The sequence below is a fragment of the Bifidobacterium myosotis genome (genome assembly GCF_002259745.1).
GTDB classification, from domain to species: Bacteria; Actinomycetota; Actinomycetes; order Actinomycetales; family Bifidobacteriaceae; genus Bifidobacterium; species Bifidobacterium myosotis.
In genome coordinates, this window is record NZ_MWWW01000030.1 from 1 (window position 1) to 40803 (window position 40803).

The following is a 40803-nucleotide window of genomic DNA, read 5'->3' on the forward strand; positions in this document are numbered from 1 at the left end:
TCGACGGGTTCCACATCGTGTCCTGGGCGACCGACGCTCTCGACAAGGTCCGCACCGCCGCATGGCGCGAGGCCAGAAAGGCCGGCACGGCCCGGAAGGGCGCCAAGGACCCGATCAAGGGCGCGCGTTGGGCGCTGCTGAAGAACGAGAACGACCTGACCGCCGGCCAGAAGGCCCAATTGGAGTGCGTGGCGAACACCAACGAGACCCTCTGGGAGGCGTACAAGCTCAAGGAACGCCTCAGGATGATCCTCAAGCAGACGGCGGACGAGGCCGCGCCCCTGCTGCGCCAATGGGCCGCGGACGCGTTCCTGTCCGGCATCCCGGGCTTCGTCCCGCTCGGAGAGAAGATCGCCAGGCGCCACTTCGACATCCTCGCAACCATCCGTTCCGGACTGTCCAACGCCAGGCTCGAGGCCATCAACAACAAGATCAAGACCACCATCAAGATCGGCTACGGCTACAGGAACCTCGACAACCTCATCAGCCTCGTCATGCTCAAATGCGGAGGACTCAACCTCACACTCCCCGGACGCCAATAGCCAGCAGGCCAGACCAGCAATCTACACCCACACAAACACCCGAAGAGCCAAACATTCTGCGTGCTCATGGTCTTCCGCCTTCCATATTTGCCTGTCCGCCGGCCTTCCTTGGCCGTGCACAACTATCATCAACCCCGATGAACCGCATAATACCGGCGTTACCACCATTATCCCACGGATGCGTAGGATATAGGGATTCTCCGACGCATTGCGGTATCATATCGGGGCACGTCGCTGATTGGCACGTTCGGCTTCCTCGCCGCCTACGGCTCCTACGATGGGCCCGAACTGCCCGAGTCAGGCTGGTGAACCATATGGATGGGTGTCGGCTCGCTCATGACCCTCGTCTACATAATCGCAATCGCCGTGCTCATGTGCCGGCCAAGCGACCCTAGGGGAGTGCGCTTCGACCGCTGACTGGTAGCGTGGTCCGGACGGTTTCGCTGTCTGACGGTTTCGTCAATGCATCCTTTTCGATAGGATCGCATGCGCGTTTGCGGGAAGGGTTGTGGAGGCTATTTCCTTGGCTCTGTTAAACCAGAATTGACATGGACTAATCAGGTCGGGGTTTGGCTGGGTTGATCTCCTTGGGAAATCAACCCAGCTGGCTCGCTTCGTATGTCAAAGTTGGTTTAACGGAGCTATTTCCTTTGCAAGGGGTACATTAGCTCTTCTGCGGATAGGTATCTGCTTTGCAAGGGGTGCCTCAACGTCGAAAGCCCGTGTATTTCCGTTGGAATTCCGACCATAGTACTTGCTGTTTCGCCGTTCGGGTACCCCTTGCAAAGCAGATACCTGTCCGAGACGGCGTCAATGTACCCCTTACAACCGAGATAGCTGCATGGCCTTGTGTGATACCTGTAGTCGAAGACTGATAAGTGAGCGCGCCGATGCCGAAAGATGAAACCGCCCGCATTGAGACATCGATGCCGCCACATCCGCCATTCGTCCGATAATGGAGACAACGACCAGAAGGTCAGATGGAGGCGGATCTCATGCCGGATCAAACGGACAAGGCCGGGGAACGCGACTGGATTCTCGGTACGCGCGAGGCGGCCGGCGACAGCATCATCGGCACTCTGTTCACCATCGTCGTCGTCGCCATCATGGTGGCCGCTCTCGATGCGATCATCCTGTTCATCGTCTACCTGCTGCTCGGCATCAAACGCTCCATCGCCGACACCTATTTCCACGGAGACCCGCCGTTCCCCATCGACGCGACCATCGCCGTCCTGGCCTTCGTCGTCATTCCGCTCTTTCTCGCCGCCTGGGGCCCGATAAGCGATTGGGTCCACGCCGACCGCACGCTGCTCGCCATCCGCGCGAACCGGTTCGGCCATCTCAAGCCATGCCCCGACCAGACGGATTTCGACGGGGACACGATATACATGGACATCAAGCGCATTCTCTTCCATGCCTCCGATACTGGAACCATCCGCGTCTACGCCGAAAACAGCGATGGACCCGTCTTCCTCACCTTGCGCCTGAACAACGGACGGATGCGCGTCGAAGGCGAAGAGCCGGTAAGCGCGGCGTTCTTGTATGAGGCGAAGCATGGGGGAGACAAGACGGATCCGTTCATCGATCCGCGTTGCTCGTATTCCGACAACGACCTTACGGTCGGACGACCGAGCGCCTGAGCAAGACCGGTTGTCCGATTGTCCGATGGCCTTCCCCTGGCCTTCCTCTCCGTCATGGTTCAGTACCCCCTTCGTGTGACTATCCGTTGCCGACGGGGCGGGTATATGCGCCCGCAACGAGGCCATTCCGGCCCCGCGGGGTTGTGACTATCGTGTGACTATTGCGGGTTGTGACTATCGTGTGACTATCCGAGCCGGTAACGGCCGGGAATGGCTGCAATCCGTCAAACGACGTCCCGCCGGCCAGACTGCTTGAGACGGCGGAATGGCACCGTTCCCTCATGATTCCAACGGTTCCGGGGAATCCTCCCAAAATCAATCTGACATAACGTACATTATCGGATAATGTGCCAGAAGTTGTTTTGGAAGCCCTTGGAACCAAATGATTCCAAGGGCTGTGTCGTTTTCACGGATTATCGGACATCAACGAGATCCTGCCATTTTCGGCCATTTTCGGCTGGATTTGGCACACGTTTGGCACGCGATGTGCATACGGTTGCCGGCATGATATGACTCGTGTTAGGCGTCTCGTCTGACATACGCTTGGCACATGTTTCCCCTCGCAGACTCGCGGCGCGCATAGCCGGGATTCGAAATCACTATCGGACACGAAGAATCCGTATCAGCCAGCCGATTGCAACAATCAACCCCGTGGCCAATACGGCGCCCGCGACGTACCGGCAGACGGATGGAGCAACATCATTCTGCGGGAAAGGCAGGAACATGGCGGTAAGCCATAGGAATGCCGCCAAGACGCAAGTGATTGCCGGTACGACCGGGAACAAGCACCGGTGTTGTGCATCCGGCACATGCCAGCGGATAAGGTGCACGACGAGAATGACGCAGCCGGCCGTCAACAGCACGATTCCCAGAAGCGATACCACTGCCATGATCACGCCCACAAACGGGCCGAACAGCAGTACGCTGAGCGTTTCTGCCGGAACACCGTCGTAGGTTCCATCCACGGCAGCCGACATATCGGATGACGCTTGGCCGTAATACCACGTACCGAGAGCGGCGATGACTCCCCCAACAGCAATGCAAACGATGGCAACGATTCCGGCCGCCCCGCATACACGGCGTGAGGACGGATATCGATCGGGTGGCAGGTTAGCTTGTAAAGGCATCATCGACCGATTTCCTGAGGCTGCGCTACTCCTCGTGGCGGTGTCTCCTGAGCCTATGCTCCCTAAACCCGTGTTCCTGGAGCCTGTGTTTCCTAACGTGTTCCCTGGGACGGCGTTCCCGACCCCATTCCCCTGCTGCAATCCCATGCGTCATTCCCCCTTAAGCCGCTTGTTCCAACTCCATTATCGGGCAAGAACGCACTCGATGGGCGCGTCGAATCCATCGTCCATCAATCATTCTGACATCTGAATGCGTACGTTCGGAAAGGTTGTGTTAGACCAAAGTGTGCTTAACTGACTTGGACTTCACTAATAAGCGGTGAATCGCCCAGTGAATACCAATGATTTCTGGTATGACAGGAACTGATGCGCATCGATTCTCCTTGGAATACCGCGATTACTTGGAGCAAATACGCACTTTGGCTTAACAGTCCCTTAGAAAAAGCGACCGTTCGCGTGGACGATGTGCCGGTGATACACGATTCCATTCGTCGAGCAGGTGGGGGTGTGTGAAGGGTGTGCCCCGGGAGCCGTAAATCATATGGATTTGAGCTGCGGGGGCACGGGGCAAAATGCATGATTCACTGATGGTTCACCGAAAATGGCGGAATCATGCGGTTTTCGAGCTTATCAGGGTGTGCCACCATAGCTGAAAATAGGTGCATTAAGGCTCTCGGGGGCACGACCTGTGCCACCGTAGACCGATTCGACGCAAAAATCGTCTGCGGGGGCACGGTTGTGTGCCACGCAAGCTCGAAAAGCACTCGATTAGAGCTGCGGGCGCACGGCCTTGCCCAGTCGTCGATCCATCTCCGTTTCCATCGCATGACGCGCTTGCACGTACATCGCCGCGATCTCCGACATCACCAGCACGATGACGACTATCGCGCCGAACAGCGCATATCGTTCATAGAACGCCCGCACGTTGGCAGCCATTGAATACGCCATCAGCGCGTATACGGGGAACGGCACAATCGCCATCACGAATGACGTCACATGAGCCATCACCATCGTCCAACTCACCGGATTGACCGGCCCACGACGCGAGCGTGGAATGAACAATCGCCCGTGCAGTATGGTGATGCCGATGATGTTTGCCGCCATGACCACGGCGACGATCCATAACGCCACGGGCAGCAGTTCGACGATGACCGTCATAAGTAGTGAACCTCCGAAAAACGTGGAATCATGCAGAAGTCATTCCTATACGGGAAGCCCGAGAGCAAAACTAAGAACCGTTCCTCAGTGCTCTTATCGCGAGAATTCCCAGTGCATCCAGCAAGAGACATCGGCGATTGAGACAGACCGCAACACGTCAAAATACCGGCAGGGCACCGGAATACGGAACACGATGACCGGCATTCAGCTATGGCATTCATGCCAACGCACGCCACACGGACCTAGCTCAGCGCTCAGTGCAGCGCGCTCTCGCGTTCCCGCTGCCGCCGCTGCGCCTCAAGCTTCTTGCGCATGCGCATGGCCGTGAGCTCGTCGATGGGACGATTGGTGGTGATGGTAACCGGGTTGGACTCGAGATCCACGTAATCCTCGTGCTCGAGCGCCATCTCAATCTGATGCCAGAGCGAACCGACCGACACGGCGAACACCGCCTTGCCGCTGTTGAGCAGATCCAGCATCTGCTCGCTGGTGGTGCATTCGTGTACTTCCTGACCGTCGCACATGATGGTCACGTTAGCCAGTTGGCCGGTGCTTCGCTGGGTCAGGAAGCCGATGGCCGCAGTGACGTTCTGCAGGTTCACACCTGCGTCAAGCAGCTTCTTGGAGACGGCGAGAATCACCACGTCCTTGAAGGAGTACAGCCGGCGCGAACCGGAGCCGTGCGAGGGGGTGATCGACGGCTCCACAATCTGCTTGCGCGCCCAGTAATCCAGCTGCCGATAGGTGATGCCGGCGACCTTCGAGGCGACGGTGCCGCGGTATCCGCGTTTGGGCTCCTCGGAATCGGTGCTGGAGAACAGCTCCCCCTGCACCGCATGATCGTTGAGGTTCGTCCGCTCGGCGAGCGGCGTATGCAGATGCAACCCGGTCTGTTCCATCATGCCCCCTTACCGGGCGCCGGCGCTCTCCCGCGGTTTCCGCTGGGCGGTGCCCTCCCCCAGTGTACCCGTCAGCTGGTTGGTATCGGTTATTGGGAGATGACTGCGGACTTGGTGAAGAACATGAGCCGGAACTTGCCGATCATGATCTCGTCGCCGTTCTTCAGCACCGCCTGATCGACGCGCTGCCGGTTCACGTAGGTGCCGTTGAGGCTGCCCGCATCGATGACGGTGAATGTGCCATTGGTACGGCGGAACACGGCGTGCTGGCGGGATACCGTGGAATCGTCCAGCAGGATGTCCGCGCGGGGATCGCGTCCCACGGTGATCTCGTCCTCGTCCAGAAGATATCGGGAGCCGGATACCGCGCCCCTGGTGGAAATCAGCAGCGCGGTGCCGTCGGACAGGCGCGTGATCGTATCCAGATCGTCCTGGGTCAGTGGACGGTCTCCGGTGGAGGTGATGGGCAAAACATTGATGGCAGGCAAACCGATGATGGTGGTTTCGCCTGCGGTAGGAATCGGATCAGTCATAACTTCCTATAGTACAAGGACGATTGCGGTTTCGTTCATCGACGTGCGGAAAAGCCGCGAAATAGCCATCTTTGTCGATTGCCATTGCTCACGCAGTCGGATTACGTGCCGGATGACGCTGCCCACGCGGGGCACGCGCTCGTACGGCGATTCCTCACGCGGAACACGGCACACGCGCCGCCCGGCGCCCGGTGCCATCACCGTCATTCCGCGGTTTTCGCATAGGTGTTCGGCGTGGCGACGTGGACCTCGTCGATGACGATGTTGTCCGAGGACTGCACGTCCACGCTGGCCCCATACTTCACCTGAAGCTGTGCTCCCACACCGCCGGCGATGTCCACGGCGTTGGACAGTTCCTGCGGGTTGCCGATTGCCTTGACCACGTAGGTGGGCTTGATGGTGGTGCCGTCCGCGATGAGTCCCTCATCCGCGTCCTGGATGTAGGTGGACGCCACGACGCGTACGTCGTTGATGGCGATGACCTCGGCTCCGGCGTTGCGCAGCTCCTCGATGAGGTTGAACATGATGGAGGCGTCGACCTTGGTCGATCCGCGGCTTACTCGCACGGTGATGCCGGACCCCTTGGCGGGCAGGCGGCCTGAAATCAAGCCGGATGTATCCTCGTTCTGCTTGGCGATCTTGCGCGCCTGCTCCTGTTCGTCGGCGGCCGACTTGAGCGAGTTGAGCTGCTCGGTGAGCTGGCTCTTGCGCTGCTCGAGGTTGGTGATCTGCGTGTTCGATTCGTTGAGCAGACGGACCAGTTCGGTTTCGTCCAGCGTCTCGTACGTGGACTTCGAATTGTTGATCTGGGTCATGTAGGCGAATCCGAGCAGCGCGCACATGAGGGTGACGAGCACCGACGAGAGCAGGCGCGACCGCAATCCGCCGCGATTGTCGTTGCGCCGCGGCTTCTTGCGCACGGTGGGGAACGAGCCGGTCTCCATGCGGTCGTTGACGGTGTCCTGGGCATGCTGATCCCGCAGTTTCTCCAGCATGTTGTTCGATTTCGCGCGTCGGGCCATGGCTCAGCCTCGGAAGATGAATCGTCTGATGGCGGACACGTTCGAGAAGATGCGGATGCCGAGCACCACGATGACGGCGGTCTGCAGCTGCGAGCCGACGCCGAGCTGGTTGCCGAGGAACACCAGCAGGGTGGCCGTGATCACATTGGCGAAGAAGGAGATGACGAACACGCGGTCGGAGAAGCTGCGTTCGAAATAGGCGCGGGCGGCGCCGAGCAGCGCGTCGAGCGCGGCCACCACCATGATGGGCAGGTACGGCTGCACGATGACCGGAATGTCTGGCTTGACGAACACACCGACGACCACGCCGATGATAAGCCCGAGTACCGCTGCCATTATTCGTTCCTCTCCGCGTACTGGACGTCCCCAGCCACCGCTGCCTCAAGTCTAATCGAATTGCTCTTGCTCACTTGGGGGTAAATGCCGGCTTGTTTGAAGGAATCGTAAAGGCTTGCGAGTTTCTTCTCCCCCATGGCGTCCGCCAGATCGTTTTTGTTGCCAATCGCTTCGATGGTGTACGGACTTTGGATCGCGGTCATGCCGATGAGGATGTGTCCGCCGGCCTTGCGGATGGAAGTCTGCGCGCCGATCCGGTTGCCATTGATCGCGATGGCCTCGGCGCCGTTCTGGAACATCAGCGAAACGAGCTGCTGCAGATCGAGATCGGTGACCACGCGGATGTTGCTGGACGTGCCGACGCGGGAGGACGAGGTCTGATCCGACTGACTTGCGGCGATCGGGTCGGCCAAGGTCATGGTGATCCCCTGCCCCTCGACGGCGACCGTGCCGTTGAGCATCTCATCCTGCAGCAGGGCCTCGCTTTTGACGGTGCCGGAGATCTTCTTGGATTGCGCGTCCACCTGAGTGCGCAGCGAGTTCACGTCCTTGGTGAGACCGTCGATCTGGCTGTTGCGGTCCTCGAGCTGGCCGGCGAGGGTCTGCCGCACCTGCTTGCGCGGGTCGGATTGAAGCTGCTGGACGAACAGGCTCCCCGCAAAGCCGACTCCCACGCAGATGAGGAAGACGATGATGCGGGTCGCCCAGACGGATAGTGCGGAACGGTGCTCGTGGACCAGTCGGGAGTCGGAGAACATCGGGTCCATCGGCCGGTTGACCAAATCGTCGATGAGCCGCAGCGAATCGTCGTTGGTTTTGCGACGGCGGCGGGTGCGGATGGCGCCCGCGTCGTCGGGCGACAATGCGTGATGGGAATCGATGCCGCGTACGGATGCCGAGAAGATCGCACGGCGTCGGACCGGCTCGTTCTCCTTGGGCACGGGGAACGAGACCGGTGCCGTGAGGTCAGGAGCCATACCGCTCCCCCAGCTCCTTGCGCAGCAACGTCACGCCCTGCCTGGTGTAGATGTATCCGGCGAGCCAGTACATGGCCAGTCCCCAAATGCCCGCGGCAAGGGCTGCAAGATAGAGCAGATGGAAGAACGTGGAGGTGCCCAGATCGGCGAAGATCAGTCCGACGATGGACATCATGAGCAGTGCGGTGCCCGCCTTGCCCACGAAATGCACCGGCAAAGGACCGTAGTCGTACTGCGCGAGCCAGATGACCTGGATGGCCATCCACAGGTCGCGCAGACCGACGATGATCAGCATCCACCAAGGGATGATGCCGGCTATGCCCAACGCCAGAATGGAGCAGAAGATGAGCAGTCGATCGGCGATGGGATCGAGAATCTGCCCGATCTTGCTCACCTGATTGAAACGGCGAGCAATGATGCCGTCAAGACCATCGGAAGCTGAGGATACGGCAATCAGCGCCAGTGCGGCGATCATCTCGTGCCGTGACACCAGAACGGTGATGAACGGAATCGAGATGATGCGCAACGCACTGATGATGTTGGGCACGGTGAAGTAGATGTCCCGCGCCTCCGGGCTGTATCTGCTGGTGTTGGCTTTCTGGCTGGTCATGTCCACCTAAAACAATTGAATGATCAGATGCGCGACGCCTGCAATGCGGTCACGATGATGCCACGTGCGCCGACCTCGTACAGGTCGTCCATCAGCTGGTTCACCTTGGCCTTGGGCACCATGACGCGTACGGCGTTCCACTGCTTGTCGTGCAGCGGGGAGATGGTCGGGCTCTCGAAACCGGGGGTCACGGCCACGGCGGCGGCCACCTTGCTGATCGGGATGTCGTAGTCCATGAGCACGTACTGGTGTGCGGTGAGCACGCCCTGAAGGCGGCGGGACAGCACCGCCAGACGCGGGTCGTTGGTATCAAGGCGCGGGGAGCGGATGAGGCAGGCTTCGGAGTGCATGAGCGGCTCGGCGAAGATGCGCAGGCCGGCGTTGCGCAACGTGGTACCGGTGGAGACCACGTCGGCGATGAGGTCGGCCACGCCGAGCTGCACGGAGGATTCCACGGCGCCGTCCAGGTGGATGGTCTCGGCCGTGATGCCGTGATCGGTCAGATAGTCCTGCACGAGCTTGTCGAAGGTGGTGGCCACGCGCTTGCCCTGGATGTCCTCAAGCTTGGAGATCGGCGACTCGTTCGGCGCGGCGAAGCGGAAGGTGGAGGCTCCGAAGCCGAGCGGAAGATGCTCGATGGCTTCGGTGCCGGAGTTCTTGAGCAGGTCCTCGCCGGTGATGCCGACGTCGATGGCGCCACGTCCCACGTACACGGCGATGTCCAGCGGGCGCAGATAGAACAGTTCGATGTCGTTGTCCGGGTCCTGGACGACGAGCTGGCGCGGATTGGTGCGCAGACGGTATCCCGCCTCGGCCAGCATGTTCCAAGCAGGCTCGGACAGCATGCCCTTGTTCGGAACGGCGATTCTCAGCATAAATGCTCCTCTCCCTGATGGGAGTTACTGTGTGTACAGCTTCCTACGACTCAGATTTCCACGACGCAATCAATCGGTTGCGGCATTGAAGACGTTGCTCTCGGCTGTGGCCCGGCCAATGCCTTGTGCGTGGCACGAAGCGCGGTGCACAGGACCACGCACAAGGCATCGGCAGGAATGGCCAATCGGATTGTGGCCGGTCAGATTCCGGCCCGCCGTCACAGATGTTTGTAGACGTCCTCGAGGGTCAGACCGTGCTTGATCATCATCACCTGAACGTGGTAGATGAGTTGGCTCATCTCCTCGGCGGTGCGGTCGGCGCCTTCGTACTCGGCGGCCATCCAGGTCTCGCCGGCCTCCTCGATGATCTTCTTGCCGATGAAGTGGGTGCCCTTGTCCAGCTCCTCGACGGTCAGGGAGCCCTCGGGGCGGGTCTCGGCCTTCTCGCTCAGCTCGGCGAACAGGGATTCAAACGTCTTCATAATGTTGTGTTTCCTTTATTGATACGGTTGCGTCGATTGCGTCGGGCGCGGATGCATGGATGCCGCCGCGCCGGTCGACAATCAGTCCTTGTAGGCGGCCTCGGCCTTGGTGCGGATATCATCGATGGCCTGGGCGGGGCTTTCGGCACCGTACACGGCGGAACCGGCCACCAGCACGTCGGCACCGGCCTCGGCCACGATGTGCGCGGTCTTGGGGCTCACGCCGCCATCCACCTGGATGCGGGTCTTGAGGCCGCGGCGGGTGATCTCGTCGCGCAGGCGACGCACCTTGGCCATCTGGTTGTCGAGGAACTTCTGGCCACCGAAACCGGGCTCAACGGTCATGATGAGAATCATGTCGAACTCGTCGAGGATGTCGAAGATCGGTTCGACCGGTTCGGCCGGGCGGACGGCGAAGCAGGCCTTGCAGCCCATGTCGCGCAGCTGGCGGGCCAGACGCACGGGGGCGTGCGTGGCGCCCATGTGGAAGGACACGGAGGCGGCGCCGAGCTTGGCGTACTCCGGGGCCCAACGGTCCGGGTCCTCGATCATGAGGTGCACGTCCACCGGCAGGTCGGTGACCTCGCAGATGCGCTTGACGATCGGCTCGCCCAGCGTGAGGTTCGGAACGAAATGATGGTCCATCACGTCCACATGGACGAGGTCCGCGTTGGCGATGGCCTTGAGGTCTCGCTCGAGGTTGCAGAAATCGGCGGACAGAATGCTGGGTGCGATTGCGATCTTGCTCATGGTTTCCTACCTTATCTTTCAAATGGGACTTGCCCCGGTATTTCGCGGGGCGTCGGGTCGCCGTTAACGCTTCTTTTGCTTGTTCTTCTCCTCTTCGACGCTTTGGCGCTCGAGCTCGTCGGCGGTGACCGCCTGGAGTTTGCGAGCCTGCTCCTGCGCGTCGGTGCCGTGCTGGTAGAGCACGACGAAGAGGATGCAGCCGAGGACGAACACGATGATGGCGGTCCATACGTTGGTCCGCAGGCCCAGAATCACCGTGGAGTAGTTGATGCGCACGTTCTCGATCCATGTGCGGCCGAGGCCATACCACATCATGTACATGGCGAACTGCTGACCGGCCTTGAGCCGATCGGCGAGTTTCCTGCCGAGATAGACGATGATCGCGGCACCGATGAGGTTCCAGATCATCTCATAGAGGAAGGTGGGATGGAACAGCGTGGTGGTGTAGTCCGGGCACTGCGAACCGCTGTAGCAGATCTCGGACTTGCCGATGGCGTCGGCGTCGTTGAGTTTCAGGCCCCACGGCAGGGTCGTGGGCCAGCCGTACAGCTCCTGGTTGAACCAGTTGCCGAGGCGGCCGATGGCCTGCGCGACCAGCAGGGCGGGCGCGATGGAGTCCGCGAAGATGGCGAACGGGTAGCGGCGGTGACGGCACCAGAGGAACGCGGTCAGCGCGCCCACGGAGATGCCGCCGAAGATGGCCATGCCGCCCTCCCAGACCTTGAGGATGTTCACCGGATCGCCGGTGGGCGGGAAGTACATGCTTGGCGTGGTGATGCAGTGGTACAGGCGGGCGCCGACCAAAGCGCAGGGTACCGTGACCAGCGTGGTGTCGAGAATCTGGTCGAAGGTGCCGCCGTACCGCTTCCAGCGGGTGGTCAGGATCCACACGGCCACACAGATGCCGATGAGGATGCAGATCGCGTACATGTGGATGGTGAACGGACCGATCTGGAATTTGGAGAAGGTCGGCGAAGGGATATAAGCCAGATTCATGCTGCCTCTACTTGCTGGACTTGCCGGGGTCACGCCTGCGCATGACCACATGGTGTTGCGTGCACTACCCTACCGTGCGGCACGCACCGCATCGTGCTCATGGCATGCATGGGACGGTGCGGTGCGGCCACGACACACGTATGCCGCAGCGTTGTGATACACGCGATGCATCAACGGGCGTTGTGGATGCCCTCGGCCAGTTCCTCGCTCTTGGCGGCCAGCAACTTCAGGCCTTCGGCGGTGTCGCGCGCGGTCCTGTTGTCGTCCGCGAGCAGCGTGTGAACCAGCGCGGAGCCGACGATTACGCCGTCCGCGTAGGAGCCCACCTTGGCGCCCTGCTCGGCGGTGGACACGCCGATGCCGACGCACACGTTTTCAGCGCCGGCCTTGCGGGTGCGCTCCACGAGCACCTCGGGAGAGGCGTCGAGATGCGCGCGTTCACCGGTGACGCCCATGCGGGCGGCCGCGTACACGAAGCCGCGGGCGTTCTTCGCCACGGTCTCGAGACGTTCGTCGGCCGAATCCGGGGAGACCAGGAAGATGCGGTCGAGGCCATGGCGGTCGGAGGCCTCAATCCACTCGCCCGCCTCGTCCGGGATGAGGTCCGGGGTGATGAGGCCCGCGCCGCCGGCGTTCTCGAAGTCGGTGGCGAAACGCTCCACGCCGTAGTGGTAGATGAGGTTCCAGTAGCTCATGACGAGCGGCACGCCGCCGGCGTTGGCCACCGTCTCGACGGCCTCGAACACGCGCTTGATGGTCTCGCCGTTCTTCAGGGCGATGGAGGACGCGGCCTGGATGACCGGGCCGTCCATGACCGGGTCGGAGTAGGGCAGGCCGATCTCGACGGCGTCGACACCGTGCTCGACCATCGTCTTGAGCGCTTCGAGCGAGACGTCCGGGTTCGGGAAGCCGTAGGGCAGGTAGCCGATGAAGGCGGGCTTGTTGGCGGCCTTGAACTTGGCGAACATCGCCTCGGTCTGGCTGGGCTCGTGGCTGATGCCCAGCGGCTGGCCGGAGGGCGTGGTTGCAGTGTTGGTCATAGTAAAGCTTTTCCTTTTTCGTTGTTGCTTCTCTCAGTCGTCATCTCACTGGCTCCCCGCTGGAGGGGAGCTGTCACGAAGTGACTGAGGGGAGGTTCTACAAGAGATTGTGCTTATTCCGCGCCTCAGGCCACGGTGTTGCCGTGCGCGCCGGTCACTTCAAGGGCCTTGGCCTGGTCATCGGTCAGGTAGCCGAACCACTTGCCGGCGGTGGCCATATCCTTGTCGCCGCGGCCGGAGATGTTGATGATCATCACGGCCTTGTCGTAGCCCTTGGCCTTGAGATCGGCGGCGGCCTTGTATGCGCCGGCCACGGCGTGCGAGCTCTCGATGGCGGGGATGATGCCTTCGGTCTGGCTCAGGTCGCGGAAGGCGTTCATGGCCTCCTCGTCGGTGGCCCAGCTGTAGTTCACGCGGCCGATGTCCTTGAGCCAGGCGTGCTCGGGACCCACGGAGGCGTAATCGAGGCCGGCGGAGATGGAATACGTGTCGAGCGTCTGGCCCTCGTCGGTCTCCAGCAGGTAGCTCTTGGCACCCTGGAACATGCCGAGCTGGCCGGTGCCGGGCGCGAAGCGGATGGCGTGCTTGCCGGACTCGGGGCCGTTGCCGCCGGCCTCATAACCGTAGAGGTTCACGCGCTCATCGTCGAGGAAGGCGTTCATCACGCCGATGGCGTTGGAACCGCCGCCCACGCAGGCGCACACCGCGTCCGGATGGTCGATGCCGTACCAGTCCTGAAGCTGCTGCTTGGCTTCCTCGCCGATGATTTTCTGGAAGTCGCGCACCATGGCCGGGAACGGATGCGGGCCCGCGACCGTGCCGAGCAGGTAGTGGGTGTCCTTGACGTTGGTGACCCAGTCGCGCAGGGCCTCGTTGATGGCATCCTTCAAGATGCGGTCGCCGAGCGTGACCTCGACCACCTCGGCGCCGAGCATGCGCATACGGGCCACATTGAGGGCCTGACGGCGGGCGTCGATCTGGCCCATGTAGATGCGGCACTTGAGGCCCATCATCGCGCACACGGTGGCGGTGGCCACGCCGTGCTGGCCGGCACCGGTCTCAGCGATCACGCGGGTCTTGCCCATGCGCTTGACGAGCAGGGCCTGGCCGAGCGCGTTGTTGATCTTGTGCGCACCGGTGTGGTTCAGATCCTCGCGCTTAAGGAAGATGCGGGCGTCCAGTCCGGTCTTGTCCTTGATGAGCTGGGCGAAGCGCGGCGCTTCGGTCAGCGGGCTCGGACGTCCCACATAACGCTGCTGCAGGGTCATGAACTCCTTGTGGAATTCGGGGTCGGCCTTGGCCTCGTTGTAGACGCGCTCGAGCTCATCCAGCGCGGTGATGAGGGCCTCGGGCACGTAGCGGCCGCCGAACTGTCCCCAGTACGGTCCCTGATGCTCGCTCAACGGGGTGGATTCGGATGCTTTCACTTGTGCTCCTGCCTTTACTAGTCGTTCCACTGCAAGTTCATGATTGTCGGCCGTGGCTACGCCCTCGCCCACCAGCACGGCGTCCGCGCCGGCCCGGCCGTAGTCCTCGACCTCGACAGCACCGAATACGCCGGACTCCGCCACCTTGATGACGTCGTCGGGCAGATCGGCGGCCAGTTCGTTGTATTTGTTCACGTCCACGCGCAGGTTCTTGAGGTTGCGCGCGTTGATGCCGATCACCTTGGCGCCGGCCTTACGGGCGCGTTCGATCTCCTCGCGGGTGTGCGTCTCCACGAGCACGGTCATCTTCAGTTCGTGTGCGAGGTCGAGCAGGTGCTTGAGCTTGTCGTCATCCAGCGCGGCGACGATGAGCAGCACCAGATCGGCGCCGTGGGCGCGGGCCTCGTAGATTTGGTAGTCGGTGACGATGAAGTCCTTGCGCAGCAGCGGGATGTGCACGGCGGCGCGGACCTTGTCGAAATCGTCGAGGCTGCCAAGGAACCTGCGACCTTCGGTGAGCACGGAGATCGCGCTTGCGCCACCCTGCTCGTATTCGCGGGCCAGCGCGGCCGGGTCGGGGATGTCGCTCAGGTGGCCCTTGGACGGGGATGCGCGCTTGATTTCGGCGATCACCGGGATACCGTCAGCGCGCTTGAGCCATCGCATCGCGTCGATCGGGGCCGGGGCCGCCAGCGCGGCCTGCTTCACTTCCTCCAGCGACACGGTACGCTCGCGGGTTTGCTGGTCCTCCAGCGCGCCCGCCACCAGTTCGTCCAAAACCGACATGATTCTCCCTTTGTTGGTGGTCGATCATGCGACACTCTAGGTCACCCTCTGGCCGATGGGCCTTGTGCGTCCTATATTTTGGGCGCTTCGGTCCATATCGATGACGGCGAATGTCCATTCCATCGGCCTTCCCTCCTCCATTCCGGTTTTCACTGCCCGGCGAGGGCCGGGCCGCGATGCATCGCTTCGTCTCCACGCTCGCCACACACTCGCTGCCGGCGCTCGACTGCGCAGGCCGGATCAAGCTCCGGACCACCAACGCCGAACACGACGGCTACGCCACCAGCGAGCGCAGCAGCGCGATCTCCTCGCGATGTGTGTCGGGCTTGACCTCCTTGGTTTCGAGGATCATCGGCAGACGCGCCATGTCGGGGTCGTTAACAAGCTGCGTGAAGAACGGGATACCGAGCTGCCCCTCGCCGATGTTGGCGTGGCGGTCCTTGTGCGAGCCGAGCCCGAACTGGGAGTCGTTCACATGGATGGCCTTGACCCTGTCGAGCCCGATGATGTCGTCCAGCCGGCGCTTGACGCCGTCGTAGTCGTTGACCAGATCGTAGCCGGCATCCAGCACATGACAGGTGTCGAACGTGACTCCGATATGTTCCTTGTCCTCGACGCCGTCGATGATCGCGGCGAGTTCCTCGAAGCTTTGTCCGCACTCGGTGCCTTTGCCCGCCATCGTCTCCAGCAGCACCATGACGCCGCTCGCCCGCTCGAGCACGCGGTTCAACCCCTTGCTGATCAGATGGCATCCCGTCTCGGCGCCTTGGCCCACATGCGCGCCGGGGTGGATGTTGATGTACGTCTCCTGTCCCGCCTCGCGAATCGGTGTCAGCAGTTCGATGTCCTCAGCCAGCGCCTCGATGGCGAACGCGCGCTTGGTCTCCTCTTTGCTGGCGAGATTGTAGACGTAGGGCGCATGGACGACCAGCGGCCCGTAGTGCTCGGCCTTCAGCCGCGCGCCGAACTCCCCCGCCCCCGCCGGGTCCAATGCCTTCGACCGCTTGCCGTACGGGGAGCGCGGGAAGAACGCGAACGCGGACCCGCCTTCCTCATGCGAGCGTTTGATCAGCGCGTCCCATCCGCCGGCCGTGGACAGGTGCGATCCGATGAGCAGGCCCGCATTCCCCGTCGTTGTCGTAGCAGCAGTGGCCGTTCCCGTTGTTTTCGTCGGTATCGCTGTCGTCGTCCCCGTTGTTTCCGTCATTTCCGATCCTCACTCCCCTGAAGTCTTCCCTGGATGGTCCGCCGGGTTCCGGCGGATCGTCCGTACTCCGTCTCCGTCCTCTTGCCAGGCCCGCAACCGGGACCGCGAACGGTCACCCTCCGCATTGTACGGCGTCGCCCGTCGGTGTGCGGCATCATCACATTCCGCTGACATTTGAACTGGAAGAATCGAAAGCATGAAGCAATTCATTTCCCATTGGCTGGTGCTGACCGTTGCGGCGGGCGTCATGGTCGCCGTGCTGCCCGGCATGGAGGCGGTGGGCGAGCCGCCGATTCTCGGCATCGCCGCGTTCTCCCTGTTCATGGCGCTGATCAACGCGTCCATCAAGCCGGTGATCCACATGCTCGCCCTACCCATCTCCGTGCTGACACTGGGCCTGTTCGCGTTGGTGCTCAACTGGATGTTCATGGAACTCGCCTCATGGCTGGCCCTCTCCCTGTTCGACGTGGGCGTCATCATCCACGGGTTCTGGTGGGCGGTGCTCGGCTCGCTCATCATGGCCATCGTCTCCGGCATCGTCGGCTCGATCATCGGCGAATAGGCGGCGGCCGTCTCGCTGTTTCGACATTCCGGCATCTCCCCGGCCGACGGGGCAGACGCTTGCGGCCGGATGTGCGCAGCCGGGTGTGCGTTGCGCGCGCTCCGATGGGATTCCCGCCGGGAAGCATGCGTACGACGTGGGTCGGGGGTCGGGATCATCGCCGTTGGGCATGCCTCGCCGCCCGACCGTATACAGTGGATACCGAAACATATGGCGGCGCATGGAGCCGTCATCCCGGCTCCGACGCCGCATGCTGGCGCACCGACGCGCCTGCCATGCCCGACCGTTGCAAAGGATCGCTCATGTACCTCGTTCTGGAATCGTTCGCATACGACTAATACGGTTCGGACCGGCTCACCGCCTCATCCGTTCCTTATGCATCGTGGCCGCACAGATTGCAGCCGCGACATGCAGTTATGCGAATATTCCGGACAATCGCCCTGAACATCCATATGAATCCGCGTCGCAGACTCTTCACGTTTTCTCGCGCGCGCTCGCCGGATTCCGTTCGGGGCATGACATCGAAACGAGTCACCATGAACGCCGATAATTCTTCCTCGTCCCCGCGGTCTTCACAGCTTCCGCATCCCTCGCCCTCCCCGGTCCCGACTGTCCCGCCGAATCCGGCGTCAGGGCACGACCGCTCATGCGCGGCAGTCCCGCCGACATCCCGCTCGCTGTGGCACAGCCGCGCCTATCGCGACTGGTTCGCGGCCGACACTGCCGACGTGTGCGCGGTCAGCCTGCGCACGTTCTCCATACCGCTGGTCGGCCTTGCGCTCTCCGGCTCGCCGTTCGGGGCAGGTCTGCTCGTCACCGCGGAATCGGCGATCGGGCTGGTCCTGATGTCGTTCGGCGGCGCGATCGCAGACCGGCATGACCGGCGCCGTCTCATGATCGCCCTCGGCCTGATTGGACTGGCGCTGTCCGTCGTCGCGACCGGCATGCTCGCATCCGGCACGATGACCACGCTCGCATTCGCCGTGTTGGTCGTCCTGTTCGCCGTCACGAACGGACTGCTGGGACCATCCAATGACGCGATGCTCAAATCAATCGTGCCGATGGAACGGTTCGCCAAGGCGCAGGCCATTCGCGAGGCGCGCGAATCCTGCGTCGAACTGTCCAGCGGAGTGATTGGCGGGTTGCTGTACCGGCTCGCCGGATGGCTCCCGTTCCTCGTCTCCACCATCCTGTACGGCATCGCCTCAGCCACGGCATTGCGACTGCCGAAGCGCACTGGTGCGGATGGAATCGAGGCCGTCGATGCCGTGGCAACGTCGCCGACGACGCCCACGGTGACTGCCACATCCGGCGACAATCCGTCGTTTCTTACGCAGTTCATCGAGGGTTGGTGTTGGACGCTGACCCGGCGTGTGATTCTCGCGGCCATCGTGCAGGGCGCGATCATCAACGTCGCCTGCGTGGGGAGCATCGTCGGCGTGCAGATCATGCTCGCCGCGCGCGGCACTGACGCCGCGCTCATCGGACTGGTCGGCACGGTGACCGGCATCGCCGCGTTCGTCGGGTCGATGGCCGCCGGATGGCTGGTCGACCATGTCCCCACCGGCTTGATCATCATGCTTACGTTCGCCGTGCTGACGGCCGCGATGGTCCCGCTGTTGTTCACCGACTCCTACATCGTAATCGTCGTATGTCTGGCCGCGCCGGCCCTGCTGTTCCCCGCGCTGAACGCCGGCGAGCTTGGATTCATCTACGGGCGCACGCCGGACGACATGCAGGGACGCGTCTCCACCGTGTTCGAGACGACGGTCGGTGTGCCCGGCGCGCTCGCCCCGGCGCTCGTCGGATGGCTGCTGCAGGCTCCCGGGTTCGGATTCCGCGCGGTCATGATGTTGGTCGTCGTGTGCTCGGCTGCGGGCCTCGTGCTCGCCTGCGTCACTGCGACTAGGACCATCCCGTTGCCCGAGCACTGGAGTCAGGTCGAACTGTGATTGTTCGTTGCCGGCTTGGCACCTGATTGTCGGTACCAGGCGTCGAGCCGGGCGTCATTGCGGTACGATAGCCCGAAAACAGCGTTCTCGCCATATTGTGTACAACCCGGTGCGGTACTATACGCGAAATCGGCTGTTTTTCGCATGTCGTACCGCGGCGGTGCCCGGGACCGATCTGCCGTACTGGAGCAGAATGGCTTGTTTCCGCGGTTTGTGATTCCGCCATATTGCCACGACGCTGAATGAAAACGATTGCGTGAGCTGTTGTACCACGCTGTTGCGGTACAACAGCTCGAAAAGAACCGAATCGGTGTATCGTACCGCGCTCACAGGTGCCGGATCATGCTCGTGCTGCCGCAATGGCGACTATTGCCGCCGCACCCCGGTATGGCTTGACAGGCACTCGCCGGCCCGTCATCGGGCATTCGTCGGTCACACCAGCGGCCGGCGGGCATCCAGCTCGCAGATGATGCCGGTCTCCTTGCGAATCCATTCGGACGCCTGCAACGCGGCAAAATTCCACAGCGCATATGGCATGCCACCGAAGTTGGGATGCTCGGCCCAGAAGGTCAGGTTGTCGCCGTACGCGGTGAGTGTGTCGCCCTCGGAGGCCGGCATCGCGGCGCGATACAGCTGATCGGCCAGTGTCGCGACGAATTCTTGCGCGGCGCCCAACGTATCGATGAGATGCTGGTCGGCGGTAGGCGGCGGACCTACAATCTCCCATGATTCGACATCCGCGGCGTCCCAGTGGACGTTCTCGCCATCCACCTTTCGCTCGATCGTTACGAACAGTCGGGCGAACTCGTCCGAGGTCAGTCCGGTCGCCCTGCGGCGCGTGGACAGCTCGATCGGTGTCATGTGCTCTCCTTCGTAGACGATAGGCCCGCACGACGTTTGTGTGGCTATGAAGCATCATATGACCATGCCGTCGATTTTCAGCGCTGCTGGTATCGAGCCGTCGGCTTTCGGGGAATGCGACCGCATGGCCTTCGTGACACCCGTGACATGACTCGACTCGACTTTGCATCATCCCAATCACCCGTATGTAATCGCGAGAATCAACAAAATGGGCAGAAGAATCGATTATAATCGATTTCTAGGCATATTATCCAAGAAAACTACGATGTAGTTGGTTTTACTTCGGCAAAGGAAGAAGCCATCATGATTGAACGCCCTACGTATATGCATCAGATACAGCCTTTCATTGGGAAGAACATCATCAAGGTGCTTGTAGGAGCCCGGCGTTCCGGCAAATCAACACTGTTGAAGCTCATCGGACTGCGGATGAGCGCCGAGGGTGTTCCAAAGCAATCCATGCTCCACATCAATTTCGAATCAGGAACCTATTCCTCCATCACGGACGCGGAAGGGCTGATCCGATACGTCAACGAACGAATGGCGGGAATCACCGGTACCGTCCGTTTGTTTTTCGATGAGATTCAAGAGATCGACCACTGGGAGAAAGCCATACGTTCCTTCATGGTCGATTACGATGCGGATATCTATTTGACCGGGTCGAACGCGCGCATGCTGTCCAGCGACCTTGCCACCTACATCACCGGTCGATACGTGACCATCAATGTCTACCCGTTCTCATTCGCGGAATTCCTCGACGCATACCGGCAATCAGTGGGCCCGATTGACGAGCGCACGGCTTTCCGCCGATATGTCGCCCAAGGCGGATTTCCGTTCCAGACAGACTTGGCCTTCGATGAAATCGCATCCTTGCAGTACCTCAACGATTTGTTCTCGACCATACTGTTCAAAGACGTCGTCCGTCACGCGGGCATACGTGACACGGACGCTCTCGAACGTGTCATCCGTTACGTCATCAGCGAGGAGGGCCACCTGCTCACGGCAGCCAACATCGCCGCATATATGAAAAGCGAACATCGCAAGGTATCGGCGGAAACGATTGCGAACTATCTTAACGTCGCCAGCAAGGCATTTCTTATTTACCGTGTGCCCCGTGAGGATGCCATAGGCAAGCGCGCGTTGAAAATCAACGAAAAATACTATGTGGTCGATCAGGGACTGCGCAGCGCCATCGGGATCAGCAACACGAATACGATTGATCAGGTTCTGGAGGGCATCGTCTACATGGAGCTTCGGCGAAGAGGATACGAGGTTCGGGTGGGCAAGATCAATGATAAGGAAATAGATTTCATCGCACGGCGGGGGGATGAGATTTCCTACTATCAGGTCGCTTATCTTGTCGGTTCGCATCAGACGGCGGACCGGGAGTTCGGCGCGTTTGACGGCATCCGCGACAATTGGCCCAAATATGTCCTGAGCATAGATGAGTTTCCTCAGATGCAAGATGGCATCCGTGGCATGAACATCATCGACTGGCTGCTCTCCGATAACGACGACTGATTCGACATCACCTCAGGAAAGCGATGGGCTATTGTCGTATCGGGAGAACGGGATACCGGTGGAAACAGTCGGAATACGTTCAAAAGCATGACTGTGGCGTTGGACGATGGGGACCGTCGCCGAACCAACCGGACCAGTCGACGACCGCTTCGATGTTGTTGCCGTCCGGGTCCAGTACGAACGCCGAGTAATAGCCGGGATGATAGGGTCGCGGCCCTGGGGCGCCGTTGTCCCGGCCTCCGGCGGCGAGCGCGGCGACGTGGAATGCGCGGACGGCATCGATGCTTGGGGCGAGGAAGGCGAGGTGGGTGACGGGTGAGACCGTTTCGGTTCCGTCATGGCTGTGGCTGGTTGCGTCGGTGTCCGTCGGCGAGAGATAGAAGTCGGAGTGGAGGGTGCCGTCGTTCACGCCGAATCCGAGCGTCGGCTCGTGATGCGCCTTGACGATGTAGCCGAGTGGGGCGAGCGCCCGTGTGTAGAAGTTGACGCTGCGTTCGATGTCCGTCACATGTAGAGTGATGTGGTCCAGCACGTGCGCAACGGTACGCGCTTCGGCTGCCGTCCGCATGCTTCCGGTCGCGCCGTGGACATGTGCCGGCGTTTACGCATCGGCTACAGAGATGATATGGACGTGGACGGAGGATGAGTCAGTGGGTGACGGCGAGCGTATGTCCTGTTTCCTAGTGGAGGTTGGCGGCGACCGTGGCGTCGATGAACCGTAGCGAACAGTCGTCCGGCTTGGGGTTGCCCAACGGCTCGATGGTGCCGAACCAGACGAGGGCTTCGTCGAAGATGACAAATTCGCTGCAGGATTCGACGGCGTGCACCGTGCATCCCAGCGCGCGGAGCCTGTCCATGTTGCGTTCGGTGCGGGCGCGCGAGGCCGGTGTCGCCGTGGACGAGAGGCGTACGGTGACGTCGACTTTTACTCCCCTGCCGACCGCCTTGAGAATTACGTTGTCGACTTGTTTGATGGCGCGTTCCGATAGGTATCCGGCATGGATGGTCATCGTGTGCCCGCAATGATCGATGTCATCACGGAGCGTCTTGAGGAATCCCGCCGCGGTGATGACGGGCGTATCCTTGCCGGCATCCGTCTGCGTCAGACTCGCCTTGCGCTGCATCAACGCCTTCGTCTTGGCCTGTCGCATCGCGCAGGTCCGGTCCTCTTCGGACAGCAGTGGCTCATATCCTTGCGCCAAATATGCCTTCAATCGTTTGCGATACATGCCAGTGGCCATGGGCACGGTCACATCGATATAGTCGTAGACGCGTACCTCACGTTTGCCATCATTGTCTCGATGCAGTCGTCCCACGTATTGGGTGACGGCCGCTTCCACGGACACCGGAGCGGCGAGCAGAAGCGTATCGAGCCGTTTCTGGTCGAATCCTTCGCCGATATAGCTGCCAGTCGCCACGACGGCCAGACTCTCCTCTGGGGGAACATGGGCGAGCCTGTCTAGGTTGGCTTGTCTGGTTTTCTTCGGATCGGCGCCATAGAGAAGGATCACATGCGCGCATCCGCGTGTTCGTAGCCCATCGGCGAGCGCTTTGGCGTGTTCGATGCGTTTGGTGAGCAGAAGTGGCGTGCGGCCTTCGTCGATGATGTTCATGGCATCGTTGAGAATCATGGCGTTGCGTTCCTCATTGGCACATGCCGCTTCAAGATAGTCGTGATACGTGTATGGTTCGATGAGGTCGAGGTTGACGGGCGTGAATCGCGGAATGAACCGGCGTGTGAAGTGTTGCGAGGCCATCTGGTCTTTGACATCGACGGTGTGCCGTACCGGCCCGCATTGCATGACGGCTATGGGATGCATGCCGTCGTCACGTTTCAAGGTGCCGGTAAGTCCATAGACGTATTTGGCGGTGGCCGCTTGTGCGATTGCTTCGGTGTCGATGGAGGCGACGTGGTGGCATTCGTCGAAAATCACCATGCCGTAGTTCCTGACAAGGGCTTTGACGTGCTTGTCTCCGGGCACGTCGCCTTGTTCGAAGAGCGATTGCGCCAATGCGATGTCGATGATGCCGTTGGGTTCGTTACGTCCACTTCCGATCTGGCCGATGACGTTGCGTTGTCGTCGACTGATTCGTCCGGTTCTGGTTCGCAATGGCGGCAGTGTTGCTGTGACGTTGAGGAACTGTTCGAGCCGTTCCTTCCACTGACTGAGCAGCGCAGACGACCGTAATACAATCAACGTGCTGGTTTTGCGTTTGGCGATGAGATCGGCTGCTATCACGGTTTTACCGAAGCCAGTTGGCGCGATGAGGATGCCGTTGTCATGTGCGAGCAGGGCTTTTGCGGCGGAGATTTGCTGTTTGTTGAGTGTGCCGGTGAATTGTGCGCGTATGCGTTTGCCCGCATTGCGTTCGTCCGTGCAGGTCACTGTGTCTCCGGCCTCGCTCAGTAAGGTGGCCAGTGGATCTTTGCACCCACGAGGCAGTAGGATTGCGGCATCTGTTTCTTCGCCGCGATAGATAATGCGCGGCTTGTTGTACACGGGTTGGCGCATGGCCTGCGCTCGGTAGAAATCCGAATTGGCGAATGCTGCGAGTCGTCGTATCGCGTTGAGCGCGGGCGCCGTCATGCCGTTTTTCGGTATGACAAGCATATTGCGCTCGACGATATTGACGGTTTCGGGGACATCCGATGAGGTGAGCGTTCTGCGCTGTTTGGCGGAATGGTCCCCATCGAATCGGTCAAATATCGACTGCTGATAGGCGTTGTCATCCGGTCGCGTGTGCGTTGCGTCCGAATGTGCAGGGGATTTCTTGGCCAAAGATTCCGCAGGTGGTCCTTCCCGGTTGAGACTGCCCAGCGGTCCTTCCAACGTTGAGGACAGGGAAGCAATGGCATGCACTTGCTCGGGCGTGATTCGCCTGATTGAGGCCAGATATGCCCACTGGTCCGGATATGGCTCGAATCGTTCATCCACGAACACGCTGTTGCCTTTGTCCCTTGCCAAACGTTGCAGAGGCAGTGCGATTAGATTGCCGAAACCACCGGCGGGTAACGTGTTCTGATTGGGAAACATACGATCGTATGAGCGGAATGTGATGTGCACCAGATCGGACGCTTCGGTGAGCAATACGTCTCCCATACGCCGGGCTTGAGCGGCTTCGACCTGTTCGGTGAAGAACAGCCACAGGTGTCCTCCGTCACCGGAGCGTGAACGTTCCATGGCCGGCGTCAGACCATGCTGCTCGCAGATACGTCGGGTCGCCGTGATCTCATCGCGCCAGCCGGCGTCGTCGAAATCGATGGCCAGAAACCAGACCTTTGACTCCTTGGACATCGGGTACATGCCGACGACATTCGTCATCCTCATGTCTCGCTTGGTGAAATGCTCAAGCAATACCTGATCGGTCAGAGGCTTGCAGCGACGCTGATTCGGCGGGGTGGGCACCCTTTTGCCATTCGGCAATGTGGTCCATTCATTCCACGCTGCCGGCGCATATCCGACCTTGCCGGTTTTCTGAATCACGAATCCGTGCGCGTATACGTCGTCACGGCCACAGAACAGGGAACGGAATAATTGAATCTTCCGTTCAGGCGCACTGCGGGCATTGATTGACGACGATGACGACGATACCGATGCATCGGCTCGTTTGCCTTCAACGCTTTTCGAATCGTTTCCGCCGCGCGTGGATTCCATCCGTTGCAGCTCCTGCGCGTGGGTTCGGCGTTCATATTCGCATTTGCCAAGTCGCCAGTCGGCCTGTGACACGTACCGGATTCCACCCATGCCGATTCCTGTGGTAGAACCGCTTTTCATGTGTGATTCGTTCGCGCTGGCGCCTTTGCCGTCACGATGGCACAGTATTACCGCAGGCGCAGTTCCACCGGCATGTTCGATGACATCGTCAAGGACGAAAAGCTGATCAAACAGTACGGCATATTCCGGTTCAGCCATATCAGCCGCGCTCCTTTGACCGACGGATTCGTCTGTTACCCAACACGTTACCGTCGTGCCCAAACAACCGCCGACATTATCAGGACGGAACGGCCATTTCATCATTCGTGATGAATCCGCAATTCATGACCATCGCCAATGGATGTGAACATCTGTTGTTTCCCTATGACGCCCAGTGCAAAATATGCACAGTCGGCATCGGACGCGTCCTTGATGTGATGACGAAGTAGAGTCCCGCCTGCATCGAAGACGCTGGTACCATTTGTGTGATCGCAACCTGTCCTACCCTGAGACGCGTTCCGCACGCGACTCGGACAAACATAGGGTCAATTCACTCTGCAGAAAGGCATTGCAATGAAGAGCATCCAGACCGAACGACTGCTGCTGCGCCCTTGGAAGGCGGATGACGCAGCCGAGGCGGCCTCGCTGTTCCGGTACGCCTCAGACCCCGAGATCGGGCTCAGCTGCGGATGGCCGCCGCACACCAGCGTCGAGGGCAGCATGAACGACATCCGGGGCATCCTCGCCGTGGAGAACAACTGGGCCATTACGATCAAGGGCGGCGACGAGACCGGACCCGCCGCGGATAACGAGCCGGTGGGTAGCATCGCGCTCAAGCCCGTCAGTCATTACACCATCGACTCGGTGACCGCCGGTCCGGAGCTCGGCGGGAGCTACGACACGTATCTCGGCGGCAATGCACTGGAACTCGGCTATTGGATCGGACGTCCGTTCTGGGGCAAGGGATATATGCCCGAGGCGTTGCGTGCCGTGCTCGGGTACGCGTTCGACGATCTGCACGCGGAGGCGGTATGGGGCGGCCACTACCGCGAAAACACGCAATCCGGCCGTGTGATGGCCAAGTGCGGACTGACCGTCGTGACCGAATCGCAGCACGACTACTATCCGCTCATCGACCGTTACCATGACGACGTGTTCCGCATCATCACCGCCGACGAGTGGCGCAACGGCGCACCCGAACAATAAACGATGCCACTGATATCATCGGGATTCCCTGTTCTCTGGTTGCGAAGAATAACATGCAGTATACTATTGCTTATCCTCGTTTACATAGAAAATACTAATCGTAAAGAGACCGCATGAAATATGTGCCCACAACAGTGAGACGTGATTTGCGAATCATGGGGGAACGACTGTCTCAGCAGCGTCGTCTACTGTCGCTGACTGTCGCCGACGTGGCGCAACGCGCAGGAGTGAGCCCTACCACGGTGTCGAATCTCGAACAGGGAAAGCCGGTTCGCACCGACTCCTTGCTGAGCATTGCCCGCGTGCTTCAAATGGCGGATGCACTGGTATCGTCGTGTGACCCGTATTCGACCGACCTCGGCAGATTACGGGCCGGAGAGCAACTTCCCCAGCGGGTGAGGAGATAGATCATGTCGGCGAAAACCGTCGAGGCGACAGTCGCCGTCACATTGGAGAGTGGAGACGAGACTACGGCCGGGACCCTATACGCCACCGGGGATGACTTGTCATTCCGATATGACGTAGACTACATCCACCGACAGGATTCATTCGACCTGTTCCCATCCCTGCCGCGCTCACTGGCTCCGTTCTTCTTTTCAGGACTAGGACCGTTTTCGGATTCCGCCCCCGACCGTTGGGGACGCAAGATACTCGCCCGCAGTCTGAAGAGAATCCGCGTCAGCGAATCAGAATATCTGTTCGGCGTGAATGACCTGACCCGTCAGGGCGCCATACGGTACTGCATCGAGGGCAGGCCCGTGGCCGGCGATGAAGGAGTACCGGTCTTGGCCAATCTGCCGGAACTGCTGAACACCGCCGACGCCGTGGAACAGAATCGTGATGTCAGCGACGTCTCGCTGCGCAGACTTTACCGGGCGACTGGATCCTTGGGCGGCGCTCGCCCAAAGGCATCGGTGACAGATCAAGGTTCGCTGTGGCTCGCCAAATTCCCCAAACCCGACGGAGACGAATGGGACGTCATCGGCTGGGAGGCTGTCACGTTGGAAATCGCGCGTATGGCGAATATCGATGTGCCTGAGCATCAAACCTTGACCATCAAAGATACTGATGGACGCAATCGAACGGTTCTACTTACCAAACGGTTCGACAGGAGACCCGCGCCATCAGCGGAGGCTATGACCAGAATCCCCTATATGTCGGCGCTGACCGCATTGGAATCGTCGGATGGGGTTGGTGGGGATTGGCTTGATTTGGCGGAATTCACCCGACGTTCGGGAGGTGATACCGGTGAGTTGTGGCGTCGGGCCATGTTCGGCGCGGCTATCGGGAATCTGGACGATCATATGCGCAATCATGGGTATCTGCGGTGCGGCAATGGCTGGAAGCTGTCCCCCGCGTTCGATATGAATCCCGAACCGTATGATGCGGCGGTTCCGGATGTGCATCAAATAGCGCTTTTCGGCGACGCCGAAGTAAGTATGGGCAAACTGCTGGCCGATGATTGCCTTGAGTTGTTCGGCGTTAGCCGAAAATATGCGGAACAATGGTCCAAGACACTGCGATCCGCACTGTCTCAGGCAGTGCCTCGAGCCGCCATGCGCCGCATTGACGCCCAGTCCATCAGCCTAATGAGTGAACGTTTTTCTGCGGCGATTAGGTCGTTGGAATGACCAGCGGATTCATGAACGCAGCCGCTGTCCTGCTTGTCGACGGCTACTGTGACGTGTTCCGCATCATCACCGCCGACGAGTGGCTTTGCTTATGATGTGACCTTCGCTGAACGGTTTGTTTTGCTGCAATGAATGCGAGAATCGTATATCCGACATTCGATTGTCAGAACAGGGTCGGGGCCTCGGCTTGGGCCAGCGGCCGTATGATGTGGCGGCCGTATCGCCTGATGCTATTCGGCTTGGCAATCCAGGGTCGCAAGGTGACTCGTCTGCGCCGGATGCTGGGCGGCGCGCCTCAATATGGGATGGCTATGGATAATGGGATGGATATGGGATGCGCGCCGGCCTTCGGATGCCACCTCAGCTCAGTCGGTTCGCGTCGATGACCCGATCGTCGAGGAACCAGTAGTCGTGCGGGTCGCCGCGCAGGGCGGTGAACGGCACCAAGGTCACGCCGGCTGCGGCGGCCTTGTCCAGCAGGTATCCGCGCACGATCCACGGATACTCCAGCACTCCGGTGCGCAGGTCGATGATGCGTTCGATGGTCTGGCCGCTGACGCCGAAGTCCGCGCCGATCTGTTCGGCGGTCAGGCCCAACAGCCGCATGTTTTCGCGGAATTCGCGGATGGTGTTCGCGCGCTGTTCACTGGTCAATGACATGATTCCACTCCCCTCGCAACTACCCTCGTAACGATGACGCCTTCCACGATAGTCACATCCGAAAACGCTCAAAGACGCCCCGAACGTGCTTCGGCTGACGGCGAATGCCCGACGCATAGCGGCGACACGTCATGCCTGTCCGCCAAGAGCGGAACTGCTCGCAATCACATTCCCGCATGCCGTGTCGCGCGCGACAATAATCGAAGCCGCACCCTGAACCGTTGCTCCGGTCGAGGCGCGGTGACGATTCACTCAAGGACGACGAAAGGATGTCAACATGACCGATCAGCGAGTGAAGGTGGGCGACAGCGACCTGGAGGTGTTCCCGCTGGTACTGGGCGGCAACACGTTCGGCTGGACCAGCGACGAGGCGACCAGCCGTAAGGTGCTGGACGAGTACGTCGAGGCGGGTGGCAACTTCATCGATACCGCCGACGTGTATTCGGCATGGGCGCCGGGCAACGCGGGCGGCGAGTCCGAGATCATCCTCGGCCGCTGGCTGGCCGTGCGCGGCAACCGCGACGACGTGGTCATCGCCACCAAGGTGAGCGAGCACCCGCAGTACAAGGGCCTGTCGCACGACAACGTGATCGCCGCCGCGAACGAGTCGCTGCTGCGTCTCGGCGTGGACGCCATCGACCTGTACTACGCCCACTTCGACGACAAGAACACCCCGCTCGAGGAGACCGCCGCCGCATTCGACGAACTGGTCAAGGCCGGCAAGATCCGCGCGATCGGTCTGTCGAACTACACGGCCGACCGCATCGAGGAGTGGTTCTCCATCGCCCGCGAGCACGGCTACGCGCTGCCGGTCGCACTGGAACCGCACTACAACCTCGTGACCCGCGGCAACTACGAGCGCACGCTCGCCCCGGTGGCCGCACGCGAGAACCTCGCGGTGTTCCCTTACTTCTCCCTGGCCGCCGGCTTCCTGACCGGCAAGTACCGTTCCGCAGCCGACGCTGAAGGCAAGGCCCGCCAGGGCATGGTCGCCGACTACCTCAACGCTGACGGGTTCGCGCTCGTCGACGCGCTTGACGCGGTGGCCAAGGCGCACGATGCGCAGATCGCCACCGTGGCGCTGGCTTGGCTGCGCCACCGTCCGCAGGTCGCCGGCCCGATCGCCTCCGCCCGCACGCCCGAGCAGCTGCCCGCCCTGCTGGCTTCGGTCGCCCTTGACCTGACCGACGACGAGGTGGCCGCGCTCGACAAGGCGTCCGAACCGTTCGCCAAGTAATTGCCAGCGTTCGGATATAACGTGGACCGAAGTCACCCATTGCCGTGATCGACTTCGGTCCACGTCCGGCCGTCGTCGTTGAGCCGCAGGTACCAGGTCATCGATTGCGGACCGTCGGGCAGTGACGGGTCGCTGCCATCGCAGTCGAAATCGACGGTCGCCATGAATATGCGGTCCCGCCCATATTGTTGGTATGCGTCATACACGGACGACCAGTAGTCCGGCGATTCGCTTTTGGCCTTATCCTCCCAATCCAGCATCTCATCGGTCTTCGCCTCGTCGTAGGAGACCTTGCGCAGCGTGCAACCGGTGATCGTGGAGAACGATTGCGCGACGGTCCTGCCGGCGGCGTCGAGCTGCGCCTTGGAGAACCGGGTGGAGGTCGAATAGGAGTACTGGACATGCGACGTGTCGGCGGGACGATGCATCCACCATCGCGCGAATACGCATATCGCGACCACCAGTATCACCGTGACGATTGCGATGATGATTCCGTATCGATAACCCTGCCTGTCCTCGGACACCATTGCCGGATTCCCTTCCGAGCGTCAGCCTACATGTGCTTATATGCCAATCATAGATTTGGCCATACCGAGACGTTCTGTCGCCTGATGGCAACAGCGCCGACCGGATTCCGGGGTCGGTTCCGGGAAGTCCCTGATGATCCGGGACGCGGTCGTTTGCGATACTGTGATGATGTCTGCAAACAGGTTGTCTGCAAACAATGGAAAGGGGAATGATATGCGACTCATCGGCAATATTCTGTGGATCATTCTGGGCGGCATCGAAATCGCCATCGGCTGGGCCCTCGTGGGCCTTGTCCTGTGCGTCACGATTATCGGCATCCCGCTGGGCATCCAGTCGTTCAAGATGGCCGGACTTACGTTAGTGCCGTTCGGCAAGACGGTGCGGTACGGCGGCGGGGTCGGTTCCACGCTCGCCAATATCGTATGGGTTGTGCTGGTCGGCGTATGGATGGCGATCGGCTATGTGCTTGCCGGCGTGATCAACTGCGTGACCATCATCGGCATCCCGTTCGGCATCCAGTCGTTCAAGATGGCCAAGCTCGCGCTCTGGCCGTTCGGTGCACAGATCGACAATCTGTGACGGCTGTTGCGCGAATTTCCATATGAATATCACTTTCATATGGAATTTTTTTGCACTCATTTTCGTATGATAGTGACGCACATATGAAAATACTCAAGGGTTGACGACCTTACACGCATGCCGTCGGCGCGGAGGGTGTTGGGTGGCCGCTGCGAAGGCAATCTTTTTCAAATGTGAGTGACTTTCATATTGAAATCACCTATGCCGGCTCCATTAAACCGCGCCTTTCAGATGCCGGCTCATGAGTGGACCTATCTGCCTTTCACAGCGTGGACGTATTCGATTCCGCCCGCGACTACCAGGCCAATGCGTCCACCGATTCGGAAACCACGGCGGTGAGTTCGTCGATGTCGGCCGAACCGGTGACATCGCATCGACGCGACCATTCGAACAGGGTTTCGATGGTGCAGCCGACGATGACGGATATCTCCATGCGTACGCGGAAACCGGAGCCATGATCGTCCGAATCATGTCGGATGGTAGTCCCCATTACGGCGCCGTCTGATCCGGCTCCCATAGCGGCACCATCGTCCGCATCCGCACCGGTACCATCGCCCCGTGCGCCATCCCACATCCCAACAATGGCGTCCACCCAACGTGGGATACGTGCGTAGAGCGCGGCGGTCAGCCCGGCATCCGACCGCACGATGCGCAGCCGGGCCGCCAGCCCGTCCAGCTGGTCCTGCTCGACCGCACCCAGCACATGGGGAATCATACGCCGTACGACATCGATTGGCGACTCACCGTCACCCCGCTCCCCCACCGCGCGCTGCAGCATGCCCAGCAGTTCCCCATCGGCCGGGAAGCCGATGACGAGATCCTCCTTGGTCGGGAAATACCGGAACAACGTAATCTGTGACATGCCCGCCTCGGCCGCGATGCGCTGCGTGGTGACCGAGGCATAACCCTCGTCGTCGAAAAGCCGCAGTGCGGTCTCAAGGATGGTCCTGCGTGTGGCGATCTTCTTGCGCTGCTGCCAACGGGTACGAGCCACGGCGGCTTTGACCGACACGCCACGACGGTCGTCCGGCGACTTCCTACCCGTCTGAGCGTCGCCCATCACTGCAGCGCCTTGATAAGCGCCTGCATGGCGTCATTGTTGGGCAGTTCGGATACATTGGTGACCTGATCGGTCACGCCGTTCACCCCGAACCGGGAGATGGGGTCGCTGCCCAGATAGTCCACCGATCGGAAGCCGTGCCGCCGCCACGCGAGCTGCTGCACGTCCTTCGACTTCAGCAGATCAAGCAGTTTCTCCCCGTTGGCATCCAAGGCCATCAGCGTATGCGTGCTCCAGACGGTCGGCGTCGGGTAGGCGACCACGATGTCGTCCTTGACCTGGGCAAACGCGTCCGGATTGTTGACGGCCAAATCGAGAATCTGCGACTCATAGCCGACGGTCATCGGTTTGGAGCCCACGCCGAGCGTGAGGAACTGGCTGAACGAATCCTCGGAGCTGGTCTCCATCCATCCCGATTTGGCGAACAGACGCTTCACGGTCGCGCCGTCGCGCGCCACGGAATCCACGGTAGCTGGCGTGCCACCGTTGAGCACGGTGGCGATGAGCGCCGCGTACTCGTTGCCCGAATTCGATTGCACGGGGTCAGTTGAGTCGATGCGGAACTGGCCATACCCGGCCGCATACCCCACATCGGTCCACGATTTATCGGCGACCATCGCATCCACGGCCTTGGCCATATCCAACCGGTAGACGCCGGATTCGTCCTTGGTCATGAGTCCGCCGGCGACCAGCCCCTCGGCCACGGCGCGATGCGTATAGACGACAATCGGGGAATTGAAGACGATGTCCTGCCTCGTGGCCTTCACGCCCTTGGACTTGCCGTATTCGACGGCCGTGCGCGAGGAGGGGAACAGGTAGTCGAGGCCCTTACGGTCGGCGTCCATCATCGCGAGGCTCCCCGCCTTGCGGTAGTTCACGTCGAGGCCGGCTTTGGTCGCCAATGCCTTGAATTCGTCGTCATCGAACAGACCGATCTTCTCGCCGCCCAGATAGCCGTCCACCTTCACTGCCTGCACCGGCTCCGCAGGCTTGGGCTGAGACGAGCGCCACACCACCACGCCGAGCACAACGGCCACCGCCACGAGCAGTGCGATGAGACCAATCACCTTCGTGGGCCAACGATGCTGGGTTTCCATCGGCTATGGACCTTTCCTCTTGCTGGGTGCCGCGTGGATGCGGTGCCTTGGACGCCGTGACAACGCCCGGACGGCACTGTAGTTCCACTTTCATTGTATGCTCCGGCGCTACGATTTCGCGGTCTCCCGCCACTAGCGCCAGGCTCTGAGCACGTCGGTGGGCACCTTCGAGGCGTCGAAACGATAGTGGCCGGTGACCGCTATGTGCTTGCGGAAGGCGAAATAGTCGTTTTCGCGCTGGTTTTGGGCCATGTTGTGCAGCACGTACGTCGTACCGGATGCGTCACGTCTGTCCGAAATCACGCCGATGTGCCGGGTGTGCTCGAACACCACGATGTCACCGCCCTGCCATGCGGCCCTGTCCGTGATATCCGTGGTGAGCGTCTGGCCGTACTTTGCGAAGAACACGTCGAGCACACCGGTGCGCCGGAAGTCGATGTTGGGGTCCGGATTCGGGGAGACCGCGGCGTAGTCGGCCGGATGGGCCGCGATATCGGCGTCCACCATGGCCTTGAGATCATACCCGGCCTCGCGGAACGCCCTCCACATCAGATCCGTGCAGGCGCCGCGGTCGTTCGGCGGGTAGCCGCCCTGATAGTAGTCGTCGTCATAGGTCGGCTTGGCTTCGGCGTCCTTGCGTGCGCCCGCGACGATGTCTGCGTAGTCATCCTTGCCATTGCCGTTGAAGTCGGTCGGGCTGGCCGTGTGGGGATACCGGCGGTTCGCCTCGTCGGCAGTCATAACCGACCCGGAATCCGAGTTTTGGCTGCCACTGGTGCCGCCGGAGAGCGCCGCCTGCGTCTCGGCCGCCTTCCCCATCATGGCGCCAGCCATATGGCGCCACGGTACCCCCGCCATACGCAGGACGGCAAGCGCGCCGCCGACGACCATAACCACCACCAGGACAGCGGCGACGGACGCTCCAAGCCATCGCGCCTTGCGATCGGTCTCCCGTTCTCGTGCCGCATTGGATTCGGTCAGATGCCGTGCCATGCCGCCATGCCTCCAATCAGTGGGACGATTCGTCGCCAACCATCCCTGATAGGCCAATCACTGCGTGCTGATTCATCAGTGCCGTTCCGCAACGTGACCATACCGGCGCCGCCGATCCAGGAACCGCTCCGGACAGCCGGTCAGGTTGCGAACCATTCCGACCGTTGCCGCGGATTCGTCCACCCTGCGGGACGCCGCTGCAACGGGCTTCCCACATTCGATTCCGTACGATAGCCGACCGACACCACGGACCAGGCCATCATACGGTTTTCCTGTACGGTTTCCTTACTCCTACTGCCATGTTCCCGCCGAGTCGCCCGAACCATCCGGCCGACCGGTATCATTGGTTCGGCACAAGAACGGCCAATGGATATAGACAACCAAAAGGAGCTCCGAATATGGCGGATGCCGGAGAAGGCAATACCAGCGGAACGGATGGGCAGCGTGGCCAAAGCGGTCTCGAACGCAAGATGGAGTCACGCCATCTGACCATGATCTCCTTGGGAGGTGTGATCGGCACCGGATTGTTCGTCAGTTCCGGCTACACCATCCATCAGGCCGGACCGCTCGGCGCGATTCTGGCCTACGCGGTAGGCTCGCTACTCGTCTACTGCGTGATGGTCTCGCTCGGCGAGCTGTCCGTGGCCATGCCATACGCCGGCAGCTTCCACATGTACGCCAAGCGGTTCATCGGCCCCGGCACCGCATTCACCATCGCCATCCTGTACTGGCTTAATTGGGCGGTGGCGCTCGCCAGCGAGTTCACGGCGGCCGGATTGCTCATGCAACGATGGTTCCCGGATTCGCCGGCATGGGTGTGGTCGGCCGTGTTCATCGCGGTGGTGTTCGCGCTGAACATCATGTCGGTGCGACTGTACGGCGAGGCGGAGTTCTGGTTCGCCTCCATCAAGGTGCTGGCGATTGTGGCGTTCATCGTCGTCGGCCTGCTGGCGATCTTCGGTGCGATTCCCATCACCGGATACGACCACGCGCCACTGTTCGGCAACTTCAATGCCGACGGCTGGTTCCCGAACGGCTTCGCGCCAGTGTTCTCCACGCTGCTCACGGTGGTGTTCGCGTTCTCCGGCACCGAGGTGGTCGGCGTGGCCGCCGGTGAGACGAAGGACCCCTCGCGTGCGATCCCGAAAGCCGTGCACACCACGGTGTTCCGCCTGGCCCTGTTCTTCATCGGGTCCATCGCGGTGATGTCCGCTTTGATCCCGTGGCATCAGGCTGGCGTGGAGACCAGCCCGTTCGTGCTGGTGTTCCAGTCGATCGGCATGCCGTTCGCCGGCGACATCATGAACTTCGTGGTACTCACGGCCGTGCTTTCCGCCGCGAACTCCGGCCTGTACGTGTGCTCGCGCATGGTGTGGTCGCTGGCCAAGGAGCAACTGATTCCGGCCCGGTTCGCCAAGACGAACTTCCACGGCGTGCCCGTGTGGGCGGTGCTGTTCAGCATGGCCGGCTCGCTGCTCGCCCTGCTTTCCTCCGTGATCGCCGCATCCACCGTGTATCTCGTGCTGGTGGCCGTCTCGGGTCTCGCCACGCTGGTGGTGTGGTTCTCCGTATGTGTATGCCATATCCGGTTCCGCCGTGAATGGGTGCGTTCCGGGCACAGTACCGACGAATTGGGGTACCGGGCGCCCGGATATCCGGTGCTGCCCTGGCTCGCCATGGCGATGTGCGTCGGCGCGCTCGTGCTTGTGGTGCTGGATGACACGCAGCGTTCCACGCTCTACTGCATGATTCCGTTCGTCGCCTGCTGCTATGGCGGATACTACCTACTCGAACGTAGCCGCAAGCACGGGAAACGAGACTGACCGGGCGCAACAAGGGTCTGCCCGGCCTGACTTCCCCTACAGGAATTCGTATCTGCTTTGCAAGGGGTACATTGACACTGTTCCGGAAAGGTATCCGCTTTGCAAGGGGTACCTCAACTGCGAATTGGCGAATATACTCCTTGCAATATCAAGGGCGATAGTCTGAATACAACGGCTAAGGTACCCCTTGCAAAGCAGATACCTTTTCGCAACGCCCGAAATGTACCCCTTACAACCGAGATACCCTTCCTCGGGCACATCAGATGTGGCGTTACCGACCTTGTGGACCTTCCCGTTTGCTGCAATACTTCAGCGCGTGTCATTCCGAACTCGTTGGAGAATCTTCGCGCCGCCAGCACCAATGGAAAAACGGTACATCTACATACTTCACTGCGCATGGGCGGTCGCCAAACGCCATAGCCGGAATATCCGTGAATAACGGCCACTTTCGAACGGCAATGAATGAGCCTTCCTGCGCAATTCGCATTGCGACAGGAAGGCTCATCTTCTCAGTAGGTGATGTACCGTTTACAGTTCGCGCAGCTGGGCGGCGATCTGGACGGCTTCGACGCTGGCCTCGGCCTTGTTGCGGGTCTCCTGCCACTCGTTGGCCGGCACGGAGTCAAGCACGATGCCGGCACCGGCCTGCACGCTCGCCTCATGGTCGCGCAGGAACGCGGTACGGATGGCGATGGCCATATCCATGTTGCCGGAGAAATCGAAGTAGCCGACGGTACCGCCGTAGATGCCGCGATCGGCCGGCTCCAACTCGTCGATGATCTCCACCGCGCGCGGCTTGGGCGCGCCGGAGAGCGTACCGGCGGGGAACGCGGACTTGAACACGTCGAAGGCGGTCAGCGAGGGGTCGACCTGGCCGGTGACGGTCGAGCAGATATGCATGATGTGGCTGAAACGCTTGATGTCCATGAGCTGTACGACCTCCACGGACTGCGGCACGCACACCTTGCTCAAGTCGTTGCGGGCCAGATCCACGAGCATGATGTGCTCGCTGCGCTCCTTCGGATCGGCGAGCAGTTCCTTGGCGAGCTTCGCGTCCTCTTCGGGCGTGGCGCCGCGCGGGCGGGAGCCGGCGATCGGGAAGGTCATCGCGTGGCCGTTATCCACCTTGATGAGAGTCTCCGGGCTGGAGCCGATGACGTTGAAGTCACGGCCCTGCGCGTCGGTGAGCGCCATGAAGTACATGTACGGGCTCGGGTTGAGCGTGCGCAGCACACGATAGACGTCGAACGGGTCGGCCGGCGAATCGATGTCGAGACGCTGGGAGATGACCACCTGGAACACGTCGCCGTCCACGATGTGACGCTTGGCTTCCTCCACGGCGTGCTCGTAGTGGCTTTTCTCGGTGCGGAAGCGCAGCTCGGGCTGCTTGACCGACTCGTCGAGCACGTTGACACGCGCCTCGCCCTCGGTGGGGGTGGCGGCGTCGCGCTGCATGCGATCCAGTCGGGCCACGGCCTCGTCATAGGCGCCGTCCGCACGGGTGGGCTTGTCATCCACGTTCACGGCGTTGGCGATGAGCCACACGGACCCGGAGACGTGATCCACCACGGCGATATCGGTGGCGAGGGCAAGCACGGTCTCCGGCTGGCCGGTCTCATTCGGCGCCTCGGCACGCAACGTGGGCTCCCAATGGCGGATGGCGTCCCAGCCGACCGTGCCGACCAAACCGGAGGTCAGGTTCGGAAGGCCCTCCACATGCGGGGCTTTGAGCGTCTTCAGCGTGGCGTGCGCGACCTCGATGACGTCGCCCTTGGTGGGTACTCCGGCCGGCACCGTGCCGATCCAGTCGGCCTTGCCATCGTTGGAGCGCAGCTGGGCCATCGAGTTGACGCCGATGAAGCTGTATCGGCTCCACGAACCGCCGAATTCCGCCGATTCTAGGATGAACGTGCCGGAGCGTCCGCCGGCGAGCCGCTCATAGAAGCCGACCGGGGTCAGGGAGTCGGCGAGTAGCCGGCGCACGATGGGGACCACGCGGTATCCCTTGTCGGCGAGCTCATGGAACTGCTCACGACTGGGCCAGGTGGCTCCCCACTTCAGATGCTTGACGCTGCATTCGCTCATTGTTGCTCCTTGACAGATATATCCCGATCCACACATGATTCCTGTAATAAACTACCCCTCAATCACGGTTCACGCGACCACGCCTCATAACAGTGGAGCTGGAGGAGGCTGTTGCGAGAGGCTGCAGAGTCTACTGCTCGGCCGTACGATGTCCCTCGACCACGGGCAGCGGACCTCCCTCGAGGAAGCAGCTGCGCTTGCCCGTGTGGCAGGCGGCGCCGACCTGATCGACCTCGACCAGCAGCGCATCGCCGTCGCAGTCAAGGGACACGCCCTTGACGTACTGCACATGGCCGGAGGTGTCGCCCTTGCGCCAGTATTCCTGACGGGAGCGGGACCAGAACGTCACCCGCCCGGTGGTGAGCGTGCGGCGCAACGCCTCGTCGTTCATGTAGCCGACCATCAGCACCTCACGGGTGTCGTATTGCTGGATGACGGCCGCGACCAGTCCTTTGGCGTCGTGCTTCAGACGCGCGGCGATGCGGGGGTCGAGTTCGGTTGAGTTATCGTATGCGGTTTCTGTCATTATCCTTGTCCGTCTGTCTGCTGTGCTGCGTTCAACGTGCTGTTGCCGTGTGACGCGTTCCTAGCGCACGGTGTAGCCGTGCTTCTTCAGCTCGGCCTTCACGTCGGCGATGGTCATGATGCCGTAATGGAACACGGATGCGGCCAATACCGCGTCCGCGCCGGCTTCGATGGCCGGCGGGAAGTCTTCCACCTTGCCGGCGCCGCCGGAGGCGATGATCGGAATCCTGACCTCCTTGCGCACCGCGCGAATCATCTCCAGATCGAAACCTTCCTGCGTGCCGTCGGCGTCCATGGAGTTGAGCAGAATCTCGCCGGCGCCCAGCTGTTCGGCGCGCTTGACCCACCAAATCGCATCGATGCCGGTGGATTTGCGCCCGCCCATCGTGGTGACCTCGAAGCCGGACTGCGTGTGCTGCTCGCCCTTCTCGCGTCGGGCGTCCACGGAAAGCACCAGCACCTGGTTGCCGAACCGGTCGGCCACCCGGCTGATCAGCGAGGGGTCGTTGATGGCGGCGGTGTTGACGCCCACCTTATCCGCGCCGCAGCGCAGCAGGGAATCCACATCCTCGGGCGTGCGCACGCCGCCGCCGACAGTCATCGGGATGAACACCTGCTCGGCGGTGCGGGAGACCACGTCGATCATCGTACCGCGATGGGAGCTGGACGCGGTCACATCCAGGAAGGTGATCTCATCGGCGCCCTGACGGTAGTATTCGGCGGCCAGTTCCACGGGGTCGCCGGCATCCCTCAGATTCTCGAAATGGACGCCCTTCACCACACGACCTGCGTCAACGTCCAGGCACGGGATGACTCGTACCGCCAACGACATGCTTCACTCCCCTGTTCGGCTTTGCATTACAGCCTTCAGAGTACCTACCGCCCGTTACATGAACGAGACATGGTTCTGGAATATGAGAATCCATGGTCTGTCTCACCGATTGATTGAGGATTTTGGCTTCTGTCTCTCCCCAGTCAGCTTCGCTACCAGCCCGTTCTGCAATTAAGGACGCACTGCGTGCGAGGCATACTGGCTCGCCTGTCGGCTCGCACGTTGCCTGCAATAGCTCCGCTGTTTGCTTCACGGCAACGTTACGTCAGAGGGGGCCGATGCCACTAGACAATTACGAGACAGACCACTAGTATGCCGCGTCATTAATTCGTTGATTATATTTTTGGCTTCCCTTGTTAGGGGAACCGGCCCGCGAAGCGAGTCTGAGGGGTAGGGAATTAATAAACGAATTTCTGACGTGGCATACTAGAGGGGACCAATACCACTCAGGGAATCGCAAGACGGAACACCAGCCGTTGCAATCCACGCGGAGCGGCCGCGGATATGGGAGAATGTGCCGTGGAATACACCATTCCCTATCACGTCCTATCAAGGAGGATGCCATGGCTGTGGAGAACAGTAAGGTACTGATCATCGTCAACAATTGGGGTATCGAGGAGACCGAGCTCACCCGCCCGCTGCGCGACCTCAAGGCGGCCGGCGCCGAGGTGACGCTGGCCGCCACTACGCTCGACCCGTGCGAGACCGTGCAGCACGACCGCTACGAGGGTGAGACGCTCACCCCGGATTCCCTGCTTTCGGATGTGCAGGCGGCCGACTACGACCTGCTGGTCGTGCCCGGCGGCACCTGCAACGTGGACCGTATCCGTGTGAACGAGGATGCGATTGCGCTGGCGCAGGAGTTCGCGCACGAGGGCAAGCCGATCGCCGCGATCTGCCATGGCGCGTGGCTGCTGGTGAACGCCGAACTCATCGCCGGCAAGACCGCCGCCCCCTGCCGCTACATCGCCGCCGACATCGAGAACGCCGGTGGACACTATGTGGACGAGCAGGTCCACATCGACGATGCGAACGGCTTCACGCTCATCACTTCGCGCAAGCCCGACGATCTCGACTACTTCGTCGGGGCCATCAAGGATGCGTTGAAGTAACAAATACTCTGCGTCAGGAATTTGTTGACGAATTCACTACCCCTCAGACCTGCTTCGCGGGCCAGCTCGTCCTGCAATTATGGACGTACTCCGCGCGCAGTCAGCTGGCTCGCCTGCCGGCTCGCACGTTGCCTACAAACAGCTCCGCTGTTTGCTTCACGGCAACGGCCCCGCAATTTCGGACGCGCTCCGCGCGTGCTCCGCTGGCTCGCCTGCCGGCTCGCACGTTGCCTACAAACAGCTCCGCTGTTTGCTTCACGGCAACGGCCCCGCAATTTCGGACGCGCTCCGCGCGTGTTCCGCTGGCTCGCCTGCCGGCTCGCACGTTGCCTACAAACAGCTCCGCTGTTTGCTTCACGGCAACGTCCGTCAGAGGGACCGATGCCACTTAGATAATTACGAGACGGACCACTGGCGTAAGACGCAAAAAAGCCCCTCTT

The 40803-nt window shown here is 61.1% G+C and carries 38 protein-coding genes; 12 read left to right on the forward strand and 26 right to left on the reverse strand.

Translation table 11 applies throughout. The features are described 5' to 3' along the window. Together BMYO_RS10525 and BMYO_RS10530 are read left to right on the forward strand one after the other, a co-directional pair. On the forward strand, window positions 1–542 hold a 542-nt coding region (locus tag BMYO_RS10525; protein ID WP_143249174.1), incomplete at its 5' end, for a transposase. A gap of 995 nt (window positions 543–1537) precedes the next feature. After that, window positions 1538–2182, forward strand: coding sequence for a hypothetical protein (locus BMYO_RS10530; protein WP_143249175.1), 645 nt, complete (start codon window positions 1538–1540; stop codon window positions 2180–2182). Window positions 2183–2781: 599 nt separating this feature from the next. Here the strand turns inward: BMYO_RS10530 and BMYO_RS10535 are convergent. From BMYO_RS10535 to BMYO_RS10605, 15 genes are all read right to left on the reverse strand, one after another. After that, window positions 2782–3312 carry a hypothetical protein gene (locus BMYO_RS10535; RefSeq protein WP_094668420.1) on the reverse strand — a complete coding sequence of 177 codons (531 nt, stop codon included), beginning with the start codon at window positions 3310–3312 and terminating at the stop codon, window positions 2782–2784. Between the two features lie 765 nt (window positions 3313–4077). Further along, window positions 4078–4467: a hypothetical protein gene (locus BMYO_RS10540; RefSeq protein WP_094668421.1), complete on the reverse strand. Its 390-nt coding sequence runs from the start codon at window positions 4465–4467 to the stop codon at window positions 4078–4080. Between the two features lie 254 nt (window positions 4468–4721). After that, window positions 4722–5366 carry a MerR family transcriptional regulator gene (locus BMYO_RS10545; RefSeq protein ID WP_094668422.1) on the reverse strand — a complete coding sequence of 215 codons (645 nt, stop codon included), beginning with the start codon at window positions 5364–5366 and terminating at the stop codon, window positions 4722–4724. 89 nt (window positions 5367–5455) lie between these two features. Continuing rightward, a complete protein-coding gene (locus tag BMYO_RS10550; protein ID WP_094668423.1) occupies window positions 5456–5899 on the reverse strand; it encodes an FHA domain-containing protein in 444 nt (147 codons plus the stop codon). A gap of 203 nt (window positions 5900–6102) precedes the next feature. After that, window positions 6103–6921, reverse strand: coding sequence for a DUF881 domain-containing protein (locus BMYO_RS10555; RefSeq protein ID WP_094668424.1), 819 nt, complete (start codon window positions 6919–6921; stop codon window positions 6103–6105). 3 nt (window positions 6922–6924) lie between these two features. After that, window positions 6925–7257: a small basic family protein gene (locus tag BMYO_RS10560; RefSeq protein WP_094668425.1), complete on the reverse strand. Its 333-nt coding sequence runs from the start codon at window positions 7255–7257 to the stop codon at window positions 6925–6927. Continuing rightward, entirely contained in the window at window positions 7257–8234 is a 978-nt protein-coding gene (locus BMYO_RS10565; protein WP_094668426.1) for a DUF881 domain-containing protein, read from the reverse strand. Before BMYO_RS10565 ends, BMYO_RS10560 begins: the two co-directional genes overlap by 1 nt. Further along, window positions 8224–8844 carry a CDP-alcohol phosphatidyltransferase family protein gene (locus BMYO_RS10570; RefSeq protein WP_094668452.1) on the reverse strand — a complete coding sequence of 207 codons (621 nt, stop codon included), beginning with the start codon at window positions 8842–8844 and terminating at the stop codon, window positions 8224–8226. The genes BMYO_RS10565 and BMYO_RS10570 overlap by 11 nt, the downstream gene beginning before the upstream one ends. 23 nt (window positions 8845–8867) lie before the next feature. After that, entirely contained in the window at window positions 8868–9719 is an 852-nt protein-coding gene (hisG, locus tag BMYO_RS10575; RefSeq protein ID WP_094668427.1) for an ATP phosphoribosyltransferase, read from the reverse strand. 218 nt (window positions 9720–9937) lie between these two features. Then, window positions 9938–10201 (reverse strand): phosphoribosyl-ATP diphosphatase, encoded by a 264-nt coding sequence (locus BMYO_RS10580; RefSeq protein WP_094668428.1) that lies wholly within the window; start codon window positions 10199–10201, stop codon window positions 9938–9940. Window positions 10202–10282: 81 nt separating this feature from the next. Further along, the gene (rpe, locus tag BMYO_RS10585; protein WP_094668429.1) at window positions 10283–10951 is read right to left on the reverse strand and encodes a ribulose-phosphate 3-epimerase; all 669 of its coding nucleotides are present in this window, start codon (window positions 10949–10951) and stop codon (window positions 10283–10285) included. Window positions 10952–11014: 63 nt separating this feature from the next. Then, window positions 11015–11947 (reverse strand): prolipoprotein diacylglyceryl transferase, encoded by a 933-nt coding sequence (gene lgt, locus BMYO_RS10590; protein ID WP_094668430.1) that lies wholly within the window; start codon window positions 11945–11947, stop codon window positions 11015–11017. A 170-nt stretch (window positions 11948–12117) separates the two neighbouring features. Next, window positions 12118–12987 carry a tryptophan synthase subunit alpha gene (gene trpA, locus BMYO_RS10595; protein ID WP_094668431.1) on the reverse strand — a complete coding sequence of 290 codons (870 nt, stop codon included), beginning with the start codon at window positions 12985–12987 and terminating at the stop codon, window positions 12118–12120. A gap of 125 nt (window positions 12988–13112) precedes the next feature. Continuing rightward, complete coding sequence (locus BMYO_RS10600; protein WP_094668432.1) at window positions 13113–15200, reverse strand: bifunctional indole-3-glycerol phosphate synthase/tryptophan synthase subunit beta; 2088 nt, start codon at window positions 15198–15200, stop codon at window positions 13113–13115. Window positions 15201–15474: 274 nt separating this feature from the next. Continuing rightward, window positions 15475–16407 carry a deoxyribonuclease IV gene (locus BMYO_RS10605; RefSeq protein ID WP_094668433.1) on the reverse strand — a complete coding sequence of 311 codons (933 nt, stop codon included), beginning with the start codon at window positions 16405–16407 and terminating at the stop codon, window positions 15475–15477. Window positions 16408–16603: 196 nt separating this feature from the next. Between BMYO_RS10605 and BMYO_RS10610 the strand changes: the two genes are divergently transcribed. Both BMYO_RS10610 and BMYO_RS10620 read left to right on the forward strand, forming a co-directional pair. Beyond that, a complete protein-coding gene (locus tag BMYO_RS10610) occupies window positions 16604–16969 on the forward strand; it encodes a phage holin family protein (RefSeq protein WP_094668434.1) in 366 nt (121 codons plus the stop codon). A gap of 536 nt (window positions 16970–17505) precedes the next feature. Next, window positions 17506–18921 (forward strand): MFS transporter, encoded by a 1416-nt coding sequence (locus tag BMYO_RS10620; protein WP_094668436.1) that lies wholly within the window; start codon window positions 17506–17508, stop codon window positions 18919–18921. A 432-nt stretch (window positions 18922–19353) separates the two neighbouring features. Here BMYO_RS10620 and BMYO_RS10625 read toward each other — a convergent pair whose 3' ends face one another. Beyond that, window positions 19354–19782, reverse strand: a complete 429-nt coding sequence (locus tag BMYO_RS10625) for a hypothetical protein (RefSeq protein ID WP_094668437.1) — start codon at window positions 19780–19782, stop codon at window positions 19354–19356. 303 nt (window positions 19783–20085) lie between these two features. Here BMYO_RS10625 and BMYO_RS10630 point away from each other — a divergent pair, with 303 nt between their 5' ends. Continuing rightward, window positions 20086–21300 (forward strand): ATP-binding protein, encoded by a 1215-nt coding sequence (locus BMYO_RS10630; RefSeq protein WP_094668438.1) that lies wholly within the window; start codon window positions 20086–20088, stop codon window positions 21298–21300. A 79-nt stretch (window positions 21301–21379) separates the two neighbouring features. Here BMYO_RS10630 and BMYO_RS10635 read toward each other — a convergent pair whose 3' ends face one another. Both BMYO_RS10635 and BMYO_RS10640 read right to left on the reverse strand, forming a co-directional pair. Next, a complete protein-coding gene (locus tag BMYO_RS10635; protein WP_094668453.1) occupies window positions 21380–21832 on the reverse strand; it encodes a VOC family protein in 453 nt (150 codons plus the stop codon). Between the two features lie 148 nt (window positions 21833–21980). Next, window positions 21981–25319 (reverse strand): TOTE conflict system archaeo-eukaryotic primase domain-containing protein, encoded by a 3339-nt coding sequence (locus BMYO_RS10640; RefSeq protein WP_094668439.1) that lies wholly within the window; start codon window positions 25317–25319, stop codon window positions 21981–21983. A gap of 249 nt (window positions 25320–25568) precedes the next feature. Between BMYO_RS10640 and BMYO_RS10645 the strand changes: the two genes are divergently transcribed. The 3 genes from BMYO_RS10645 (at window position 25569) to BMYO_RS10655 (ending at window position 27832) form a co-directional block, all read left to right on the forward strand. Beyond that, window positions 25569–26201, forward strand: coding sequence for a GNAT family N-acetyltransferase (locus BMYO_RS10645; protein ID WP_094668440.1), 633 nt, complete (start codon window positions 25569–25571; stop codon window positions 26199–26201). A 155-nt stretch (window positions 26202–26356) separates the two neighbouring features. Further along, window positions 26357–26608, forward strand: coding sequence for a helix-turn-helix domain-containing protein (locus BMYO_RS10650; RefSeq protein ID WP_223847870.1), 252 nt, complete (start codon window positions 26357–26359; stop codon window positions 26606–26608). Between the two features lie 3 nt (window positions 26609–26611). Beyond that, window positions 26612–27832: a type II toxin-antitoxin system HipA family toxin gene (locus tag BMYO_RS10655; RefSeq protein ID WP_094668441.1), complete on the forward strand. Its 1221-nt coding sequence runs from the start codon at window positions 26612–26614 to the stop codon at window positions 27830–27832. A 360-nt stretch (window positions 27833–28192) separates the two neighbouring features. Here the strand turns inward: BMYO_RS10655 and BMYO_RS10660 are convergent, their stop codons facing one another. Then, the gene (locus BMYO_RS10660) at window positions 28193–28492 is read right to left on the reverse strand and encodes a DUF2316 family protein (protein WP_094668442.1); all 300 of its coding nucleotides are present in this window, start codon (window positions 28490–28492) and stop codon (window positions 28193–28195) included. Between the two features lie 277 nt (window positions 28493–28769). Between BMYO_RS10660 and BMYO_RS10665 the strand changes: the two genes are divergently transcribed. Continuing rightward, the gene (locus BMYO_RS10665) at window positions 28770–29729 is read left to right on the forward strand and encodes an aldo/keto reductase (RefSeq protein WP_094668443.1); all 960 of its coding nucleotides are present in this window, start codon (window positions 28770–28772) and stop codon (window positions 29727–29729) included. A gap of 32 nt (window positions 29730–29761) precedes the next feature. Here the strand turns inward: BMYO_RS10665 and BMYO_RS10670 are convergent, their stop codons facing one another. Further along, complete coding sequence (locus BMYO_RS10670) at window positions 29762–30256, reverse strand: hypothetical protein (RefSeq protein ID WP_094668444.1); 495 nt, start codon at window positions 30254–30256, stop codon at window positions 29762–29764. 214 nt (window positions 30257–30470) lie between these two features. Between BMYO_RS10670 and BMYO_RS10675 the strand changes: the two genes are divergently transcribed. Then, window positions 30471–30836 (forward strand): YccF domain-containing protein, encoded by a 366-nt coding sequence (locus tag BMYO_RS10675; RefSeq protein ID WP_094668445.1) that lies wholly within the window; start codon window positions 30471–30473, stop codon window positions 30834–30836. A gap of 295 nt (window positions 30837–31131) precedes the next feature. Here the strand turns inward: BMYO_RS10675 and BMYO_RS10680 are convergent, their stop codons facing one another. The 3 genes from BMYO_RS10680 to BMYO_RS10690 form a co-directional block, all read right to left on the reverse strand. Beyond that, the gene (locus BMYO_RS10680) at window positions 31132–31896 is read right to left on the reverse strand and encodes a TetR/AcrR family transcriptional regulator (RefSeq protein ID WP_094668446.1); all 765 of its coding nucleotides are present in this window, start codon (window positions 31894–31896) and stop codon (window positions 31132–31134) included. Then, window positions 31896–32993 (reverse strand): hypothetical protein, encoded by a 1098-nt coding sequence (locus BMYO_RS12250; protein ID WP_233428264.1) that lies wholly within the window; start codon window positions 32991–32993, stop codon window positions 31896–31898. Before BMYO_RS12250 ends, BMYO_RS10680 begins: the two co-directional genes overlap by 1 nt. A 132-nt stretch (window positions 32994–33125) precedes the next feature. Next, entirely contained in the window at window positions 33126–33986 is an 861-nt protein-coding gene (locus BMYO_RS10690; RefSeq protein ID WP_169834141.1) for a DUF1287 domain-containing protein, read from the reverse strand. 398 nt (window positions 33987–34384) lie between these two features. Here BMYO_RS10690 and BMYO_RS10695 point away from each other — a divergent pair, with 398 nt between their 5' ends. After that, a complete protein-coding gene (locus BMYO_RS10695) occupies window positions 34385–35809 on the forward strand; it encodes an amino acid permease (protein ID WP_094668447.1) in 1425 nt (474 codons plus the stop codon). A 528-nt stretch (window positions 35810–36337) separates the two neighbouring features. On the opposite strand, the gene BMYO_RS10700 is transcribed toward BMYO_RS10695, so the two are convergent. The 3 genes from BMYO_RS10700 to hisF form a co-directional block, all read right to left on the reverse strand. Further along, entirely contained in the window at window positions 36338–37894 is a 1557-nt protein-coding gene (locus BMYO_RS10700; protein WP_094668448.1) for an anthranilate synthase component I, read from the reverse strand. A gap of 130 nt (window positions 37895–38024) precedes the next feature. Next, complete coding sequence (gene hisI / locus BMYO_RS10705; protein ID WP_094668449.1) at window positions 38025–38420, reverse strand: phosphoribosyl-AMP cyclohydrolase; 396 nt, start codon at window positions 38418–38420, stop codon at window positions 38025–38027. A gap of 60 nt (window positions 38421–38480) precedes the next feature. Next, the gene (gene hisF, locus BMYO_RS10710) at window positions 38481–39251 is read right to left on the reverse strand and encodes an imidazole glycerol phosphate synthase subunit HisF (protein ID WP_094668450.1); all 771 of its coding nucleotides are present in this window, start codon (window positions 39249–39251) and stop codon (window positions 38481–38483) included. A 563-nt stretch (window positions 39252–39814) separates the two neighbouring features. On the opposite strand from hisF, the gene BMYO_RS10715 reads away from it, so the two are divergent. After that, complete coding sequence (locus tag BMYO_RS10715; RefSeq protein WP_094668451.1) at window positions 39815–40363, forward strand: type 1 glutamine amidotransferase domain-containing protein; 549 nt, start codon at window positions 39815–39817, stop codon at window positions 40361–40363. The last annotated feature ends 440 nt before the right edge of the window (window positions 40364–40803 follow it).

Bases quoted from the DNA above. Each gene is read 5' to 3' on its own strand.
- hisI (WP_094668449.1), bottom strand. From the start codon at position 38,420: ATGACAGAAACCGCATACGATAACTCAACCGAACTCGACCCCCGCATC.
- BMYO_RS10690 (WP_169834141.1), bottom strand. From the start codon at position 33,986: ATGGCACGGCATCTGACCGAATCCAATGCGGCACGAGAACGGGAGACC.
- lgt (WP_094668430.1), bottom strand. From the start codon at position 11,947: ATGAATCTGGCTTATATCCCTTCGCCGACCTTCTCCAAATTCCAGATC.
- hisF (WP_094668450.1), bottom strand. From the start codon at position 39,251: ATGTCGTTGGCGGTACGAGTCATCCCGTGCCTGGACGTTGACGCAGGT.
- BMYO_RS10695 (WP_094668447.1), top strand. From the start codon at position 34,385: ATGGCGGATGCCGGAGAAGGCAATACCAGCGGAACGGATGGGCAGCGT.
- BMYO_RS10680 (WP_094668446.1), bottom strand. From the start codon at position 31,896: ATGGGCGACGCTCAGACGGGTAGGAAGTCGCCGGACGACCGTCGTGGC.
- BMYO_RS10600 (WP_094668432.1), bottom strand. From the start codon at position 15,200: ATGTCGGTTTTGGACGAACTGGTGGCGGGCGCGCTGGAGGACCAGCAA.
- BMYO_RS10660 (WP_094668442.1), bottom strand. From the start codon at position 28,492: ATGTCATTGACCAGTGAACAGCGCGCGAACACCATCCGCGAATTCCGC.
- BMYO_RS10655 (WP_094668441.1), top strand. From the start codon at position 26,612: ATGTCGGCGAAAACCGTCGAGGCGACAGTCGCCGTCACATTGGAGAGT.
- rpe (WP_094668429.1), bottom strand. From the start codon at position 10,951: ATGAGCAAGATCGCAATCGCACCCAGCATTCTGTCCGCCGATTTCTGC.
- BMYO_RS10620 (WP_094668436.1), top strand. From the start codon at position 17,506: ATGAACGCCGATAATTCTTCCTCGTCCCCGCGGTCTTCACAGCTTCCG.
- hisG (WP_094668427.1), bottom strand. From the start codon at position 9,719: ATGCTGAGAATCGCCGTTCCGAACAAGGGCATGCTGTCCGAGCCTGCT.
- BMYO_RS10670 (WP_094668444.1), bottom strand. From the start codon at position 30,256: ATGGTGTCCGAGGACAGGCAGGGTTATCGATACGGAATCATCATCGCA.
- BMYO_RS10580 (WP_094668428.1), bottom strand. From the start codon at position 10,201: ATGAAGACGTTTGAATCCCTGTTCGCCGAGCTGAGCGAGAAGGCCGAG.
- BMYO_RS10715 (WP_094668451.1), top strand. From the start codon at position 39,815: ATGGCTGTGGAGAACAGTAAGGTACTGATCATCGTCAACAATTGGGGT.
- BMYO_RS10630 (WP_094668438.1), top strand. From the start codon at position 20,086: ATGATTGAACGCCCTACGTATATGCATCAGATACAGCCTTTCATTGGG.
- BMYO_RS10605 (WP_094668433.1), bottom strand. From the start codon at position 16,407: ATGACGGAAACAACGGGGACGACGACAGCGATACCGACGAAAACAACG.
- BMYO_RS10675 (WP_094668445.1), top strand. From the start codon at position 30,471: ATGCGACTCATCGGCAATATTCTGTGGATCATTCTGGGCGGCATCGAA.
- BMYO_RS10565 (WP_094668426.1), bottom strand. From the start codon at position 8,234: ATGGCTCCTGACCTCACGGCACCGGTCTCGTTCCCCGTGCCCAAGGAG.
- BMYO_RS10550 (WP_094668423.1), bottom strand. From the start codon at position 5,899: ATGACTGATCCGATTCCTACCGCAGGCGAAACCACCATCATCGGTTTG.
- BMYO_RS10645 (WP_094668440.1), top strand. From the start codon at position 25,569: ATGAAGAGCATCCAGACCGAACGACTGCTGCTGCGCCCTTGGAAGGCG.
- BMYO_RS10650 (WP_223847870.1), top strand. From the start codon at position 26,357: ATGGGGGAACGACTGTCTCAGCAGCGTCGTCTACTGTCGCTGACTGTC.
- BMYO_RS10555 (WP_094668424.1), bottom strand. From the start codon at position 6,921: ATGGCCCGACGCGCGAAATCGAACAACATGCTGGAGAAACTGCGGGAT.
- BMYO_RS10530 (WP_143249175.1), top strand. From the start codon at position 1,538: ATGCCGGATCAAACGGACAAGGCCGGGGAACGCGACTGGATTCTCGGT.
- BMYO_RS10610 (WP_094668434.1), top strand. From the start codon at position 16,604: ATGAAGCAATTCATTTCCCATTGGCTGGTGCTGACCGTTGCGGCGGGC.
- BMYO_RS12250 (WP_233428264.1), bottom strand. From the start codon at position 32,993: ATGGAAACCCAGCATCGTTGGCCCACGAAGGTGATTGGTCTCATCGCA.
- BMYO_RS10540 (WP_094668421.1), bottom strand. From the start codon at position 4,467: ATGACGGTCATCGTCGAACTGCTGCCCGTGGCGTTATGGATCGTCGCC.
- BMYO_RS10665 (WP_094668443.1), top strand. From the start codon at position 28,770: ATGACCGATCAGCGAGTGAAGGTGGGCGACAGCGACCTGGAGGTGTTC.
- BMYO_RS10535 (WP_094668420.1), bottom strand. From the start codon at position 3,312: ATGATGCCTTTACAAGCTAACCTGCCACCCGATCGATATCCGTCCTCA.
- trpA (WP_094668431.1), bottom strand. From the start codon at position 12,987: ATGACCAACACTGCAACCACGCCCTCCGGCCAGCCGCTGGGCATCAGC.
- BMYO_RS10640 (WP_094668439.1), bottom strand. From the start codon at position 25,319: ATGATGAAATGGCCGTTCCGTCCTGATAATGTCGGCGGTTGTTTGGGC.
- BMYO_RS10625 (WP_094668437.1), bottom strand. From the start codon at position 19,782: ATGACACCGATCGAGCTGTCCACGCGCCGCAGGGCGACCGGACTGACC.
- BMYO_RS10700 (WP_094668448.1), bottom strand. From the start codon at position 37,894: ATGAGCGAATGCAGCGTCAAGCATCTGAAGTGGGGAGCCACCTGGCCC.
- BMYO_RS10560 (WP_094668425.1), bottom strand. From the start codon at position 7,257: ATGGCAGCGGTACTCGGGCTTATCATCGGCGTGGTCGTCGGTGTGTTC.
- BMYO_RS10570 (WP_094668452.1), bottom strand. From the start codon at position 8,844: ATGACCAGCCAGAAAGCCAACACCAGCAGATACAGCCCGGAGGCGCGG.
- BMYO_RS10545 (WP_094668422.1), bottom strand. From the start codon at position 5,366: ATGGAACAGACCGGGTTGCATCTGCATACGCCGCTCGCCGAGCGGACG.